This window comes from Rhodococcus sp. KRD175, from assembly GCF_017168275.1.
In the GTDB taxonomy this organism is placed as follows: domain Bacteria; phylum Actinomycetota; class Actinomycetes; order Mycobacteriales; family Mycobacteriaceae; genus Rhodococcoides; species Rhodococcoides fascians.
This window is the reverse complement of record NZ_JABFAQ010000003.1, coordinates 106,266-163,936: the sequence shown is the minus strand read 5'-3', so window position 1 is coordinate 163,936 and position 57,671 is coordinate 106,266. Positions and strand designations below refer to the sequence as shown.

At 62.9% G+C, this 57,671-nt stretch carries 46 protein-coding genes and 2 pseudogenes (1 of these 48 only partly in view); 30 read left to right on the top strand and 18 right to left on the bottom strand.

Annotated features, from left to right (window positions below; all coding sequences use genetic code 11):
* A protein-coding gene (locus J1M81_RS04130) for an alpha-D-ribose 1-methylphosphonate 5-triphosphate diphosphatase (RefSeq protein ID WP_020171046.1) crosses the window boundary here: on the bottom strand, positions 1–22 show its 5' portion. Its footprint begins 1,223 nt before the window's first position; the window shows 22 of its 1,245 coding nt (coding positions 1–22); its start codon is at positions 20–22; its stop codon lies beyond the left edge, outside the window.
* A 176-nt stretch (positions 23–198) separates the two neighbouring features.
* On the opposite strand from J1M81_RS04130, the gene phnC reads away from it, so the two are divergent.
* The 5 genes from phnC (at position 199) to J1M81_RS04105 (ending at position 4,595) form a co-directional block, all read left to right on the top strand.
* Positions 199–1,008, top strand: coding sequence for a phosphonate ABC transporter ATP-binding protein (phnC, locus tag J1M81_RS04125; protein WP_032375742.1), 810 nt, complete (start codon positions 199–201; stop codon positions 1,006–1,008).
* Between the two features lie 89 nt (positions 1,009–1,097).
* Complete coding sequence (phnD, locus tag J1M81_RS04120; protein ID WP_374223893.1) at positions 1,098–1,973, top strand: phosphate/phosphite/phosphonate ABC transporter substrate-binding protein; 876 nt, start codon at positions 1,098–1,100, stop codon at positions 1,971–1,973.
* The gene (gene phnE / locus J1M81_RS04115) at positions 1,970–2,806 is read left to right on the top strand and encodes a phosphonate ABC transporter, permease protein PhnE (protein ID WP_206497649.1); all 837 of its coding nucleotides are present in this window, start codon (positions 1,970–1,972) and stop codon (positions 2,804–2,806) included. Before phnD ends, phnE begins: the two co-directional genes overlap by 4 nt.
* Complete coding sequence (locus tag J1M81_RS04110) at positions 2,803–3,840, top strand: phosphonate dehydrogenase (protein WP_032375745.1); 1,038 nt, start codon at positions 2,803–2,805, stop codon at positions 3,838–3,840. Before phnE ends, J1M81_RS04110 begins: the two co-directional genes overlap by 4 nt.
* A complete protein-coding gene (locus J1M81_RS04105; RefSeq protein WP_052063212.1) occupies positions 3,837–4,595 on the top strand; it encodes a GntR family transcriptional regulator in 759 nt (252 codons plus the stop codon). Before J1M81_RS04110 ends, J1M81_RS04105 begins: the two co-directional genes overlap by 4 nt.
* Positions 4,596–5,785: 1,190 nt before the next feature.
* On the opposite strand, the gene J1M81_RS04100 is transcribed toward J1M81_RS04105, so the two are convergent.
* The 6 genes from J1M81_RS04100 to J1M81_RS04075 form a co-directional block, all read right to left on the bottom strand.
* Complete coding sequence (locus J1M81_RS04100) at positions 5,786–6,364, bottom strand: hypothetical protein (RefSeq protein WP_052063213.1); 579 nt, start codon at positions 6,362–6,364, stop codon at positions 5,786–5,788.
* Positions 6,361–7,026: a TetR/AcrR family transcriptional regulator gene (locus J1M81_RS04095; protein ID WP_032375746.1), complete on the bottom strand. Its 666-nt coding sequence runs from the start codon at positions 7,024–7,026 to the stop codon at positions 6,361–6,363. The genes J1M81_RS04100 and J1M81_RS04095 overlap by 4 nt, the downstream gene beginning before the upstream one ends.
* A complete protein-coding gene (locus J1M81_RS04090; protein ID WP_052063214.1) occupies positions 7,023–7,955 on the bottom strand; it encodes a DUF2637 domain-containing protein in 933 nt (310 codons plus the stop codon). The genes J1M81_RS04095 and J1M81_RS04090 overlap by 4 nt, the downstream gene beginning before the upstream one ends.
* 110 nt (positions 7,956–8,065) lie before the next feature.
* A complete protein-coding gene (locus tag J1M81_RS04085; RefSeq protein WP_032375747.1) occupies positions 8,066–8,455 on the bottom strand; it encodes a hypothetical protein in 390 nt (129 codons plus the stop codon).
* Positions 8,452–9,366: a ParA family protein gene (locus tag J1M81_RS04080; protein ID WP_080733466.1), complete on the bottom strand. Its 915-nt coding sequence runs from the start codon at positions 9,364–9,366 to the stop codon at positions 8,452–8,454. Before J1M81_RS04080 ends, J1M81_RS04085 begins: the two co-directional genes overlap by 4 nt.
* A gap of 641 nt (positions 9,367–10,007) precedes the next feature.
* The gene (locus tag J1M81_RS04075) at positions 10,008–11,834 is read right to left on the bottom strand and encodes a bifunctional diguanylate cyclase/phosphodiesterase (RefSeq protein ID WP_155289663.1); all 1,827 of its coding nucleotides are present in this window, start codon (positions 11,832–11,834) and stop codon (positions 10,008–10,010) included.
* Between the two features lie 211 nt (positions 11,835–12,045).
* Here J1M81_RS04075 and J1M81_RS04070 point away from each other — a divergent pair, with 211 nt between their 5' ends.
* From J1M81_RS04070 to J1M81_RS04060, 3 genes are all read left to right on the top strand, one after another.
* Positions 12,046–13,287: a cytochrome P450 gene (locus J1M81_RS04070; RefSeq protein WP_032375749.1), complete on the top strand. Its 1,242-nt coding sequence runs from the start codon at positions 12,046–12,048 to the stop codon at positions 13,285–13,287.
* A gap of 142 nt (positions 13,288–13,429) precedes the next feature.
* On the top strand, positions 13,430–14,227 hold the full coding sequence (locus J1M81_RS04065; RefSeq protein WP_206497648.1) for an MBL fold metallo-hydrolase: 798 nt from the start codon (positions 13,430–13,432) through the stop codon (positions 14,225–14,227).
* Complete coding sequence (locus J1M81_RS04060; RefSeq protein ID WP_155289664.1) at positions 14,224–15,333, top strand: GAF domain-containing protein; 1,110 nt, start codon at positions 14,224–14,226, stop codon at positions 15,331–15,333. Before J1M81_RS04065 ends, J1M81_RS04060 begins: the two co-directional genes overlap by 4 nt.
* Before the next feature lie 54 nt (positions 15,334–15,387).
* Here J1M81_RS04060 and J1M81_RS04055 read toward each other — a convergent pair whose 3' ends face one another.
* The 3 genes from J1M81_RS04055 to J1M81_RS04045 all read right to left on the bottom strand — a co-directional run bounded on the left by J1M81_RS04055 (position 15,388) and on the right by J1M81_RS04045 (position 18,410).
* The gene (locus tag J1M81_RS04055; RefSeq protein ID WP_052063215.1) at positions 15,388–17,157 is read right to left on the bottom strand and encodes a hypothetical protein; all 1,770 of its coding nucleotides are present in this window, start codon (positions 17,155–17,157) and stop codon (positions 15,388–15,390) included.
* A gap of 441 nt (positions 17,158–17,598) precedes the next feature.
* Positions 17,599–17,955 carry a hypothetical protein gene (locus tag J1M81_RS04050; protein ID WP_206497669.1) on the bottom strand — a complete coding sequence of 119 codons (357 nt, stop codon included), beginning with the start codon at positions 17,953–17,955 and terminating at the stop codon, positions 17,599–17,601.
* Positions 17,907–18,410 carry a helix-turn-helix transcriptional regulator gene (locus J1M81_RS04045; protein ID WP_241257678.1) on the bottom strand — a complete coding sequence of 168 codons (504 nt, stop codon included), beginning with the start codon at positions 18,408–18,410 and terminating at the stop codon, positions 17,907–17,909. Before J1M81_RS04045 ends, J1M81_RS04050 begins: the two co-directional genes overlap by 49 nt.
* 1,424 nt (positions 18,411–19,834) lie before the next feature.
* On the opposite strand from J1M81_RS04045, the gene J1M81_RS04040 reads away from it, so the two are divergent.
* From J1M81_RS04040 to J1M81_RS03965, 16 genes are all read left to right on the top strand, one after another.
* Positions 19,835–20,995, top strand: coding sequence for a hypothetical protein (locus tag J1M81_RS04040; RefSeq protein WP_241257677.1), 1,161 nt, complete (start codon positions 19,835–19,837; stop codon positions 20,993–20,995).
* 46 nt (positions 20,996–21,041) lie between these two features.
* A complete protein-coding gene (locus J1M81_RS04035) occupies positions 21,042–21,710 on the top strand; it encodes a hypothetical protein (protein WP_230598239.1) in 669 nt (222 codons plus the stop codon).
* Between the two features lie 3 nt (positions 21,711–21,713).
* On the top strand, positions 21,714–23,837 hold the full coding sequence (locus tag J1M81_RS04030) for a cutinase family protein (RefSeq protein WP_032391685.1): 2,124 nt from the start codon (positions 21,714–21,716) through the stop codon (positions 23,835–23,837).
* A 98-nt stretch (positions 23,838–23,935) separates the two neighbouring features.
* Positions 23,936–25,567 carry a M23 family metallopeptidase gene (locus J1M81_RS04025; protein WP_206497646.1) on the top strand — a complete coding sequence of 544 codons (1,632 nt, stop codon included), beginning with the start codon at positions 23,936–23,938 and terminating at the stop codon, positions 25,565–25,567.
* The gene (locus tag J1M81_RS04020) at positions 25,564–26,229 is read left to right on the top strand and encodes a hypothetical protein (RefSeq protein ID WP_052053386.1); all 666 of its coding nucleotides are present in this window, start codon (positions 25,564–25,566) and stop codon (positions 26,227–26,229) included. Before J1M81_RS04025 ends, J1M81_RS04020 begins: the two co-directional genes overlap by 4 nt.
* Positions 26,230–26,284: 55 nt before the next feature.
* Complete coding sequence (locus tag J1M81_RS04015) at positions 26,285–26,959, top strand: hypothetical protein (protein ID WP_206497645.1); 675 nt, start codon at positions 26,285–26,287, stop codon at positions 26,957–26,959.
* Positions 26,960–27,009: 50 nt separating this feature from the next.
* Positions 27,010–28,407: a ParA family protein gene (locus J1M81_RS04010; RefSeq protein WP_206497644.1), complete on the top strand. Its 1,398-nt coding sequence runs from the start codon at positions 27,010–27,012 to the stop codon at positions 28,405–28,407.
* A gap of 46 nt (positions 28,408–28,453) precedes the next feature.
* A complete protein-coding gene (locus J1M81_RS04005) occupies positions 28,454–28,867 on the top strand; it encodes a hypothetical protein (RefSeq protein WP_206497643.1) in 414 nt (137 codons plus the stop codon).
* A gap of 66 nt (positions 28,868–28,933) precedes the next feature.
* Positions 28,934–29,674: a hypothetical protein gene (locus J1M81_RS04000; protein WP_032391687.1), complete on the top strand. Its 741-nt coding sequence runs from the start codon at positions 28,934–28,936 to the stop codon at positions 29,672–29,674.
* A complete protein-coding gene (locus tag J1M81_RS03995; RefSeq protein ID WP_206497642.1) occupies positions 29,674–31,974 on the top strand; it encodes a hypothetical protein in 2,301 nt (766 codons plus the stop codon). Before J1M81_RS04000 ends, J1M81_RS03995 begins: the two co-directional genes overlap by 1 nt.
* A 28-nt stretch (positions 31,975–32,002) precedes the next feature.
* A complete protein-coding gene (locus J1M81_RS03990) occupies positions 32,003–33,577 on the top strand; it encodes an SCO6880 family protein (protein WP_206497641.1) in 1,575 nt (524 codons plus the stop codon).
* Positions 33,578–33,610: 33 nt separating this feature from the next.
* Positions 33,611–35,125 (top strand): ATP/GTP-binding protein, encoded by a 1,515-nt coding sequence (locus J1M81_RS03985; protein WP_206497640.1) that lies wholly within the window; start codon positions 33,611–33,613, stop codon positions 35,123–35,125.
* Positions 35,122–35,361, top strand: a complete 240-nt coding sequence (locus tag J1M81_RS03980; protein WP_032382526.1) for a hypothetical protein — start codon at positions 35,122–35,124, stop codon at positions 35,359–35,361. Before J1M81_RS03985 ends, J1M81_RS03980 begins: the two co-directional genes overlap by 4 nt.
* Positions 35,361–36,182 carry a hypothetical protein gene (locus tag J1M81_RS03975; RefSeq protein WP_032382527.1) on the top strand — a complete coding sequence of 274 codons (822 nt, stop codon included), beginning with the start codon at positions 35,361–35,363 and terminating at the stop codon, positions 36,180–36,182. The genes J1M81_RS03980 and J1M81_RS03975 overlap by 1 nt, the downstream gene beginning before the upstream one ends.
* 5 nt (positions 36,183–36,187) lie before the next feature.
* Positions 36,188–37,960 (top strand): type IV secretory system conjugative DNA transfer family protein, encoded by a 1,773-nt coding sequence (locus J1M81_RS03970; RefSeq protein ID WP_052054810.1) that lies wholly within the window; start codon positions 36,188–36,190, stop codon positions 37,958–37,960.
* Positions 37,961–37,964: 4 nt separating this feature from the next.
* A complete protein-coding gene (locus tag J1M81_RS03965; RefSeq protein ID WP_032382528.1) occupies positions 37,965–38,570 on the top strand; it encodes a hypothetical protein in 606 nt (201 codons plus the stop codon).
* A gap of 516 nt (positions 38,571–39,086) precedes the next feature.
* On the opposite strand, the gene J1M81_RS03960 is transcribed toward J1M81_RS03965, so the two are convergent.
* Positions 39,087–39,515: a DUF2690 domain-containing protein gene (locus tag J1M81_RS03960; protein WP_052054811.1), complete on the bottom strand. Its 429-nt coding sequence runs from the start codon at positions 39,513–39,515 to the stop codon at positions 39,087–39,089.
* 154 nt (positions 39,516–39,669) lie between these two features.
* On the opposite strand from J1M81_RS03960, the gene J1M81_RS03955 reads away from it, so the two are divergent.
* Positions 39,670–40,458 carry an NBR1-Ig-like domain-containing protein gene (locus J1M81_RS03955; RefSeq protein WP_052054812.1) on the top strand — a complete coding sequence of 263 codons (789 nt, stop codon included), beginning with the start codon at positions 39,670–39,672 and terminating at the stop codon, positions 40,456–40,458.
* Positions 40,459–40,618: 160 nt separating this feature from the next.
* Here the strand turns inward: J1M81_RS03955 and J1M81_RS03950 are convergent, their stop codons facing one another.
* Positions 40,619–41,041: a hypothetical protein gene (locus J1M81_RS03950; protein WP_145916681.1), complete on the bottom strand. Its 423-nt coding sequence runs from the start codon at positions 41,039–41,041 to the stop codon at positions 40,619–40,621.
* 302 nt (positions 41,042–41,343) lie between these two features.
* On the opposite strand from J1M81_RS03950, the gene J1M81_RS03945 reads away from it, so the two are divergent.
* Positions 41,344–44,724: an NACHT domain-containing NTPase gene (locus J1M81_RS03945; protein WP_230591417.1), complete on the top strand. Its 3,381-nt coding sequence runs from the start codon at positions 41,344–41,346 to the stop codon at positions 44,722–44,724.
* Positions 44,725–44,877: 153 nt separating this feature from the next.
* Positions 44,878–45,831 carry an Abi family protein gene (locus tag J1M81_RS03940; protein WP_032382531.1) on the top strand — a complete coding sequence of 318 codons (954 nt, stop codon included), beginning with the start codon at positions 44,878–44,880 and terminating at the stop codon, positions 45,829–45,831.
* Positions 45,832–46,129: 298 nt separating this feature from the next.
* On the opposite strand, the gene J1M81_RS03935 is transcribed toward J1M81_RS03940, so the two are convergent.
* From J1M81_RS03935 to J1M81_RS03920, 5 genes and pseudogenes are all read right to left on the bottom strand, one after another.
* Entirely contained in the window at positions 46,130–47,338 is a 1,209-nt protein-coding gene (locus J1M81_RS03935; protein ID WP_032370840.1) for an NAD(P)/FAD-dependent oxidoreductase, read from the bottom strand.
* Positions 47,335–48,183: pseudogene (locus J1M81_RS03930) on the bottom strand (cytochrome P450); the annotation flags it as partial. The gene J1M81_RS03935 and the pseudogene J1M81_RS03930, both read right to left, overlap by 4 nt.
* Before the next feature lie 24 nt (positions 48,184–48,207).
* A pseudogene (locus J1M81_RS26990) lies at positions 48,208–48,850 on the bottom strand (cytochrome P450); the annotation flags it as partial.
* Positions 48,851–48,874: 24 nt separating this feature from the next.
* Positions 48,875–49,195 carry a 2Fe-2S iron-sulfur cluster-binding protein gene (locus J1M81_RS03925; RefSeq protein WP_027498266.1) on the bottom strand — a complete coding sequence of 107 codons (321 nt, stop codon included), beginning with the start codon at positions 49,193–49,195 and terminating at the stop codon, positions 48,875–48,877.
* 225 nt (positions 49,196–49,420) lie between these two features.
* Entirely contained in the window at positions 49,421–51,172 is a 1,752-nt protein-coding gene (locus tag J1M81_RS03920) for an FAD-dependent oxidoreductase (protein ID WP_032375590.1), read from the bottom strand.
* A gap of 430 nt (positions 51,173–51,602) precedes the next feature.
* Between J1M81_RS03920 and J1M81_RS03915 the strand changes: the two genes are divergently transcribed.
* The 3 genes from J1M81_RS03915 to J1M81_RS03905 all read left to right on the top strand — a co-directional run bounded on the left by J1M81_RS03915 (position 51,603) and on the right by J1M81_RS03905 (position 55,877).
* Positions 51,603–52,856, top strand: coding sequence for a CdaR family transcriptional regulator (locus J1M81_RS03915; RefSeq protein WP_032375589.1), 1,254 nt, complete (start codon positions 51,603–51,605; stop codon positions 52,854–52,856).
* A 1,113-nt stretch (positions 52,857–53,969) separates the two neighbouring features.
* Positions 53,970–54,632, top strand: a complete 663-nt coding sequence (locus tag J1M81_RS03910) for a TetR family transcriptional regulator (RefSeq protein WP_045840684.1) — start codon at positions 53,970–53,972, stop codon at positions 54,630–54,632.
* Positions 54,633–54,851: 219 nt separating this feature from the next.
* A complete protein-coding gene (locus J1M81_RS03905; RefSeq protein ID WP_027498270.1) occupies positions 54,852–55,877 on the top strand; it encodes an AraC family transcriptional regulator in 1,026 nt (341 codons plus the stop codon).
* A 135-nt stretch (positions 55,878–56,012) separates the two neighbouring features.
* On the opposite strand, the gene J1M81_RS26985 is transcribed toward J1M81_RS03905, so the two are convergent.
* Positions 56,013–57,536 carry a hypothetical protein gene (locus J1M81_RS26985; protein ID WP_374223891.1) on the bottom strand — a complete coding sequence of 508 codons (1,524 nt, stop codon included), beginning with the start codon at positions 57,534–57,536 and terminating at the stop codon, positions 56,013–56,015.
* Between the last annotated feature and the right edge of the window lie 135 nt (positions 57,537–57,671).

Sequence of the window (57,671 nt, the reverse complement as noted above, 5' to 3'; positions counted from 1 at the left end):
AGCACGAGTTTCCGAAGGTCATGACGACACATTCTGACAGGGCCCTATGGCCGTCGCATGAACGCGGAAGTCATCGGTCGTTCACCGGCATCGGATGGTCGGACGGGGTTCACTCACCGTTCTCTCAACCCTGATCGTCCGTTCATAAGTCCTCTATAGGTTTCGGGGTGTTCGACCAAGTCCTACAGAGGGGTTTTCATGATCGATCTCGTCGAGGTGAGCAAGACCTACAAGGGGGGCGTGCAGGCGCTGCGCCGAACCGACCTGACGATCGAGGCCGGGCAGGTGACCGTGCTGCTCGGTCCTTCGGGAGCCGGCAAGTCGACGCTGCTGCGGTGCATAAATTTGCTCGTGCAGCCCACCACCGGGACTGTGCGTGCCGCCGGTCTCCCGGCACTGGACTCGCGCCGTGCATTACGACGGCATCGCCGGCGCACTGGCATGGTTTTCCAGCACCACCAGTTGGTCCCGCGGTACACCGCGCTGCGCAACGTGCTGCTCGGCCGAGTCGGCTACCACAGTTTCTGGCACGGTCTCCTGCCCGCTGGTCGCGCCGACGAGCGCATCGCCCTCGAGGCGCTCGACCAGGTTGGTCTGCTCGACAACGCGCTCACCCGGGTCGACAATCTCAGCGGCGGCATGCAGCAGCGCGTCGGCATCGCCCGCGCACTCGCCCAACAGCCGCAGCTGATCCTCGCCGACGAGCCGGTTGCCAGCCTCGACCCGGCCACCGCAGGCCGGGTGATGGCGCTGTTGCGCCGTGTCTGTCACAACAACGGCATCACACTCGTCGCCAGCCTCCACCAGGTCGACCTGGCCCTTGAGCACGCCGACCGCATCGTCGGCCTCGCACACGGCGAGATCGTGCATGACAGCCCCGCGTCCGATGTCACCGATGACGCCATCCGACTCATCTACGAAGGCGTCACTGAGGAACCCAACGGGGAATCCGACGGCGACGCCGTCACCAGTACTGTCACCGGCCACCTCGCTGCTGGTGTCCGCTGACCGGAAGCTGTTCGCATCACCCGAATCACATTCACCAGATCCTGGAGTTCTTCACAATGACCAGACCAGCCCGTTCCACAGTTGCCGCCCTGGCGGCGCTGAGCTCTTTCGCGCTTGTTCTCACCGGCTGCGGCTCCGGCTCCACCTCCGAGCCTGCCGCCGGCGAGGTGCCTGAGACCCTCCGCGTGGCCCTGCTGCCCGACGAGAACGCGTCTCAAGTGATCCAGGACAACGAACCGCTCAAGGAATACCTAGAGGACGAGTTGGGCGTCGAGGTCGAACTCATCGTCACCACCGACTACTCCTCGATGATCGAGGCGATGACCCGCGGCCGGTTGGAACTGGCCTACTTCGGGCCATTGTCCTACGTGCTCGCCCAGGAGCAGGCCGACATCGAGCCCTTCGCCGCGCTGCAGGAGGAAGAAGGCGCTGCCCCCACCTACCAAGGGGTGTTTCTCGCCAATGCCGACTCCGGCATCACCACACTCGACGACGTCGCTGGCAAGACCGTCGCGTGGGGAGACCCGGCCAGCACCTCCAGCCACCTGATACCCAAGGCCATGCTCGCCGAGGAAGCAGACCTGCGCGTCGACGACGGCGATTACGAAGAACAGCACGTCGGCGCCCACGACGCGGTGGCGCTGGCAGTGCAGAACGGCAACGCCGACGCGGGCGGCATGAGCCTGCCCATCTACGAGCGCATGGTCCGAGACGGGACCATTGACCCTGAGGTGGTCGTGACCGTCCAGGAGTCCGAGCCCTACTACAACTACCCGTGGACTATGCAGACGAACCTGCCCGAGGACTTCAAGGCAAAAGTGCGGGCGGCGTTTTTAGAACTCGACGACGATGCCGTGCTCGAGGCGTTCGAGGCCGCCGGTTTCGGACCTGTGACCGATAAAGACTACGACGCGGTGCGCGACCTCGCGCCCCTGCTGGACATCGACCTGGCGGACTACCAGTGACCGCCGACACTTTGCCGGACCCCGTCGAGGAACGGCGGGAAGAACAGTACCGGGGCATCTCGCGTCGGGTGCGGATCAGCTGGGGGCGCAACAGCGCCGCCATGGGCGTCGTCGGCGTCCTTGTACTGGTGTGCGTCTGGGCGGTGGGACTACTCGACGGCGAACGGATGATCACCGGACTGGCCGACATCGCCGACCTCCTGGGCGACATGTGGCCCCCGGACTTCACCCACATCAACCGGTGGTGGGGCCCACTGTGGGATTCGATGTCGATGAGTATCGCGGCCACCGCACTGGCGGTCCTGCTGTCGGTCCCACTCGCGCTGCTCGGGGCCCGTAACACCTCCCCGCACCCCACCGTCTACGCGGTCGCGCGCCTGGTCCTCAACACCCTGCGATCGGTGCCCGAGCTGATCATGGCGATCGTGTTCGTCGCCGCCGTCGGCTTCGGCGCCCTTCCCGGCGCACTGGCACTGGGTATCCACTCCGCCGGCATGGTCGGAAAGTTCTTCGCCGACTCGATCGAACGCGCCGATCAAGCATCCGTCGAGGTCGCCCGCGCCGCCGGAGCCACCCGGGCACAAGTGATCCTGCACGGCATCCTGCCGCAGGTGCTGCCCCAAATGGCCGACGTCACCGTCTACCGGTGGGAGCTCAACTTCCGCGCCTCGGTAGTCGTCGGCGTCGTCGGCGCCGGCGGCATCGGATTCGAGCTGATCGCCGCCCTCCGCACCCTCCAGTACCAGGAAGTCTCCGCAATCCTGCTCGTCATCCTCGCCACCGTCACCGTGGTCGACGCCCTCGGCGGAGCATTACGAAGAAGGTTCCAATGACAAACGCGTCCGCGCGCCCGGTGGTCGTTCTCACCCACCGGGTGCATCCCCAGATCCTCGAAATGCTCGGCCGCGAGTGCGACGTGGTGCCGAACCAGCAAGACGACAGCCTCCCGGCATCCGAATTGCGACGCCGAGTGGCACACGCCGACGGGCTGATGGCGTTCATGCCCGACCAGATCACCGCGCAGTTCCTCGACGGTTGCCCGCGACTGCAGGTGGTCGCCGGCGCACTCAAGGGCTACGACAACATCGACGTTAGCGCCTGCACCGAGCGCGGCATCTGGCTCACCCGAGTCGAGGACTTACTCACCGAACCCACCGCGGAATTGGCAGTCGGGCTGCTGATCGGCCTCGCTCGACACGTGGCGACCGGTGACCGCACCGTGCGAGCCGGTTTCCGCGGCTGGCGGCCGGTGCTCTACGGACGCACACTCGGCGGCTCCACGATTGGCATCGTGGGCGCCGGCGTACTCGGCCGGGCCGTGGCGCAAATGCTCGCCGGATTCAATCCCCGACTTCTTTACCACGACCCCGATCCGGTGCCGTCCGCAACCGCGGCGTCGATCGGTATGGAACGGGTGGAACTCGCCGAGCTTCTGCAGCACAGCGACTCCGTGGTGGTCTGCGCCCCCCTGACGGCGGACACACTGCACCTGCTCGACCACGAAGCGATGACATCGATGCGACCCGGAGCGCTGCTGGTCAACGTCGGACGAGGCTCAGTGGTGAACGAAGGCGCAGTGGCCGAACTCCTGCGCAGCGGACACCTCGGCGGATATGCCGCAGACGTGTTCGAATTCGAGGACCTCTCCCGACCCGACCGCCCCAGCGGCCTGCACACGGACCTGATGGAACTGACAAGCCATACCCTCTTCACCCCGCACCTCGGATCTGCGGTCGCGTCGGCACGCTTGGCGATCGAGGAGCACGCGGCGAGATCCATCCTGCAATCACTCGCGGGAAAAGTGCCCGACGGAGCAGTCAACGATCCGCCACGAAACCTGTCGACCTCCTTCGTTCCCGCAGTATGATCACGCCCATCAGCGACGCCGCACCCGTCAAAACCAGTCCTCGGGTACCGGTGTACCTTTCCGCCGCCGACGCACTCGCCGAGCAGATCGCCGACCAGCCCGTCGGCACCCGGCTCCCGTCAGAAGACGAACTAGCCCGCACCTTGGGCGTCAGCCGGCTCACCGCCCGAGCCGTACTGACCGAGCTGGAGAGGCGCTATCTCGTGCGCCGTCGGCAGGGCAGCGGCACCTTCGTGTCCCGACGCATCGACTACACCATCAGTCGACACATCCCACCGTCCTGGAGCGCAAGCGTCCGCAAAGCCGGATTCGCCCCAGACGTTCGCACCACCGGGTGGCGACTCGAGACCCCACCCGCCGAGGTCCGTGACCGCATGAAAGTGGGAGCACGCAGACAACTGCTCGCACTCTCCCGTAACCGATACATCGACCACGAGCTCGTCGGCTACGCAGACACCTACCTCGACCCCCAACTCGTCCCCGACCTACCCCAGATCCTCGACCCTGCCGGCTCGTTGCACGACACCCTGGCCACCCACTACAAGCTGGAACCCGAGCGCGGATGGTTCGGCGTCGCCATCGACCCGGCGCCACCCCACGTCGCCGAGCACCTCGAACTGAGCGGCCGCCCACCGGTCATCTCTATCCGGTCCCGCACCGATGCCGCCGCACGCAACCACCACCCCGTGGAACTCACGATCTCCTGGCTTCGAGCCGATGTATTCCGAGTCGAGGTCGACTTCGACACCACCTAATCAGGACGACAAACCCATCGCCCGCCCCGAATAACCGCAGTCACCAGGGGACTGCGGCCCCGGAAGGGCCGTCTTGTTTCTTGGAAGGTCGAGGGCGGAGATGCATGGTTGCTTCACGTCCACCGTTCGACGAATGCACGCACAGCGGTGTTGGCGATGTCGGGGTGTGATGCGGTCAGAAAGTGCTGCCCGCCGTCAACGATCTGGAGTTCGGCTGATGGAGATTGCGTGAACTGTGAAATTCCATGCTCGGCGTTGGCGACGGAGTACACCTGGTCGGCGGTGCCTTGCAGCCACAACACTGGGCATTTCACTTCGTTGAGGCGTGCCTCGAGGCCATCCCGGTCGCGGAGATTGATCGTGCTCGTCCGGAGTCGGCGCCGGCCCTCGTCTCCGGTGTAGTTGGCGCGGTAGGTTTTCAGCCAGAAGTTCCGTTCTTCGTCGGAGACATTCTCGCCGAAGCCGGCGCGCCAAGGACGGCGATAACGAAATCGTCGTCTACCACCCAGTCGTCACTGACTGGCGCCGATAGTGCATCGATGGATGGGCTGCAGAATTCTGACCCGTTCCAGCACCCTCTATCCATGCTGGCCTGGCTCTCGAAGTCCATGGAGGTGCCAAAAATTACGATCCCTTGGATCGTATCCGGAGCGAGCAGAGCAGGGTCATGGCGCATGCTTGCAATCGTGGCATTGGTGCGAGATGATGGGAGCGAGCAGAGACCGGCCCTTCCTAGCGGAACAGTCGGCTTACCCCTTGGACATATGCTGCGGCACCCAGGGGGTCGCTCTTATTTGCGGGCAGTTCGATCGTCACTGTTTGCCCGTCGAGGCGAGTGACGAGGTCTTCGTCGTGGGTGATGTACCGACGATAAGTGTGACTGACCAGATCGGGTAGCCAGAGTAGGTTCTCGATCGATGGGGATACGTGCATCACTGGGAAGTGCCTGCCGATCACGCCGCTCTGGCGCGCCTGCCTAATGGTGTGCAGGTCACGGTCGGTGTCTTGATGCCTGTTCTGTCGCTCTAGGACGATCATCTTGGCCTGCGCGGGGACGGTGCGTTGGTGGCCCTCGTCCGTTGAGAATGGCGCAGCCAAGAGAGTTTGGCGTCATGTAACGGTCGATGTAGGAGTACGTCGAGTCCCTTAGTTTACGGGCGTTTCCAGCGCTCGGCGCAGCTCTGTTGTCGTCAGACCCGCGAGGGTGTGCCGCCGACGGCGGGAATCTCGACGGCAGTGAGCTTGGCGAGCATGGCCGATTCGTCGTCGATGAATGCGCGGAGCCAGGCCCGGTGTTGGTGGGTGACGGCTCGGGCGTGAGAAAGCTTGGTCTGCCAGGCCGGTTGTGGGTGCCGTCCTGCCGGGGTTTTCGGCCTGGTGAACATGGCTTTCCCTGGCGGGAAGTCTTTGGTGGTGAGCCAGAGCCCTGAGGGGTCTCGGGTGTACCGGGGCCGGGTGGTGGAGTAGACGATGGTGTATCCGAGACCGTCGATGGCCCAGGCGAGGTCGTAGCCGGTCTCGATGACTGCGGCGTCGGGAATGTGAGCGAAGAACTCTTCCCACCGTTGCTCGGCCGGCCTTTCGTCGACGTCAAGCAGCGACTCGTAGGCGCTGAGGTCAGCGAGAACGCCGTCGATGTCAATGATGACGACTCGATCGTCACCGGGCTTGGCCCACGGCCGGCGGGGCTTCGCGGTACGGGCTCTCTTGGCCGGCCGCTGTGCGGGCCGGTTCGCGGGCCGGTTCGCGGGCCGGTCGACGGTGGTCATCGCTCGCTCACCTGATCATTGGTACCAGCTGCAGCCGGTGTGGTCTGCTCCCCCGTTTCGACGTGAGCGTGAAGGTATTGGTCGGTGGCCGCTGCTCTGATGACTGTCTCGACGGTGTCCGCGAAGAGGTCGCGGAGGTCCGGAGGGTCGCTGAATGCCGGGGTTATGTCGGCAAGGATCCGGTGTCCGGCGAGCGTGGCGACGAGGAAGTTGGTAAACCGCACTGCGGTGAACCCTGAACGGAGGAACCCTGCTTGCTCGGCCTCGACGGCGTGGTTTCGGATTGCCGCTTCCCATACGTGGGACGGTCGCTCCAGATCGGGCGACGGCGGATCGAGCACCAGCTTCATTTCTGCGCGCCCTGAGACGCCGATGACGACGGCCGCAATGTCGTCGACGATTCCCGCGATGGAGTCGAAGGGGTGGATGTGTGCGCCACGCCGGCGCTCCACGATCCGGTTGTATGCCGCTCGTACGTTGTCGAGGACGGCTTCGGCGAGGGCTTCTTTGGATGAGAAGTGAAAGTAGAGAGCGCCTTTGGTGGATGTGGAGTTGGCGATGATGCTGTTGATCGACGCGCCGGCGTAGCCGCGTTCGGCGAACTCGTGTGCGGCGGCGGCGATGACTGCGGCACGGGTCTTGATGGCTCGTTGCTGCGTCATCGTGCCGCCTCCGCGTAGGCGACCGGAGCAGCACCTTCGGAATTGGCATGAGACGGCGGCAGGTCGTGCGGGTCTCCCCCGACCACCCCGCTTTCCTGTGCCGGGATCTCCTGCGGGGTTGCTTTGAAGGCTGCGAACTTCTGTTGAAATTCGACCCACTTGTCGTATCGATCCGCGACGGTGCTCGGAACAACGCGCATTACGTCGGCGGTTTTGTTGAACTTGCCCATTGCCTTTGGGTGATTGAGGTAGACGTTTGCTGTGTCCCAGACGACCTGGGGAAGGTCCCCGCGTTCGGCTATGAACGCCTCGAGCTGCTCGGCGTCAGTGGGTGGTAGGACAGGGCCGATTTGTGCCTCGTTGCCGCCAGTGGCGGTAGTGGATAGCTGCTCGGCGGCGGGCGCTTCGGTGACTGACGGTGTCGTTGGACTACGGCGGTGCCGCGGTGCACTGATACCGATGGACATCATTTCGCACATGGTCATCACCATCAGGGGCGCGAGCGCTCCGAGTGCGGCGGCGACTCCGGCGTTGAGGTCGGTGACGGTGAGGACTGCGTGGTAGGCGTTGCCTGCCATGCTGGCCAGTCCGGCGAGCGTGTAGACGGCGATGATGAAGCGTCGGCCGATCACTGTGGCCCTGTCGGTGTGTTGGGACAGTGCGACGCGGAAGATGCCGGCTACGAGGATCGGTCCGTCGAGGACTACGGGGATCACCCAGGCGGAGTCGCCCAGCCGTGCCATGGTGGCGAGGTCGTAGAGGGTGGAGAAGCTGAGCTTGAAGCTTGATGCGGTCACGGCGATGGCCACGATGAGTCCGATACCGAGTGCCCACTTGATGATGGCGGGGTGTATTTCGGCTGGCTGGCTGATGCCGTGAGAGTCGGTGCCTGATGGTTCGGTGGATTGGTCAGCGTTACGGTTGTTCATAGGTCACAGCTCCTTGAGTTGTCTGTGGCCGACGGCCCCGGTGGTGTGTCCGCACTACCGGGGCCCCCGTGTCGGGTTTGTATTTGATGAGAAGAAGGCCGCTGGGGGGGTTACGAGGAAAGAGGTCGACCGGGTGACAGCGGGGTGTCGGATCCGCTGTACCGCGCCCCGTTGTTGTGTGATCTTTCACGTGCTTCGGCCTCGCGGAGCAGGGCTTTCTCGATGAACTGTGACCACGATCGATCGTCTTCGAGGTGCGCTGTCGCTTTGTGGACACCGCGTGCGCGGCTGAATATCTCGTTGTCGATATAGACGGTGATCCGCCTCTTACCTGCGTTGTCTTCTTTGGTTGCTGCCGCCGTCGCGGGCGGAGTCGACGTGGATGGTGGCGGCGGTACCGGTGTCCGATTCTTTGCTTGAAGTCTCGAAAGGTCGCCCGTGACCTGCGGTCGACGCGGAGCGAGTCCCGACACGACGCGGTCCTGCTTGGGCTCAGTCATGCGTTCGCCTTCTCCTCTGCAGCTGTAATGCGGGCGATCATCTCTTGAGTAATAGCGAGGAGATCGTCAGCGACAGACCCTGATGACTTCGGTGCAAGTGACTGCGCCTGCGCCTCGCCGCGTATGACCTCGTACCACTTCGGCCCTTTCCGGACTGCATCATCTAGTTCGTGCACCAAAAGTCCACGCTCCCTGGTGGCCTGAGCGGTGGCTTCGGAATGACGCACAACCCCGGTGAAGAGGACACTGTCGTCCTGGAATGCTTCCGCGACAAGCTTGCGGGCCCGCTCCTGAACTGCAGTCGCAGACTTACCAACACCCACCAGAACGACGCCGAGAAGGTCGAGACTGGGGTTGATCTCAAGGACTGCGTCGAGCCGGTGAGCGACGGCTGCGAGCCCTTTCCGACTCGAAGCATCACTCTTGATCGGCACAACCGCCCAACGAGCTGCGGCAAGAGCGGCGTTCTGCAACGTCTCGTCACCTGGCGGGCAGTCGATGATGATGAGGTCGTAGTCGCCGGCCAGCGGCCTCAGGAGGGCTGCAAGTGCGAGCTTTGCTCCGTGCGGATCTTTGGCAGCCTTGGATGCGAGGGCTGCTGTGGCCTGTTCCAAATGGACGCCACCTGTCAGGACGTCGAGGTTCTCACGAACACCTCTGACTGGCTCGACCACTCCCCCAAACGTCAGAGCGGCTGCAAGAGCACGACCATGGTCGTCGCGGTCAGTCTCGGTGTAGCCGAGATCTTCTGCGAGATTTCCCTGAGGATCGAAGTCGACGATGAGGACGCGATAGCCGGAGGCCGCTGCCAGGCCTCCCACATTGGCCGACAGCGTCGTCTTCATGACACCTCCCTTGCCGTTGATGAAGGCGATAACTCGCTCGCGGTCATAAGCTGCATCTGCGCTCACGATTTGGTGGGCCCCTCTCGGCTAAGACATGACGGCTTCGACATGGACGATGACATCCCCAGATTTTGACAGTAATGCTGCCAAAAGCGGCAATGTCAGCATTACTGCTATAAGCATGAATACAGTCAAAACTGCTAATGCCAACTTTGACGTTATCACTGTTAATACCACCTACGCCAGCATTAACAACTATGCCAGTAATACTGTCACATACATTAGCATCATTAGCAGTATTACTGCTACTGATGGGAACGCCCGGCACACTTCGGCCCGATCGATTGGATAGATCGCCCGGTCAGGAGGTATTAGCAGTAATACTGGCAATCACTTGCCGTCGATGGCTGCGAAGAAGTTCCACGGGTTCCGGCGAGAGCGCCCGCGCTCCGGACACGACACGACGCAAAGCCGAGTCGTCTAACTCACTCGATGGACGGAAGGGCGGACATGCCACCGCGAGCCGACAGCGCATCCCTACTCAGCTTCACATATAGCAGACATTATTGATGTCAATACTGGCATTACTGTTATTTTTCACTCGAAAAGGGCTTGCTCGTCCCGGCCAAGCAGCCGCGGCCGCCCTACGATGGATTCACGTCTTCGCCCACAACGGGGAATTCGCGGTCGGCTGGATGGCCAGTCCGCTATCGAACACCCTCGAATGGGACTGAGAACATAGCTTTCACGCTCTCGGCAGTCACGGGCCTTGAGTAGTAATAGCCCTGCACGCTCGTACAGCCCAATGAAATCAGCGCCTTGCTCGCTGCTGCTGACTCGACTCCCTCCGCAACAACCTTCAGGGCGAACGAATCCGCCAAAGAAACAACGGCCCGGACGATCGCCTGGTCATGCGAGTCATGCTCTAGGTTTCGGACGAACTCGCGATCAATCTTGACCACGTCGACCGGAAGTATCTTCAGATTGATCAGTGAGCTGAAGCCTGTACCGAAGTCGTCGATCGCAACCTTCACTCCGAGGTCCCTTACTTGCGAGAGCACCTTGGCTGTCTGCTCGGTGTCTTGCACGACACTGTGTTCTGTTACTTCCAAACACAACCTGCCGGGGTCCATGCCGCTCTGGGAGAGCGCAACATCAACGGTGTCAAGGAACCGCGGGGCGAGTAGATGGTTGGGGGAGACGTTCACACTCAACACGACGTCGAGGTTCGGCAACTCACGCAGCCAGCCCGCGTACGCCGACGTAGCCGCGCCCAGAACCCACTCGCCAAGCTCGATCGCCAGATCAGAACCTTCTGCCACGGCTAGGAACGCTGAGGGGGGCAGGAGACCCCTCTGAGGGTGTTGCCAACGTACGAGCGCCTCGACGGCAGTGACACGGCCTGACACAAGGTCGACTTCTGGCTGGTAGTGCAGCACCAGATCGTCGTCGTGGATGGCGGCGTGCAAATGCAGCTCGACGTCGTTTCTCAGCGAGCTCGCCGCGCGAATGGTGTGATCGAAGAAGGCCACTCCATTCCCACCTCTACGCTTGGCTACCAGGGCAGCTTGATCAGCGTGAACGATTGACTCGTGGACCTCGTCGACGCCAGGAAAGGCCGTGGTCACTCCAACGGAGACTGTGCGAGTAATCGAGTCGCCGCCGATCGCCACCGTAGTTTCTGCCACCGCTTCAAGAACTCTCGCGGCAACAGCACTGGGGGACAGCAGCTTCGCGGCGTCGGTCGAGTCGGTTTGCCTGGGTTGAAGCAGCGCGATGAACTCGTGGTCTGCCCACCTACCCAGGAACGCACCCTCGCCGAGCACCTTCCGGAGGGTTCTCACCAGCGACTCCAGATAGAAGTCCCGGGCGGCATGTCCATGAAAGTCGTTGAGAGCTTCGAGGCGGTCGAAGTTGAAGAAGAGCACCGTAACCGGGTCCTCTGCTCTCACGTCGGTCAGCCGGTGGTCGAGCTCATTGGTGATCCCGAGCTTGTTCGGTAGCCCCGTCAAAGAGTCGTGCAACGCCGCAAGTCGAAGCGACTCCTGCGCCTCGATTCGCCCTTGGACCTGCGTGAGCATCGTTGCGACGACCATCAGGGCGTTGGTTTCTTTGGCCGACCAAGGCCTGTCTCCGAGGTGCACAAGCCCGAGAACCCCTTCGGTTCGAGATCCCAGCAGCGGAACGACCACCGTTGACGTCGCGGCATGTCCTGATGCGGCCTCGATTCGTTGCCGATAGTCCTCGATGTCCTTGCCCGGCCTGAACACGACGGGGGCTGCGAGGTGTTCCGATTGGGCAAATACCGAGTCTGCATTGTCGAAGTAGACCGTTCCCAATGGGTCGGGAACAGGGGCGTCAGGGCGAATCGGCCACTCGGTGACCATGATGCTGGCTCTGATCTCGTGATCGTTGCGCCGAAGGAAGCCAGCATCGCACCGAAAATGCTCGACCAGCGTTCTGAGGACTCGCCCGAACGCCGTTTGAGCAGTGTCGGCGTCCGCCGGCATGAGGATCGTCGATATGACCGTCACCAGGTCGTCCAGGCTTTCCGTAGGACGCACAGATTCTCCTCGTGGGCAGCGATGACAAAGCTGAGCGGCGGTCTGCTTCGGGGGTTTAACCAACCGAGCAGCCTCGGCGAACTGTACCGTCACGGCTGCTCGGTTGGTTTCGTATCGCCGTCAGGTGTGACCGACACTTACGATCGACGCAAAATGTCAGCTCAAGGACTCGGGGGTCCATGTGTTACCAAATACGGTTGAAGTGCCCTTATCGCCTGCGACGCAGGAATTTTGGGACACCTCATTCGATAGACGGCTCGACCGGTTCCGGCAGCTGAGGGAAAGCGCACCACAGTTTCACGACGAGCCCGGGGGATCCGGATTCTGGTCGATCGTTCGTTACGATCAGGTAGTCGATGTAAGCCGACGTCCCGAAATATTCTCTTCGGCTGCAGGTTTCACGATTGCCGACTTCCCCGCTGAAGCACTTGCGTTCGCCGGCTCGATGATCGCCATGGATGACCCCAAACATCGCCGGTTCCGCGGCATTGTCCAGGGTGCCTTCACGCATCGATCGGTGCGTCAGATCGCTGGAACCATCGATCGACACGCTCAGGTATTGATCGATGCCATTCCGGTCTCCGGAGAGTTCGACTTCGTGAACGTTGTGGCGGGCCAGCTGCCTCTCGTTGTGATCTGCGAACTCCTCGGCATCCCTCCGTCCGACCACCACCTGATCAAGCAACTGACGGATCAGGTGGTGGGGAACAGCAATGAGCTGTTTACCAATTCGCCGGGAATGTCACCGAGTGTGGTCGAGATTTACTCTTATGCAGCGCAATTGGGCGCTTCACGAAAGACGAACCCGTCCGATGACGTGATCTCCCGCCTTCTGCGGTCCTCGGCGACCGGGGCTACGGAGGGCGCAGAGCTCACGGTCGAGGAATTCGCGAGCTTTCTCATCCTGTTGATCACCGCTGGGTACGACACGACGCGCCAAACCTTGGCCTGGGCGGCACACCTGCTGACCACTCATCCGGATCAGCTGAAGTTGCTCGTCGACGACTTCGACAGTCATATCGACGGTGCTATCGACGAAGTAGTTCGGTGGGCCTCACCCGTCCCGTACATGCGGCGCACGGCGACCGCCACAGCATCGGTGGGAGGCCGCACGATCGCGGCAGGGGACAAGGTCGTGATGTGGTACCTATCAGCCAATCACGACGAGGCGGTCTTTCCCGATCCCCTCCGGTTCGATGTGACCCGTTCGAACGCGAGCCGACAGCTCGGCTTCGGTGCTCGCGATCCGCACCATTGCCTGGGAATACATCTCGCGCGACTCCAAGTCCGCATCCTGCTGAAGCATCTGATTGCTCGGTACCCCCACCTTGCATCGACGCCCCCGGACCTTGTCCTCTCGGCCTTCATTAGCGGCATCCATCGCCTACCGTGCAGTGTCGACCCCGAGATGCCGTGGACGTAGATCTCTGGCACCGATAGCATCGACCTCGACGCAGCTCGCTCTCACAGTGGGTTTCCCCAAGCTTCGATCATTCGGCTTCGGACGTGCGCTCCCTGCGGGCTGTTGCCTCCAGGATCGCCATTCATCCGAAGTGAGGTACGTCATGGTCGGTGTGCAGACTGTCCACCATCTCAATTGCGGGTCTTTCCGGTTCGGCCTGGTAACCCACGTGGTGGTGTGCGAGACCGATGATGGCCTTGTCATGGTCGACGCCGGAATCGGCAGTGCGGACATTGCGACGCCCGCTGCGCTGGGAAAAGCTGCGTTGGTCTTGGGGCCGGCACTACAGCAGAACGAAACCGCGCTGGTACAACTGCAGCGATTAGGCTACAGCGCCAGCGACGTTCGCCATATTGTGTGCACGCATCTGGACTACGACCACATCAGCGGTGCGCGCGACTTTCCGGACGCTTTAGTGCATGTCACGGCCACAGAGCACGCTATTGCCAGTGCCCGGCCAGCGATCACGGCGAAACTCCGATACCGCGATCATCACCTACCACTCGACATGCGCGTGAAAACCTATGCGGGTGAGGGAGAACCGTTCCTGGGCTTTTCCACCAGCTATCCGGTTGCCGGGTTGAACGACTTCACGTTGGTCCCGATGCCCGGGCACACTGTCGGGCACGCGGGTGTTGCCATCAGAGCCGCCCGACGAGGATGGCTCTTTCATGCTGGCGACGCCTTTTACGATCGATCATCGATCGAGATGGGACCTGGTGGAGCGAGCCTCAGATCACGCGGTCTGCGAGCCCTGGAGGCGATGCTGGCCGCGGATACAAAACGCATCGCCATCAACCACGCGCGGCTCAAGGAGCTGGCGCATAGCCAACACATAGGTGTAGAAGTGTTCTGCTCGCATGACCGAGCTGCGCTTGAGGACCTACAGACCAGAAGATGATCGGCGAACGGGGATTTGGCATGGCGAACGAGAACTCAGAACAGTCGGACCCAAGCTGGAGCGAGTGGCTTGTGATCGAGACGCTGGGGTTCGCCGACGGAATCGAGCCCACGGTCGTCGCCAAGGGAAGTGGCCACCGTAGCTTCACCAGCATCGAGCGACGAACTGACACCCGGAAGACATTCACCACGATCCAAAAAGTGATCCCCGAGGTGGTCTTGACGGGAGATACGGTGCTCGAGCCCGTATTCGGCCGTGGAGCTTACGAACGAGTGGTGGTGCTCGGTGTCCCGATCATCGGCCCCTCCGGTGTGTTCGGAGTCCAAATTTGGGCTGGCAATTCTGACGGAACGCCGCCGACTGCCGAATCTGTCGGCACGTTCGAGTTCGACGTCGAACGTCAAGTGACGAAACACGGACCTGGCCACGATGAGCAAATTTTGGGCTTGGACGATGGAGCCGATACCAGGACACTCCAGGAGATCTGGAAGCACTTCGACCGGTTCGACGCCGAAGAGGCATATCGCGAGTATCTGGATGCTCTTTCCTGCGACGAGTTCGCGTCCGGAGAGTCTTTCGACGCGCCGATCTACCTCACCGATGCGAACGGTATTCAACGCCGAATCGACATGTCCGTCAGAGCGCGGATCGCCCCAGACGGCCGGCGCATCGTCGGTCTACTGCACGACACCACAGAGGGCGCTGAGAAGGTGCCAGGCATGTCGGATCGACAAATCGCCAGAGCGGCCGCCCAGCTCACAGCGCAAGACGCCGACGCAGGCCTCGGACATCTGGATCTCAACACTGGCATCGTCTTCGAATGGTTGAAGACACCACCGCCGCCGTTCGACCATTGGGAGCGCCACAACCCGGAGTTTCACCCGAAAACCGCCGAGGCACTTGATCTGGTTCGCTCCGCGATCTTGGACGGATCCGAGAAGAAATCCTCCATTCCTTTGCATCTTCGCTTTCCAGGCGACGATGACTGGTTACTGGCCGACATGACCATCACCGCGATCGGCGAAGCACGTCCCTCCGGCGGCAAAAACGTTCGGGCAGCGCTCATTCAGATCGGTGAGTGCGTCGCGCCACCGGCAATGTGGTGACCTAGCAACCAAGCGATCGGATTTTCGCGGAGACCTTCGCCGGCCGTTTCCACGTCATCGGGCGACGATCACCGCACCGAGTTGATCTCCCAGCAATTCGATCGCGTCGAGCACCGGGTCTCTCACCGGTGGGCCTTCGGCAAATCTAACTGCCCACAGCCGTTCGGAATCGCGTTCATCAATCAGAGATATGGCGGTGGCAGCCGGCGGTTGCATTGTCAGCTCGAACGCTCCGCCATTCGGTGGTGGGGGAGCGAAGCGGCTTTCCAACCACACCTGCCACAACAGCCGTTCTGCTCGGTGCCGGACAACACGGTCGGCTGCGATGGTTCCGAGCCCATGAGCGACCGCTAGGTCGTCCAATGTGCGGCGTCCTAGCGTCAGGCCTGCCTTGTTCCGTTCGACGAGCCCAGCGGTCGTCAGATCCGCGAGGATTGCGTATCCATTTGAGGGCCTGAGCTTGGCGGCAGCGAATGCGTCGTCGACGTTGGTGGCGAGGCCCGCCTTGATCAGCTCGTACAACGCTCGGCCACGTAGACCGAGCACGCTCCATGCCGGGTGTACCGGTTCGACCCGCGCTCGCTCGATATGCGCCCGTCCTGGGCCCTGGATCGCTGCTGGAGTAGTCAGGGCGTAGCGGTCGGCCTCCCGGCCCGCCCCGCGCGATACCAGCAGCAAAGGAGAGCCAGGGGTCTCTCTTAGCAGTCTGAGTGCACTCCACACGGTCGATTCCGACATCAGCCCCGCTGCGTGAGACAGGCTTCGCCCCCCGACTGCGACCACAGGGACGCCCTCGACCAATTCGCCGGCCAAAGCTGACGTGTAGGCAAGCGCCTGCACCACCGCGAGTAGGACTGGGCGTTGGCGGGTACCGAGAAACTCTCCGTCGACCCACGCCTGCGCGTGCGCTAGCCACTGGCGGCGAATGTGGTCTTTCAGGAAAGAACCATCCCCCCCTGTGTATATCTTCTTGTGCGTGAGTTCGTGGAATGGCCGGACGATCGTTGCGGCCCAGGTCAGGGCCTTGTCCACGTCGCGTTGCAGCGCGGCGGCTGAATGGGTGCCGTACTTGTCGAGGTAGGCGCGCCGCAGGCCTGCCCACCTCGTAGTTGCGATCGCCTTCTCGATGTCCGCAGCGCTAGCACCGCGCAGAACTGCGTGGCTGATGACGGACTGGCGTGCTTCCGACGGGGATTTCCAAAGGGCTTTGTGGGCTTTGGTGAACTTGCCCGTGGCTGCGTACGACTCGACGGCCTCTGGGACGGCTGTGGCGCGGTGGAAGCGCGGGTCCAGGCGGCGATCTCGGCCGACGCCGACAAGGCGTTCGTCCTGGGTAAGAGAGGAGGCGACAGCGGCCGCGGGAGTTCGGTGCCGGGGGGTGGTTGCACCGCCCAGCAAAGCGATCAGGCGAGCAATGACACCACGGTCCGACCGAACGGTGAAGGCGTCAATCGCGTCGTCGAGGGTGCCGTCGAGGAGTCGGTAGCCGCCCTCGCGGCAAGGGGAGCCGGGGGGAGTGATGCATCCCCAGTCCGCGTTGAGCATCGGGGTGGCGTCCAAGGTGACCAGGCGGACAGCGAGCAGCTGCATCACCATTTTGATGTCGTCGACGCGCAAAGGAATGTCGGTGGCCATGGGCACCAGGACGTGGCGGCCGCCGCTCGTCGAGCGGTCGGTGACGGTGCGTGCACCACATTCGTGGAGCCATCCCAAGGCACGTTCGACATCGGCGTCGACCTGCTCTGGCGTGTGGTGTTTGGCATCGAAGTCCAGTGCAAGCAGGCTCGTGCGGCCGCGCGCATAGATCGGAAGCGCAGCCGGCACGGATGGTAGGTGCTTCGTCAGACTCCGCGAAGTATCGAACTTGCCGCTAGCGGCACTCCACACGCGCATGGACCGACGCGCGGCTACCAGCGGAGACAGACGTCTCCACACGTTGTCAGGTGTCAACTTAGATGGGCCGACACGAGCGTTAAATCTTGTACCTACGTCAGGGCGCGATGTACCCTGAGACCTGTCCAGCAAGACAGTCCCTTCGGGGATAAGCAGAAGAGCAGAGGTTCCGAGCTACCAACTCGATTCCTCGACAACTTAGAAATCCCCTGGCCCTGCCGCCGGGGGTTTTTCTATTTCCAGGCTGTCTGCTTCACTGCGGATTCAGTTCGATTGCATCGAGTCACATTGACTAGCAACATGACTCATCAAATCCACGTCAGTAGCAGTCACCACCATCCTTTCGAGATTTCCGTTCGCCCTGTACCTGCGTCATGCGGTCTTGTCCAAGCCATGGAGATCCAAATTGTAGGGCTCCTTCACCGGCGTTAGGCGCTCAAGCCCGAGGCCGAGAGCCGCTTCCACGATCTCCCACTTGTTGACACCGCGTTTAGCGGCTTCTGCGGTAACGCGGTCCACGACGGCAGGATCGATCTCTACGAACAGAGAGGACTTCTTCCGGTCGCGGTGGCGCTTCGCGGGACTAGGCATAGGGATATGAATAACACCGATTGCACCAGGTTCGGTCGAGACACGCCGCAGGGGCTCGAGATAGGGGTGAGAAATCCTGGAGAGAATATCTAGAGGGTTTTCAATCGCGCTTCGCGCGTGTCGATAGCTCGTTGCCACGCAGACCTGATCTCATCGACCGGCACTTGATAGAGGTCCGCCAATGCATCGACCCTGGAATCGTTGAGCGGCTTTCGTCCGCGCTCGATATCCACCAGCAGCGTCGCCGAGATTCCCAGCCCACTTGCGGCTTCTCCCTGGGTGAGTCCGACCCTCACTCTGAGATCGCTGATAGTGACCTCACCCGATGGTATTGGGACGAGATCGGGCACAGTCGTCTGCAAAGCGGCTGCGACGCGGAGTAGCGGACCGGGCGTTGGCTGAGCGCGGCCCGTCTCCCATGTCGAGATCGCTTGACGCGACACCCCCGAAAGGCCAGCCAGGTCGTCTACGGAGAGCTTCTTCCGTTCCCGAAATTGCCGGAGTCGTGCGCCACTGAAGAGCCTCACACCACTCCTGGACACGTCTTTGACTCCTGATGCTTCCGACTCCTGTTCGTTCGATCCTATGGACATCGAGAGTCCTCCCAAGCATTTCAACGACACCTGTACGAGTTAACTGGTGTGTGTTAACGTAGCATCGCGTTGTAGGGTCGAACCCGGCGAAATCAGTAGAGGTCATGATGCAAACAGTTGCCACGAGCTTTGATGCATGGTTAGCTGACGCCTGCACCTCCTCCGTGGAGGCATTCTCGCCGTCTGAGTTGTTCGACAGCGATCGATGCATGAGCGCATTTCGTGCTGCTCGCCAACGGAAGCCATTTACGGGGGTTGTGATTCCGGTGCACTACCAGTTGAAGGTCAGCCGATCGACCGCCACAGGGCGGAACGATGCGGCTTCTTCGGCGCGCCTGGTCAATTCTCGCGACGGCTTTCCTGGGTTTCGATCTACTCGAAACCGGCACTCGAACCGGCCTGCAGCAGCAGTGTCGGCGAACAGCACCGATCGCATGAGCGACAGCCACCCGAAAGTGAGAATTCCACCCTGACAGTGCCATCGATGAAGTAGCAGACCCCAGATGCGCCCTGATTGGCGTCTAGAAACGCATCCGGAGTCCCCTCCACTTAGAAGCACCCTGACCTCTTTCGAGGGCACGGGTGTATCCGTTGTGGCTCTCCCAGCCTATGCGGATGAATACGAACCGCAATCGGATCGGAGACAGTCATGCAATCTCCCGCATCGCATGAAGCGTTACAAACCAAAACTGTATGGCACGCGCAGACTCCTTGTCCTGCAATCAACGACAGAGCTCCTGGCCTCGTTGTGTGCTCGCTATCTACGGGTGACCACGACACCCATCAGCTGCGGTGTGAGGACACGGGCGAACTTCTTGGTGAGTGGACCGATGCGGACATGACGTTCCGTGAGCCCGCCAACGAACCCCGACGCGCGATCGAGTTCAGCGACAGCCAGTTGCACTACCACGACGTGGCCTGACCCCAATCTCGACTGGGGTCACCCCCCGACTCCAGTCGTGAGCTGCGGGAGCTCCCCGACGCCCTGCAGCTCGACCGGTGGACCGGCGCGAGGGTCGCGCAGTAAGCGCATTTCATCATGTTCGGTACTGCGCGGCCCCGCCGGGACATCACCCCTCGAACTCACACCCGTTCTCACAGAGAGGATTTCGATACCCGATGTGGATTTTCCAGCAGCCTTGGTTCTGGTCGGTGGTCTTCGGCTGGCTCTGAGCCTCTAGCACGTGATGGGTGCGTGCGACTGGCCCACAACCAATGGATCGCACGCACCCATCCACCTTCTCTACTCACTTCATTTAGAACCAATTGTCGCCAGAACGGTTGCGCCGCAATCGCATTCACCAGAACGACCCGAACGCCGGGTCGCACCAGGAAGGGATCGACACACAATGCCAGCAACATCGGGCTCCGGACAGCACCGCTCATCCAAGACACGAGGGCGGGTGATCAAATCGTTGCCCGCTATGGCTGCGGTGACGATCGCAGGCCTGACCATGCAGGCCGCTCCCGCTCAGGCCGCTCCGTCGCAGCCGGGGGTCATCGCCCCGCAGGAATCGCAGCCGGGCGTCACGGGCGCACCGAAGACGGCACCGGTCGCCCCGCCGCCGGCCGCGCCGGAAGAACGTCAGTACCTACCCGGTTACCAGCCCTCACCCCAGGTCCAGCAAACCCCGTCACGCAGTTACGACGACTACCTGGCGGGCAATCAGCAGTCCACGTACTACCAGAACACCTATTACGAAGCCCCTGCTCCGCAGGCTGCCCCGAGCGAAGCGCCCCCGGCTCTGCAGGCGACTCCGCCGCCCCCACCGCCGGTCCCGACGGTGCAGCGCACCGTCATTGCTCCGATCGACGCACCTGATGGTTACTTCCTCGTCGGCGGTGAACTCGTGCCGTACGACCCGAACATCGTGGACCGCAATTTCGTCGAGCAGTTCAACAACACCACCCAGGCAATACAAGCCGATGGCGGAAACTGGCTGGTGGGCAACGGATTCGCCGATGCTCCCCGCGCCGACCGTATCGCAGCGGGTACCGCGACCGGTGTCATCACCGGTGGCGCTGTCGGCCTCGCGGCATCGATGGTCCCGGCCGCAGTCATCACCGGCACCGCCGCTGCCATCGGCGGCGGACTCGGTGTCGCCGCTACCACCGGCACCGGTGCGATCGTCTGGGGCGGACCGGTCGGCTGGGTGTTCATCCCCGGTGCAGCAGCTCTCGCAGGTGCCGGGGTCGGCGCGGCGCTGTCGGCACCGATCGTGCTGGGCCTGACCGGTGCCGGAGCAGTCCTCGGCGGCGTCCTCGGTGCAACCGTCCTCGGCGGCGAGCAGCAGATCATCGAAGAGCCTGCACCGCTCCCGGCACCCGAGAGCGTGCCGGCACCGCCTGCCGCGCCGCTGACCATCGATGCCCCCAGTGTCCAGAAGGCCGTCGATCAGGCAGTGACCGATGCGCAGGTGTGGACCGAGCCCGCGTACGAGGCCGTACAGGGATTCACCTCGACCGCACTCGAACAGCCCGCAGTGGCCGAGACAGTCGCCGCGGTCAACAACGCCGCTGCTCCGATCGTCGACCAGGCCAACGCAGCCCTGGCAGGCCTGCAGGCGGCACTCGTCCCCGCTTGATCCTCACTTCCCCGGATTCATCTGTGCCAGAAAGGATTCATCGATCATGGTGCGAAGCCAGCAAGGCTCTTCGATAGTCAGCGCAACCGGCCCGAGCCGATCGCCGAGACGACCACAACCGGCCAGCGCCGCGTCCGGATCCCGTGACCGCAGTCGCCGCCGAGCAGCCCTGCTGTTCGGCGGCGCAGCGGTCACGGTCGCTGCGGTCGTTACCGGCGTCATCGTGGCCACCGGTGACGACTCGGCACCCGCGAAGGGCCCACTGCCGGCCGATGCACTGACAACGACCGCGCCGTCGACGTCCACCGACACCTCACCTCCTTCCGAGAGCTCACCGTCACCTGCTCCTGCCGAATCAGCGCAGGGTGATTGTTCGATGCCCGCAGGTGGGCAGGACAGCGGCGAGAACGCCATCAGGGCATTCGAGCACCGCCTGTACGTCGAACGGTCCGGCGCTGCCGCGTTCGAGCTCATCTCCCCCGCCGCCCCGCCGTTCACCACTGTCGAGAACCTCGATATCGGTATCGCCGAGACCCCGGTCGGGTCGAAATACTGCCTCGACCTCGACCCGGTTCTGCCCGGGCTCTTCACCCTCACCGTCAGTCTCGTCCAACCCGACGGGACACCCGGCCCGAAGTACCGCACCCAGCGCGTCACCACCTCCGTGGTCGACGGGCGTCATCTCATCGAATCGATCACCGAAGTAGGGGAATAGATCATGCGCAGTGCCGACTCCGTCCGACTCGCCGCCCTGACCGCCGCCGTGGCCACCGCACTATCCCTCGCGGCCCCGGTCGCCTCGGCGGCACCCGCTGCCGGGTCACCGTGCGCGCGATTCGTGGCGGTCCTGGCACCGGGAACCACCGAAACCCGAGCCGACGCAGACCCCACCAAACCCGCCGGGATGCTGGGCCAAGTCGGGCAGGAGTTGCAGCGCCGGTACGGATCTCAGATCCAGGTCGTCTACCCCTCGTACCCCGCCCAGGCGTTCCTCCAGTCCGGCATGACGTACGCGACGTCGAAGACCGAAGGCGATCGGGCGACGGTCGACGCGATCTCCCGCTGCCCCGGATCGAAGTTCGTCCTCGGTGGCTACTCACAGGGAGCGCAGATCGCCAACGATGTGGCTGTCGAGATCGGAGCCGGGTCAGGTCCGACGCCGCCGGCGTCGGTGCTCGCGGTTGCGCTGCTGGCCAACCCCAAGCGCGGTACCGCCGGAGCGAAGATAGTCGGCCCCACACTGGCAGGTCAAGGCATCGGCGGACCCGACGCCCGCGGCTTCGGTGCCCTGTCGGGGAAGGTCTTCGACATCTGCCACCCCGACGACAAGTACTGCAACACCGAGACGTCCTCGAACTCGTTCCTGGCCTCGCTCGGCCGAATCCTCGCCAACCCACCGGGCACGGTCGAGACCGCCGCAGGAGCCACCGGCCCCACACCCGGCACCGACGTGACCACAACCAGCGCAACTGGACAGTCCACCGCAGCATCGACGCTTCCCACCTCGAGCACGACCGGAAGCACCACCCCTGCCCCACCGACGTCTGGCACCGGCACCGATGCAACATCGACGTTCCTGAACGCAGTCACCTCCGACTACGGGTTCGCTGATCTTTCCGCAGCCCCGGGTGCCGCGAGCTCGCTGGCGGCGTCGGTGGACAAGCTGCAGAACGCCGGCGCGCCGACCTCGACCTCGTCGGCCCTCGACATCGCCGAGATCGGTCAGCAGGCCAAGCTCCTGGCCGGTACGTTCGCCCCGGTCGCCCAGACACAGTCGTGGATGGCGGCGAACCCCGCGGCCCGCGACGGCCTGCGTACGGCCGCCGAAGGATCTCCGGAAGCTGCGACCAGCAGCGTCGTCGACGCGCTCGAGCAGGTCGACATCCCGAAGATCGTCGGCGCTGCCGACCAGGTGGTGAACCTGGCCAGCTCTGTTCTGTCCGGCGCGTCGGCCCTGGCCGGCTCGACCTCGATTGCACCGTCCGGATCGACGCCCACCGATGCCGCGAGCACGTTCGCGGCCCTGTCCGGTCCCGCGCAGACCTTGAGCACCGGCGTGGCACCGCTGGCGAGCACTCCCGCCGATCAGCTCGCGACAGCGACATCGGTTCTGTCCGCGATCAAGCCGGTCACGATCATCAACCAGGTCCTCGGCGTGGTCACAGGGGTGACATCGGTCGACTACAACGGCGTCGCCGCGAACCTCCAGGCCCTCCCCGGTTTCCTGCTCTCCGGCAACATCAAAGAGGCACACCGGGTTTCGGGTGAGCTCAACAATCAGCTCTCCCCGCTGGTGAAGATGGCCGCCGGGGTGGACCTGTCGTCGATCGCGCGACTGATCAGCCTGATTCCGGACCCCTCCGGCACCGCAGCCGCCACATCGATGGTGGCCGGTCTGCTCGCCAACGTCGACGTCATCCGGCTCGCCCGCGACGTCGGCCAGCTCCAAGAGGTGGCATGGCAGGTCGTCGAGACCGGAAACCTGCTCGCCCTGGGTCAACTACTACCCATCGGAATCGACCTCGCCAACGTCGCACTCGGTGTCCTGATGCCGAGCCAGAAGATGTCCGCCGACCAGCTCGACGCACCCACCGACGCGATGACCGCACTGATGAGCAGCCAAGCCCAAAGCAGCGACCTCGTCGGGCTCGGCAATTCGGCTCTGGCCACCGTGACCTCCCCGGACGCGGCCGCCTTGGGCCAGTTGGTCGATGCGGGTGTCACTGCGGCGAGCTTCCTGGGTTCGCGGGTGCACGAGTCCTACGGACAGTGGCTCGTCGACGGCCAGAGCACCGCCCTGCAGGAAATGGTCGAGATCTACACCAAAGCGATCGGCGGCTGACCGGGAAGGGGCCGGGCCGCAGCACCGACACCTGTTCTGCCAGAACACAACACCGCAAGTACTTCGCACTTTCACCACCAGATGAAGGACATTCGGCAATGGGCACGCAGTCCAGCTCCACCAAGACCGGCATGAAGGCCGGGGCCGCAGTTGCCGCGGCCCTGGTCATGCTGGTCGGCGCAGTGGTGATGGGCAGCGACAACCCGAAACCGACTGCGGCCGACTGCATCCCGACCCGCTCGCAGACCCCGGCCGCCACCGGGTCGGTGACGGTGCCGGTCCCTGCCGGGCAGTACCAGCTCACGTCCGGCTTCGGTCCCCGGTGGGGAACCATGCATGAAGGCGTCGACTTCGCCGGGCCCGTCGGCACCCCGATACTCGCGGCCACGGACGGCGTGGTCGTCGCCGCTGGACCGGCCAGCGGATTCGGCAACTGGATCATCGTCGACACCGAGATCGACGGCAGCAAGCTCTCCACCGTCTACGGCCACATGGAGGGTGACGGCGTGTTGGTCAAAACAGGCGACACCGTCACCGCCGGCCAACACATCGGCAACATCGGCAACGCCGGCGAATCCACCGGCGCACACCTGCATTTCGAGGTCGTCCCCGGCGGTCGCCTCTCCGGCGGTAAGGCGATCGACCCGGTCCCGTGGCTCGATCAGCACGGCGCGGCCGCCACCGGCAGCGACGCCACACCGCCCCCCGCGCCGGTACAGCTCGCGGCCGCAACGACGCCGCTGACAGCGGGCGGCGAGATGGCCCCACTACCTGCCGACAAGGGCTCGGAGGAGCACTGGCAGGTCGACACCGTGCGCATCGCCCGTGCCGTCGCGGCGACCTTCCCGGAGGTCGACACCATCGGTGGGTGGCGTCCAGTCGACAGCTACGACGATCACCCGTCCGGCCGCGCCGCCGACATCATGATTCCGGCCTTCGACTCACCCGAGGGCATCGCGTTGGGCGACCGTATCGCCGATTACGTCATGGCGAACAAAGACCTCTTCCAGGTCGAATACATCATCTGGCGTCAGCAGTACCGTCCCGCATCCGGCGAAGGCAACCTGATGGAGGACCGGGGATCTCCCACCCAGAACCATTTCGATCACGTCCACGTCACCACCATCGGACACGGATACCCCGTGCCCGGCCAGCTCTACGGCCCAGCCCCCGGTGGCGCGGGAGCATCCGCGGCCCCGTCCGGTCCCTGCGCCGGAGTTCCGGCCCCCGGATCGGGCGGAGGGCTACTCAAACCCGGTTCGACACCACCAGAGTTCGAGCCGTGGATCGTCAAGGCCGCCGCGACGTGCCCACAGGTCAGCGCCCCGATCATCGCCGCACAGATCGAGAACGAGTCCAAGTTCGACGTCGAGGCCCACAACGCCGGTTCCGGGGCGGACGGACCGACTCAGTTCATCCCCGGCACATGGGCCGCGAAGGCGGTCGACGGAGACGGAGACGGCACCAAGGACACCCGCAGCATCCCCGATGCGGTGATGACCCAAGCCGCCTACGACTGCGAGCTCGCGGCGATCGCAGCAGACGGACTCGCATCCGGAGCGCTCACCGGCGACCTGACCGAGCTCTACCTCTCGATGTACAACTGCGGGCCCGGCGCAACGCTCGGCCAGGGCCAGGTCTGTCAGAACGCAGAAACCCTCGCCTACGTCCGCAACATTCCCCAGCGAGCAGCATCCGCCTTCGCCGCCGACACCGCTGTCGCCGCATGAGAACCCACCAGGAGAACCAGGACATGAACTCTCGACGCAATGCCCTCTCGGCCCGCGGACCACTACTGGTCGTCGCCGCCGCCGCTGCCCTGGTACTCACCGGATGCGGGTCGTCCGGTGAGAGCGCCGTCGCGACGTCGACGACGCCAGCAGCGCCAGCACAACAGTGGAACCCCGGCGAGAGCCCGACGACGTCGCAGGCCGCTCCGACGTCGTCTCGCCCGCCGGCGGCATCGTTGCCGCCCGAAGCAGCGGGAGTGGACTTCACCAGTCCCGACGCTGTCGCCCGCGCCGCCCTGACGGTGTGGTTCGGCTGGAACACCAACACCGACACCGGACCGAACGACGCGGCGCAGCGATCGACCCCGCTGCTCACGGATCGTTTCGCCGACTCGATCACCGCCACCTCAGCGGTATCGGGGCCGGGTGGCCAGTGGCTCGAATGGGCCGCAGAGGGCGCGGTGGTCGCCGTCGAAGTCGACCCCTCGACAGCATCGGTACCCGAGGAAACCCCTAGCGAGGCCTACCGGGTCTTCGAGATCACCCAGACCGCCCGCACACCCGACGGCGAAGTCGTCGGCACCCGCAAGGTCGGGGCGAACGTACAGCTGCGCAACGCATCCGGCGACCGGTGGGAGGTCGAGAAGATCTCCGAACGCTGACTCGCCTCGCCCCTGTTCACCACCCGCTTTTCACCGCCCGAGAAAAGGACACGCCATGACCACATCCGCCGCCACCGAATGGGAAGCCGCAGCCGCAGCCGTACGCGGGGCCGCCGAAGATCTGCGCACCAGCGACTCCGCTGCGCTGCGGGCGTGGGCGAAGACGAACGACCTTCTCTCACGAACGATGTGGCCGAAAGTCAAACGAGAACTGCTCAAGCAACTCGACCTCGACTACGACAGTTTGCGGAACCGCGAAGCCATCGAACGCAGAGACGCCATAGCCGCATCGGCCGCATCGGCACCGCTGGTCGAACTGTTCGCAGCAGGTGACGAACGCGGCAGCTTCGCCGTTGTCGGTCCCGTCGACGACGCCGCCTGGTACGGAACGTTTCACCGCAACGACGCGGTGTTCAAGAAAGGTAACCAGGACTCCGCCGACGACTCGGCCGCCGGTAAGGCCATCTTCCTGGCCGGCAAAGCACGCGAGGAGGCAGACGTCCCGGCGGTGCGACTGTTGCTGCACATCAGCAACCCGAACATCGACGGGACCGCTCTGGCCGGCGTCGCCGCCAAACACGGGGTGTCCCTCGACCTCGACATCACCGACGACAACCCCGCCGCACAGTGGTGCGAGGAGCCCGGTTTTCAAGCGTGGCAGGCGATTCGGCTCTCCGATCTGTTCGTCGATGACGACGAGACCGGCGACCAGGCACCTGACGACCAATGACAGAGCGCGATGACGACCCCGGAAACACCTCTTCCCCGAAAGGAACTCCGATGAGTACTCCTGACCCCTACAGCGAGCCTCGCGACAACTACGACGCGGAAAAGACCGTCGACCTTCGCAGGCAACGACTGCGCCGCCAAAGCCCTCCCGAACCAGGCCCAGCCCCCATCGATGACGGCGCTCCCTCCGTCGACGACGACAACCAGAACGACAACTTGTTCGCCGACCCCTACGAAGTGGGCCAGGATGCGCTGGCAGCGAACGAAGAGCCACTGACCGCTGTGCCGGCGGAGTACGTGGGTCGCGGTTTCGATGCCGGCTACACCGACACCGACTCCAGCCCCGCCGAATGGGGACTACGGGGGCGAATCAATGCCGCCCTCGGACTCAAGAGAGCGCCGGTACCGGACTCCGCGGAGGACCGGTTCCGCCAATCCGTGCGCCGCGTACAGCAGCCCCTACCCGGCTGCATGGTCGTCTCGGTGGTCAGCCTCAAAGGTGACGCGGGCAAGACCTCCACCACCACAGCCCTGTCGAACACCTTCGGTCTGCATCGCGGCCGCGGAGTGGTCGCGTGGGACGCAAACGAGTCGACCGGCACCCTCGGCCACCGCGCCGAACGCACCACCGACCCAGAGCTCGGCCCGTGGGACATCCTGGAGAACGCGCACGCTCTCGCCTCCTCCGATGCGGTCTCAGGAGCACTGGGGCACTACCTACGCCTGCAGCCCACGCACGATGAAGTTCTCGCGGCCGACGGATCCACCAGCCGAGAGCGCGGTATCGGTTGGGACGAATGCGCAGCATTGATGGCTGTCCTGCGTCGGCACCGGGACCTGATCTTCATCGACACCGGAAACAATGCGCTAGCCAGCAATTGGCAATGGGCAGTGCAACACTCGGACTTGTTGGTGATCCCGCTACCGCTTCGCCGCGACATGGCCATTCAGGCCTTGGCCATGCTCGACGGGATCGCAGCACGAGGTTACGAGCACCTCGTGCGCAGCGCGGTAGTGCTGACGGTCCTGACACCGGGTTCGGACCCCGCACTCGAGGACGCCATCGTCGCCGAGTTCGGGCAATTGGGTGTCACCACCATCATGCGGGTGCCGTACGAACCGGTGTTCGCCAGCGGCCAGCGCATCAAGTACCGCGAGCTGGCCCCGGCGACGGTCGAGGCGTACACCAACGTAGCGGCCGAGATCGCGGACGCGTTGGCCACAGCGGCCTACGAACGTACCGCTCAATACGCCGATACCTATGCACCGCAGGACCTCGCACGTCCATCGCAGGCAGCGCGGCGACCGGACCGACGCCCGCCGGTGGCCCCACCGAGAGGGTGGGAAGACGACGCACCGGACAACCAATACCCCCCTCGACTTCCACAGGAACCACACGAGCAGTGGCGACCTCGGGCGGTACAACCCCGATCCGGCCGCCCGGGCTGAGCACTCCGCCATCGTAATTCGACCCCCATACGAAAGGACCCACCTCATGACCGAATCCACCCCCTCGACACCACCACCGCGGCCAGCTCTGCGGAGAGCGGCGACGACCGCCGCTGTCACCGTGGGCACGCTCGGGTTGGCGATCGTGCTCGCAGCACCCGCCGCCGCGCAGACCGGGAACCCTCTCGAAGGAATCACGCCGTCGCTGACCTTCCTCGGCCCTGCGTTCAACAACGTCTGGGCTCGTGTCATCGCCTCGATCTGGGCGGTCCTGCTCGGCGCTACCGCAGTGAAACTGATGGTCGCGATCTACAAGATGCGTGCCGCCAAAGCAGGTGGCTACGCAGCGGAGATGACCGACGCGATGGGCGAGGCGAAAGTGTCCGGGATAGCCTTCGCTTCCTTGTCTGCGGTGACTGTGATCATCGGCGCGATCATCTTCGTCACCAGTCAGGGTTGATCACCACCGGCATAGGGCCAATACCCCTTGCTACCAATGCATTCCATACAAGAGAGAAGAATTGACATGGCACGAGATTTCTCCGCCGTCGGCACCAGCAGCGGCACCACCAGAGCCACAGGATCGACGTCCGGATCCTCCGGATCGGGACTGTTCGGTCTACCGAAGTGGGTTCTGGCGTTGATCGCTGTCTGCGTCGCGCTGGTTCTCGCCTTCGTCGTGAGCCTGATGGTCTCCGGTGGCGACGACGCAGACGGTAACGGGTCGTCGGATGCGATTCGCGCAGCGCACGGACCGACAACCACCATCGACGGCATCCCAGCCGGCTACACCCGCGATCAGGAGGGGGCGCAGACCGCGGCCGTGAACTTCATCCAGGCCAACGGTCAGACCTACGCGGGTCGGATCGACGCTCAGAAGTTGCAGGAAGTGGCGGTGTCGTCCACGCCGACCCCAGCTCTGACCGAGGTCATCGAGATCTCCAGTAACCGGGAAGAGACAGGCGGCACCGTCAACAATGTCCCGTTGATCGTCACGGTCACCGATTTCACAGAAGACAAGGCGACGGTGTCGGTATGGGGCATGGGAGTGGGCCAGACACCGGTCAGTGAGGGGAGTGACAAGGTCGGAATTCTGACTGTCTACTCCACCAGCACCGTGACTCTGTCCTGGGAAAACGACGACTGGAAGGCGCAGGACTGGAAGTTCCAGACTGGCCCGTCAGCTGACCAGGCTCAGTTCCCCGCCGATGACTCCCCGCTGTCCAAGCCGGGTGCGAACGGTTTCTACACCTTCTACGTGAACTGATGAGGGGCTGGCCTTCGATGTGGCGAAAGATTCTGTTGACGATCGCAGTGGTGGTCATCGCGGCCGCGGGGCTCGCGTGGCCCGCGGCTGCAGAACCTACCGCTGTACCGGCTCCAGGTCCCGGTGGCCCACCTGCCACGACGTCGGCCAAGAAGCTACCCGAGACGTTTCCTGCGGATCTGCGCAAGTACATCGCCGGCACCGATGAGTTCAAAGCAGCGCCGTGGTTCACCGGCCCTTGCAAGGACAAGGGCGGCGATATGGGCCAGTACGTGGGTGCAGTGATGAACGAGGAAGGCCGCTTGCTGTATTGGACGGCCAGCGAGAACGACCGGCTCACGCGGTGGGCGGCAGAAGTGTCGTTCAAGAAAAACCCCGTCCTGATCGGCGTTCTCGTCGACGCCGGTGCCGTCGGTACCGCCGCGACCGGGATCGATCTGGGAGTCGAGCAGAACCGTACGGCTGCTCTGTCGATCACCGACGAGTCAATTCTCGAAGCGTTCTACCCGCCGGTCTACCCGGCGGGTGACTCGTCGATGCAGCCGCCGGCACCGACCTGCAGCGAAGACCTTGCGCGGTGGACGACAAAGACCTCGAGCACCTGGGGCTTCGACTGGGCCTCGACTCCCGATGCGGCGTCGCTCGCCGAGATGAAAGCCCAGCCGAACGCCGACCAGGTTCCCGACCAGGCCTGGACCGACGCCTGCGCCGAGGGTGTGCCGGGCTCGTTGTGCATGCACGCGATGTACGTCAACTGCGACAAATCCACACCTGGACAAGATCAAATCACGTGCGGTCAATGGAATGTCCGCATCGGAAAGTTGTTCGGCGGCACCATGAACTGGATCGACCAAAACACCGGGTTCAGTGACCGCCTCAGCGAGACCCTCGAATCGGCGTTCAACGCAACCCCGCAGTACAAGGTCGGGAAAATGTACGTCAACGGTTTCTCTTGGGTCTGGGACAACACAGTCGGCACCATCTCCGGCATCGTCGACTTCGTCAAGGACCCCTCCGACGTCATCGACTCGTGGGCGAACAAGCTCAAGAGTTCCGCGATAGCCATCACCACATCGGTGCTGCACGGACTTGCCGGGATCGGAGAGTTCGACCCCGGACAGCCGGAATTCGTTGCTGTGTACGCGATGTCGACCGGTCTGGGCATTCTGGTGCTCGTCTTGATGACGATGCTCGCCATCCACAAATCATCGGATGGGAGCAGACCCGGAACCGAGTTGGCCAAGGATCTGTTCGGCTACGCCCCGGCCGGAATCATGATGATGCTCTTCGCTCCATCGATGGCACAGCTGATCATCTCCTTGGCCCACGAATTGTCGGTGTCGCTGATCGCGGTCCTCGGCACCACCACCGACGAGGTGATCGACAACGTCTCTTCCGTTCTAGGCCCGCTGACCGATGCCACACTCGTCGGTGGGGCGATCGCGGCGATCGCCGGGTTCCTGCTGCTGTTCCTCGGTGCGCTGGCGATGTTCTTCGGGTTCCTCATGCACGCTGCAGCACTTCCGGTGCTGGCGGTGGTGTGCGGTATCGCCTTCGGTATGTGGGTCCACCCGACGTGGCGGAAGAAAGCGCTGCGGCCGGTGATGATGTTCCTGGGCATCGTGTTGTCCAAGCCGCTGATGTTCGTCATCCTGGCCGCGATCTTCTCGGTGATCAACGTCGCCGCCGCGGGGGCGGTCGCCGACGACGGCGAGCTCGAATCGTTGGGTGATCTCGGTCTGATCGCCGTGTGCTTCGTGATGATCGGGTTGGCCCCGTTCGCGTTGCTCAAGTACTCCCCGATCCTGCCGACGTCCGCGGACTCCGCCGATTTCGGGTCGAGCGGATCTGCCACCGGTCAGGCAATCGGGTCGAGCGCCGGGATGTACCAGCAGCGAGCAGGCGGCGGAAGCAGTGTCGCCTCGAAGAACGCCGGAGCAGCAGGGGCACCGGGCAGAGATTCGGGCGGTACGTCCGGCAGCGACGGATCACACGGTTCAGGAGGGACCGGGTCCGGTCGCGGATCCTCGGCGTCGTCGACGCACGCCGGCCAAGGCGGTCAGACCGCGTCGCGGTCCGGAGGGATCAGCAGCGGCCGCGGCGGGGGCGGCGGGCACGGCGGCGCGAAGGCCGGCGGATCGGAATCGAAATTGCTCGCGGCCGCGGGAAAGACCGCGGGCGCGGCGGCAGGAGCGGCCACTGTCGTTGCACCGATCGCGCTCTCGGCGGCAGGCGCTGCGATGAACAAGGCCGGCTCGGCCGCACAGAGCGCCCCCGAGCACGCAGACAGCGACAACTGATGACCTATCGCGACGACAAGGACCGCAGATGAGTGAGCAACGCACCGCAGTACTGGGCCGCCAGCTCGCCCGCAAGGGCATCCTTCCGTTTCCCGAACCGGTGGTGATGGCATGGACGGCAACGCTGATTCTGGCGTTGTTCCTGGTCTTCGTCGTCGGCCAGAGTCTGTGGACGTTGGCGATCGACGTGGTCCTGATCGTCGCGGTCCTGTGCGCGACACTCGATTTCGGGCTCCGCGAGTCCTACGCGGCACGCAAGGTCAAGACCATTCGCAACCGTCGACGCCGCAAAGCCGGTGAACACGTGTGGGTCTCGCCCACCGACCCGCGATACGGCAACCCCGATCATGACCCAGGGTGGACGATCCCGGTTCCGCTCTACCGCGCCGAACCGGTCGATCTGACGGGAACCGGACTCGACGACATGTTCATCGTCGAACACCGCACCCCGGGCGACAACAACTACTACTCGGTGCTCATCGCCATGCAAGGCCTCGCCGAAGGCCTGCGCGGGGACGCCGCGTGGGCAGTGACCTCGTCCGCGTTCGGGCGAGTTCTCGCCGGTTTCGCCAAACGCTCGTCGTTCATCCGCGGTCTGGAGCTGCTGCACCGCAGTGTCCCGGCCGACATGGTGCCGCACGAGAACTGGGTGAGCGACCAGATCGCGGCCGGTGACCCCGACCTGGCCCTGATTCCCGCAGTCCGCTCCTACGGGCAACTCATCGACTGCATGAGCCCCTACTCGGAGGAACACCGGTCCTACGCAGTACTGATCTTCCCGAAGTCGACCACGTTCCTCACCGAAGCCGGCCGGATCGCACGCCGTAAGGACGCCGCGCTGGTCGGCGGGATCGCACAGGTCATCCGCGACGAGACCGCGCGGGCCGTCAGCGCTCTGGAGCGCGCGGGAATGGGCCGGGTGGAGGTCTACGGCGAACAGCGCGCGTGCGCGGTTCTACGGGCGTTCCAGGACCCCAGCTACCCCCTCGACGCGCACAAGGGCGTGCGGTGGGAGAACTGCTGGCCCTCCTACATCGGGCGCGATGACTCGGTGGAGATCGCCGGCCAATGGCACACCCGCGTCGGAGTCATCCCCCCGTCCTCGATCGAACCTGTCGAACTCGGCCCGCTGTGGCTGGCGACACTGCTCACCGGTGTCGAACCCGACGCCGGCGACGACGAAATCCCCGCCGCACCCACGATCCGGACCGTGATCGCACGAATGGACTTCGTCGACGCCCCCAAGGCCCGCGAGGCCGCGAAGAAGGACGTCACCCAGGACGAAGCCAAGCAGATCGCGGAGGAGCGCAAAGGCAAGACCACCGACGGCACCTCTGAGGTTGAGCTCAGTGAATCCGGACGTCGCCGCGCAGACCTCAAGCCCGGCAGTCAGCACCACGGCATGATCTACACCCTCGCAGTGTCGGTGACCGGCCGCGACGAAGACGACGCATTGCGCGCCTGCACCCGCGTCGCACAAGCAGCCGACGACAGCGGCATCGGAGAGATCGAGTGGCAGGACAACCGCCACGACGTCGCCGCGTTCGTCACCCTGCCCCTCGGCCGCGGACTCGCAGCCACCAAATGGACCCGCGTCCGCTGAGCCGGACCCAGAGACGATCGAGGCGAGAGAGAAATGACCAGCACTCAACACAAGACGGACCGGCGGCGTGGTCATGCCGCCAGCCCTCGCAAGCGGCGACTGTTCCACCTGACACTGCGCGCCAAACGCACCGCAGTGGACCTGCAAGCGCAAGCCGACACCGCTGCTGCGCTCGGCGCAGCCGAAGCGGCCGGGTTGATCACCGCCCGCCGGCACCCACCGACCCGGAAGAAGTGGCTCGACCGGTGGGGCTGGTACGAACTGCGCACCGAAGGTGCCTGGACCTCCACCCGACAAGGTGAGGCGCTGAACTTGGCGACGATGCGCCGCTCCGTGCGTCACGAGGGCCTGCTGACGGGACTGAACAAGATCAGCCAGTCCGGAGTGATCACCGACCCGTTCGCCCTCTACGGCTCGGAGATCGAGAACATCAACATCGCCATCATCGGCGACATCGGCAAGGCGAAGTCCTCGCTGATCAAAACCGCGATGTGTGTTCGCCAGCTCGCCCTCCCGAATCGACAGGTCGTAGTCATCGACAAGAAGCGCCAGGGCAGCAAGGGAGGCGAGTACAGCGGCATCGCCGACGCAATGGGCGCTCAATCCATCCGATTCCGCACCGGGACAACAGGAATGCGCATCAACCTGCTCGACCCCGCAATCGCCACCGGAGTCGAGCGCACCGACGGTGTCGCACCGGCCGGCCAGGAAGCGCTCGTCGGCGCGGTCATCGAGGACACCATGGGTCGCACGCTCATCGAGACCGAGAAAGCGGCCCTCGGGTTGGCTCTGCAGGTGGTCAACGCTCGCGCCGCGCACGAGGACCGTGAACCGATCCTGATGGAGCTCGCCGAAGAGCTGCTGGGCCCTACGGAGGGCGCGGGAGCGACGTTCGGTCAACTGTGGTCGGAGGAATCGCGCCGGTGGGGTCTCAATCCCGGTCTGGCACTACGCGAACTCTGCCTGGGCGACCTCAAAGGGCTCGTCGACGGCGCAACCTCACCGGAGGTCCGCCAAGCACTCGACCATCCGTTCGTGCACTTCGACGTGTCCGCGCTGCCGAACAAGGGACCGGCGTTGCGCGTGATCATGACAGTGATCAACACCTGGCTCGCGAACGTGCTCGCCTCCCGCTCTGCCCGGCACATGCAGACCCTGCTCCTCGTCGAGGAAGGCTGGCACGTCGCCGACGGCTCGACCGGAAAAGTGTTCCGCGAGAACATGAAACTCTCTCGCGGACTCGGCCTGTCGACCGTGTCAGCGTTCCACCACATCTCCGACCTACCGGTCGAGTCCCCGGCGCGAGCGTTGATGAAAGAAGCCGGGATCGTGTTCCTCTACGGGCAGGACCGAGTCGAGGACGCCGAAGAAACCGCCCGCATGTATCACCTTCCCCCCGGGTCGACCGAGATCATCATGTCCCTCGCCAAGGGCCACTGCCTGGTCAAGTACGGCAACGCCGATCCGATCCTGATGGAGCACGTGCGCTCGGATCTGGAGATCGAACTCACCGACACCGACGAAGTGATCAAGGGAGCAGCCGCATGATCGATCGAACTGTCATCGAACCTCTTGGCGACCGGGCGCTGGACTGCGTGTGCGGTCCGGTATCGGATTGGGAGTGGCTCGCCTCGCTGGTGCACGGGTGGCCCTTGATGTTCACGGCCGTCGCAGCGGCCGCGTTCGTCGTTCTGCTCGTCCTCCTCGTGGTCCCCGCGATCGAACGACACCGCGGTGACGTCGATACCCATGCCTCACTGACTGTTTCGGAACGGACGTCGTGATGACTCTGCACTCACCGACGTTGGTCGGACTGGACTTCACTGCCCTCAATGGGTCGGGCAGCACAGCATCGCGTCGACTGTTTCGCTCCCGTCAGGCCGCAGCAGCGTTCGCTCTGACACAAGCCGCTGCATGCGGCGACGCGCTGTTCTCGCTCGACTTCTCCTCCTTCGCGGTCTCCTCGGCCGATGCGAACACGTTCCGGTCGATCGACGAGGTGTCGGTGACGGGGTCGGTGGCCGAGTTGGCTTGTGCCCTGGCTTCGCTCGCCGACTACGAGATCGGTGTCCGCCGCGCACAGTTCCCTCTGCCCGCGGCCCTGTCGGCGGAGATCTCCACGCTGGCGGCTGCCGTGGCGTCGCCGGTCCATCCCTCGCGGGAGAACGACGCCGGGGCGGTGGAGGTGCAGGTATGCACGATGCGACCGGTTCCCCTGCCGGACGCGCGTTCACTGGTGGGCATCTACGCCGCTGAGGACGCCGAGCGGGTTGCGGGTGTACTTGCATACCGTCTCGGCGGCGACATCTCGCCGGCACCATCACAGGGCCGCATACAGATCCACCACCCCGCCGATCTCGGCGACAGCGACCGCGACGCGATCGAGCGGTACACCCGGATCACCGAGCTCCGCGCCAACATCACCGCTCTCGACGCGCTGCGGGACGCCGAGACGACTGCTCGCCTCACCGACGAGCTGGACGCGCTGAACGGGGCCACAGTGCAGCGCCGAACGACACCGTCGGCCGCCCTGATCTCCGGCACCGATCTGATCCGCAGATACCTCAACACACCACCCACACTGCTCGACACCACGAAGGACTGACCGTCATGGCCACACCCGAACCTCGCCCCACCCCGCCGGTTCTGCCATACGGCACCGGCCCCGCTGTCGGATTCGTCGCCGGCGCACTCGCCTCTGTGGTCGGCGGCGGCTACCTGTCCGGTCTCGTCGCCGGCACCGGCCCCGCACTGCCAGCCGGCATCTACGGGGTGATCCCGGTGGTGGCAGGCCTGTTCACCAACCCCTCCGCCCCGGCGTCGGCGTGGCCGGTAGGTGCGCAGCCGGGCGGCCCGGTCCTGACGTGGCTGTGCATCGGCGTCCTCGCATCCGCGTGCATCCTGCTCGGAGCGGTCGTGTCGGCGAAGAACATGGCCCGCAAAGCAGCTCGGCGGGTGCGTGCGAACGGCTTCGCCGACCGTGACGCGCTCGCAACGGTCGGGATCGACGAGAAGAGCGCGGTGAAGAAAGCCAAGGCCACCCGGCTCTCCCTCTCCGACGTCCCGGTCCGCCGGATCGAGGCAGCAGCGGAGACCACCCGCATCGGCACGCTGTACGACGACAAGAAACAAGGGGTGTTTCTGCAGTACCGAGACGGCGTGCTGGTCGAAGGCCCCACCGGATCCGGTAAGACCTGGCGCATGTTCTACAAAGCGGTCGTCGAGGCGATCGGGGCGGTGGTGGCCACCTCGACCCGCGGTGACCTTCTGCGCGCGACGTGGGCCGAGCGCGCGGCTGTGGGCAGGGTCGAGGTGTTCGATCCGGACGGACTGACGGTGTATCCGAACAAGATGCAGTGGTCGATCCTGGACGGCTGCGACGACCCCGAGGTGGCAATGCGCCGCGCCGCGGCGTTGGTGCAGGCCATGCCGATGGACGGCACCTCGAATTCGAGCTACTGGAACGGTAAAGCCGCCATGCTCATGCGCGGATATCTCTATGCCGCAGCGGTATTAGACAAGGATCTGGTCACACTGCGGGTCTGGGCTGCCTCGCGCAACGTCAAGCCGGTGCACGAGGTTCTGTCGAGGGATCTACCGGATTGGGACGCCGACCTGAGTCAGGCGCTGGAATCGAAAGCCGATTCCTCCGACGACATGATCGGTGCCTGCACACGCCTGCTCGAGCCGTTGGCGTCGCCGAAGCTGATGCGCTCGCTCAATGTCCCGCTCAGCGAATCGGCGGATCTGCGTTTTTTGATCACCGAAGGCCGCAACACCGTCTATCTCATTTCCGAGGGTGGCAGTGCGTCGGCGGCCGCGATGACGACCGTGCTGTCGGCCGAGCTCTATCACGTGGCGAAGACGCACGGCCTGACCCAGCCCGACGACAAGATCGACCCACCTCTACGGATGGTGCTCGACGAGATGAACAACGTCGCTGCGATCCCGAACATGCCCTCGCTCATCACCGACTCCGGTGGCCGCGGAATCCAGATCTGGGCCGGGGTGCATTCCCGCCTGCAGAACGAACAGCGATGGGGCCACGTCGCCGGGCAGCTGCTGTCCAACGACTCCCCGACTCGCCTGTATCTGACCGGTCTCGGCGACGCCGACGAGCTGGCGACGATCTCGAAGGGCCTGGGAATGCGTGACGAATACATGAGCGCATCCCGGATGGCCGGGCCGCGGTCGGTCCCGGTGATGGCCGGCAGCGACATCGCCCGGATGCCCGCCGATCAAGCCCTACTGCGCTACCGGGAGGCCAAACCGATCAAGCTGCACGTTCCCTCCGTCTGGGACGTTCCCGTGCTCGCCGCCCGAGTGAAGGCCAATCAGAAGGCGTTCGACGAGTACTGCGCTACCGCGCACCAGGAGAACTGACGTCATGGCACTCCCGGCGTATACCCCAGGCTCGATCGACTGGCCGTACCTCGACAAGGACAGCGCCGCCCGACTGTGGGTAGAGCTCGGTACCTGGGTGGAATGGCTACGCGACCGCTACGAGCTCGGCCGCACCATTCCCCCGTGCTGGTTCAAACACGGCCCAGTGGTCGAAGAGCTGACCGCAGCGATGTTCGCCCGCCGTGAGGCGTACCAACAGGGCAAGAACGCCTATCACGGTGGGCCAGCAGCGTGGCACTACCAAGTTCTCTGGCCGATGGTGCACAGGATGAAGTCGATCACCGACTTCGAGCAGTGCACTCCCCACGCGTGCGGGTTCACCCCGCCGACGCCGGCCGTCGCCGGCGACTTCGCCGAATTCATCGCCACCGACATCGACGAGCGCGACGACGCACCGATCGAGCCGACCCCGGACGCCGATGCCCCCGCCGCGACCCCATCGGAACTGACGATGGAGCAGGTCATCGACCTGATCGACACCGACCGTGCTGTCGCAGAAGATCCCGCCGACGATTTCACCGCCGTCATCATCGACGACGCACGGTGGGAGTACGACGAAGCCACTGAGACCTACAAACCTGCCCCTTGAGATCGATTCCGGAACAAGGGGTGTCGAGTCGCGGTCCGGCGGACGTCCGGACTGGCACTGGTCTCTCATCCCACAGCGTCAAGGCCGTACAACGTAAAGTCTCTGCGATGCCCCTGCTATCGAAGTCACTCGGCGAATCGGTGACACTCGAAGATATAACCATCAGGACATTCACATTCAACGTCGTTGGCACCCGTCCCATTCGGCGGTTCTCCTACCGAACCATCGAGCACATCACAATCCCCGCCGACGCCTTGTACACAAATTCCTGGGTATCCGTGCCGCCTGGAAAATTTCACCCAGGGAGCACCTTCACCACCGAATATGCACATGGCGCTGGCCCCGGACCTGTTCTCTTGGAAGTCCGGTACACCATCTCGGCACTGCTACCGTTCTGGTTCCTCTCCCAACAGTTCGTGCTGCGCTAGAACTAGACCCAACGTTCTTCCCTGGCTTGCACACCGAACGAGCCCCACCACACTGAGTGTGGTGGGGCTCGCCGGCGAACTGGGACGACTAGCAGAGCTGCTTGTTACCGGTGTCCATCAGACCGATGCCGTTGGCGTTGCCGATCTTCACGCGGAAGGTCACACACGCACTGCCCGGGGCGTACACCATCGGCGTCCAGTAGCTGTTCGGGCTGTTGCCGTACGAGGGCGACCACTGCCAACCCGAAGCCTGCGAGGCAATACCGGCTTCGCTCTGCCGACCGGCGGCACCCGTGACGCGGACCCAATTCGTACCGCAACTGGGGCTGTAGCGGACCTCGACTGTGCCCGATCCGAAATATGTGTTCTGCCAGATCGTCTGAGCACCGTTCGCGCACCCGGTCGAGAGCGGATCTCCGCTCGGGGCTGCCTGCGCCGTACCAGCCGCGCCGACGGTCAGGGCTCCGGCTGCAGCTCCTGCCATGGCCAGGGCTGCGATGTTCCTCTTGAGCTTCACTGGACTCTCCTCATCCCGAGAACACTGTCGGTAAAAGGTTTTTCACCGTTTCCGATCCCGTGGGACAAGACTGCACCCGCACATATTTATGACGCACCCGCTAAATTAATGCGTCGCTTCGCGCACTCGCGCGATGCCAGGGGGGAGCACCGTCATGGACGAGGGTAAGAGCAGGCGTGGGCGGGGTCGGCCACCGAAGAAGCTCGATCCACCCACCGATGCGCTCGGACGCTTCGCGAATCACGTGCGATCGGGACGTGCGATCGCGGGCTTGAAGCAGACCGAGCTCGCGGAGCGGTTGGGGTGTACACCAGGAACCCTCAGCCAGATCGAACGCGGCATCCTGCGTCCGAGCCCCGCGTTGGCCACGGCTCTCGATCAGGCTCTCGGCTGGAATGGCTTGCTGCTGTCTCTGTTTCGTGATGCCCAGGAGGAAAAGGACCGGAAGACCGCTGACCGCATCGGCCGCTCCCACGACCCGAAGACTGGAGCGCTGTCGACCGAACCGACGCCCGCGGATCTGCACCTCGAGCCCGGGGATGTGTCTGTGTGGGTCGCCGACATCACGATTCCGGACGGGACACTGATGGCTCCCGGCGAACGTTTCACGAAGATCTGGCGCGTCCGCAACGGTGGATCGGTCCACTGGAAGGGCCGCTACATCAAGCGGATGGGCCCTCTCGGTGGTTCCAGCCAGGTCGCGACCCCCAGTCTCACGCCGATCCCGGATACGGCACCCGGTGAACTCTGCGACATCGCAGTGGAATGCAAAGCCCATGTACTGCCCGGGAGCTCGCAAGCCAATTTCAAGATGAGTGACGCGCACGGTCGCCTGTACTACCCGAACACCACCCCTGAAGGCGTCCTGTTGGCCATCACAGTCGTGGAGGGACTGACGCCCCGCTCGGCCGCCGATGGGACACGCGATGTTCGGGGACTGTGAGACCGCCCATTGCACCGTTCGAACTAACTCGACCCGCCACAGCGTCACGGGTCGAGTTCGTTCAGGGTCACACAACTACGGCTAATTGCCACCATCCAGAAACGCGAGCATCTCACCATCCAGGGCGTTGTCCACCATTCCTCGAAGTTGGAAAGATGGACTACTTTGCTGCGATCTTTTGGAGCTGCTTCGGAAGGTACGGGAAGTACTCATTTGCATCGTCGTAGCGGTCGTGCACGTCCTCGTCGTCGAATCGTGGCCGCGCTTCCTCGTAGTAAGGCGTTTGGACCCGACGTACGAGGTCTACGAACCCGTCGAAGTCGGCGATCCGGGAAGCACCACCGCCCTTGAGGGGGCCAGCGGACAAGAATGCGAGGAGATGGGCCAGCCCCTCCGCGCCGAGGAAACTCGTCAGCTCCACGTTGAACATGTATCCAGCCGGGTCACAGTCGCCTTTGTGCACAATCAACCATCCGAACGGATGCCGATCGCGGTCATACCGCGCCACGACCAACGCCTTGGCCGGCTCGACGATTGCGTCCCCGCAACTGTCGCATTTCCAGTTGGTGAGAGGTTCGCTCATGACCACACTTTGCCACATACGCATACCCTCTATCAGTCGGTCGTGACGCTGCGAAGTCCACCAAAGCGGTCCCCCGGCTGCTTGGCGAGCCGAGCATTGCCGTCGCCTCAGCTCGACGAAGCAAGTTGTTTCCGCCACCTGGAGACCGGCAGCGCGCTGGAGGCACTCTCAGGTGGCAGCGATCAATGTTGACGTCGACCTCGGCAACGCCACCAGCAATCTGCCCGATGGGTCGGTGCTTCCGGGTTGAATAGGCACTAGTACTCGAATTCCCCGACGCCTTCCAGCATATTCGGGGTGAAGTGAAGGAGGAACCGTTGCCCGAGAGTCGACACCGCTACCTGTACGAGCGACTCGGCGACAACGACTTCCAGCAGCTTGTCAGCGCTCTGCTTGCAAGTCAGTTCCCCGACTACCTCCCCATGGCGCTCCGTCAATCCGACGGCGGCATCGACGGTCTTCGCAACATCGACCCCAATACGTTACTGATATATCAGGTTAAGTGGTCCGCCAGCGGCACGAACAAGAACCCGGTGACCTGGCTGGGCGGCGTCGTGAGGGAAGAGCTAAACAACCTACGGCGTCTCGCGGGAAAAGGCGTACGCAACTACGTTCTGGTGACCAACGTACCGAGCACCGCCAAGCCTGAGACCGGAACTTTCGCCCGGCTCGAGGAGATCCTGAAGGGGTACGCGAAGGACCTTGGCTTTGACCAGCTGACATGCATCTGGCGTGAAGCGCTCAACCCTTGGGTTGACAATGCCCCCGACTCGACCAAGTGGGCGTACGCCGACATGCTCGCCGGATGGGATCTCATCCGGTACTTGATCACTGAACAGGCTGACACAACCAAGAACAAGGCTGATCGCAAGTTGATCCGAAAGGTTGCTGCGGCCCAGTGGGACGACGACCAGCGAGTCAAGTTCAGTCAGGCCGACGTGGACCGCGAAAGGGTGATTGACCTTTTCGTCGATGTCACCGCCGACCGCATCCACTCCCCGGCCAGCATTGAATCGCGGTCACGCTCGACCATCATCCTCGGAGGGGCGGCCGCTCACCTACTGCGCGCACCTACACCCTTCACGCTGGTCCGCGGCGCTCCAGGTCAGGGCAAATCGACCCTCAGTCAATACATCTGCCAGGTGCACCGCAGCGCGTTCATGCCGGAGTCGGAGCGGCCAGAAACGCTGACTCCGTTGGAGAATCCCCGGTTCCCAATCCGGTTGGACTTGAGCGACTATGCACTTTGGCTTTCCGGCAAGGACGTATGGGACCACTCCGACACGCGCAAGCAGTCGAAGGCAAAGTCCCGCAAGGGCGAGCAGGCAACGATCGAGTGTTTCCTCGCCGATCTGATGACGCACGAGAGTGGCGGCATCACGGCCACTGCAGCAACAGTTCAGGACATCTTCGAACGGGTTCCCAGCCTCGTTGTACTCGACGGACTGGACGAGGTCGGTAGCGCCGGCGTCCGCCGCACGGTGGTCAAAGAGATCAACTTGTTCGCTGGCAGAGCGAGGACCTACACGGAGCCGCTCAAAGTAGTCGTCACCACGCGGCCCAGTGCCGGTGAGCTCCCGGAGCCGTCGTCGGACATGTTCGAGATCATCACGCTCAACCAACTCACAAGTGAGCAGAGGGCAGATTACCTGCGTAAATGGTGTGCGGTCCGGGGCATAAAAAGTAGGGACGGTCGCACGCTGCGGAAGAGCTTTCAGGAAAAGAGCCGCGAGCCGTACATCCACGAACTTGCCGGCAACCCAATGCAGTTGACAATCCTGTTGGACCTCCTCCACCAACAGGGGGCTGCCACTCCGACACAGCGAACCGACCTCTACGACAAGTACGTCGAGCTTCTCCTTGCCCGAGAGGCCAATAAGCACCCCAAGGCCGTCCGAGACCACAAGGAGGAACTTCTAGAGATCATCCCATTCCTGGGGTGGTACCTGCATGCCCACACCGAAGAGTCGCAAATCAACGGTCGCATGAGCATCGACGAGCTAAAGGCCGCGATGTTTCATTTCCAACGCACGTACGGAAACCGCGAGTCCATCGTCGATCAACTCTTCGAAGGCGCAAGCGACCGCCTGTGGGCGCTGACCAGCAAAGTGGACGGCACCTATGAGTTCGAAGTGCTCTCGCTGCGCGAATACTTCGCTGCACGTTTTTTGTATCGGAACGCGGGCGAAGACAACGCAGACTTCGACAGCACGGCAGTTCTCCGAGAGTTGCTGCGGCGCCCATACTGGCTCAACACTGCGAGGTTCTATGGAGGCAACGCAAAAGGTAGCGACGTCTACACGCTGACCGCCGGGATCGAGCAGGAACTTTCGCAGACCTCGACCCCTGCGTCGTACCTCGCCGCTTGGGCACTGCTCACCGATGGCGTCTTCCTGCGCCGCCCACGAGAGGCCCGCAAGGTAATGACTGCGCTCTGCGCGGACGCGGGGACCACCATCTTGCTGTCGGCACTCGATCGTCGCGATATCGTCCCGCTCCCGGAATCACCCCATCTCCCCGCAGAAGACGGTTCCGATCCGACCTGGTTGCGCCTGACTGCGCTGATCGAGAAGAACCCGAGTGACAGCGAAAACCCTCAGCGTGTACGCGTTCTGAGGGAACTACTCAACCAACGCAGCGAGTTCACTGCCTGGTGGTATCAGCAGCTCCTCGAAGCGATCGGAACAACCCGACAGAACGCGTGGCTGACGATCGGTGCCTGTTGCGAAGCCGGTGCCGGCGTCACTGCGTCGATCGAAGCGATGGACGTATCCGACGGTGCCGCCGAGCTCTTCCTCAGCACAGGGCTCGTCGCGGAACCCGGAAGCGCGTTCGAGGCGGCGCTGATCACCGCGGTGCTAGACGGTGAGTGCCCCCGTGTCAGCTCAACGCGCTCGATGCCAGCCCAGATCGCGGCAGTCCTGACGCCTGGGGAATATTTGACCAGTTCGAAGGTCGGGTTCAAATCCGGCAACGATAGGGCGAAACGGCGCAGGTCCGAAGCAATCAACCAGCTGAGGAAAGCCCACTCCCCATGGGAGCAAATAGGTAAGACGCGCGCCTTTAAGGCCGGTCACAAAGGAAATACTTTTCCGTGGTCGAACACCGCCACTGCAGTCTTCGAGCATGTCGGTCGTTGCTGGATTGCCTCAGAAATTGCAATCATCGGTGCCGCTTCACCATTCGGGCTCGCGTACAGCAGGCGCGCCGAGGCAACGGCGTTCGGAAGTACGAGTCACCCTTCCGAACTACTCGGTCAAATCGTCGTCCACTCACGCAACGCCGACTGGTGGAGCGAGCAGCTGGAAACCATCGACGAGGGCGACGACCTCGGCCGAGCAGAGTGGACACTGGCTCTGTGGTCCGTCGCCTCGGGCCCCGTCGTATCCGACATGCTGCCAGAACTTACGGAGGTCCTCGGTCAGCTACCGACAGGCCGGCGGCGCACAGTCCTCCGCGCAGCGGAGCAGATTGCACGCTTCGGTTGGCTGCAGAACCGCCCGATCGGCGGCGACACCGAAGATGCTGACTTGGCGGCGCTCAATCGGATCCGGGTGCCGGAAACACTCGCCGACCGACAGGACCGGCTCAAGTACCGCGATCAAACGACGCTGCGTCCACTTCTCAGTGTCGCCCGGGCCAATCGGTGGCTCAAGGTCGACTCGGCAGCCGCCTACCGGTGACCGCGCCTGCACTACCCCTCCAACAAACGCGAGTCGGGCAGAGCATTGCCCAACAGCTGCAATATGCGTTACTATCGCTTCAATCGTTCGGCCCGCACCGTGAAGTCATTCCCGGGAGCGGGCCGGATTTCTTTCTATAGCTACAGTCCCTGCATGAGCCGACCACTGAAGCAATGGTTGTCGATCGATGACCAGATTGCACTCTTGAGCAGCCGCGGGATGTCGATAGCAGACCCTGCGGAAGCCCGGCAATGGCTCTCCGCAGTCGGCTACTACCGACTCAGTGGCTACTGGTACCCGTTCCGCCAGCTGGACGCCTCAGGTGCCACGCCCAGGAGATCTAGCCATTTCGTGCCGGATACGACCTTCCACGAGGTGGTAAAACTCTACGAGTTCGACCGACACCTCAAGACTCAACTTCAAGACGGCTTAGAACGCGTCGAGGTCGCGTTCCGAAGTCAAATTGGCTATCTACTCGGACGATATGGCCCGGTATCTCATGCCACTGCGACCAGTTTCCGTCCAACCTTCGCCCACTCCGATTGGTGGAACACCGCCCAAGGTCGAATACGTCGTGCAAGGAACCGCGATGACTTCGTCGATCACCATTACGTCAATTATGCTGGAACCCTTCCGATTTGGGTTCTGACCGACGTCTTGGACTTCTCCGACCTCTCGAAGCTTTACGCCGGCATGCGAGCCTCCGACCAGAAGTCCATTGCCGACTGGTTCGCCGTAACACTGCCATCGGACGCCTCCAAGAGCCGCCGCCAAAAATGGGCCAAGAATCCGCCTTTGGCCAACTGGCTCGAACACTTGACTGTGGTCCGAAACATCTGCGCACATCACGGACGACTCTGGAACCGTCAGCTCACGCCAATCGGTACGTCCGCTCGCATTCGTCACCTGCCCGTCTTCGCGGATCTCCCTCAGGATCAGGTTCAGATCGAACGTGCATACGGCACGATTTGCGTCGTCTCTCACCTGCTGGACGCGGCTTCTCCGGGCCATTCCTGGCGAACCAAGATAGATACCCTCATCGCCTCTTCGTTCGCCGAATTCACCCACCGTCGCCCGAGCGAAATGGGAATTCCCAACCGCTCCTGAGCAGGTTTGCAAGCGTGAGGCAGTAGAGCGGACGCATGGGTGCTGTCCCGCTGTACCAGCATCGACTGCGCTGATCATCGCCAAAGCCTTGACACGGAGCCTTCGTCTCGCCGCCGTGTCCAATGAGATATTGTCAAGACCTGTGGATGAGCGGTTTTCAGGCGGCCTCCTGGGTGCCTGAGGTGGCGTCGGGTTCGACGAGTTTGCCTTTCTCGAAGGTGGCGCCATCACGGACCAGTTTCACCAGATGTTCTGAGCAAACCGGTTGCTGTTGTGTGCACAACGACCGAAGGATCGGTCAGTTGCGCGCGAGTCCGCCGAGCATCAGGTCTTCGCGTTGGACGGGGAGTCGCTGGGCGATCACCCGTTTGCTGTACATGAACTCGCGCGGGCGACCTATGCAGTCGGCGGCAATGAGCTCACCGGCCTGGAGATAGAAGCAACTGAAATCACTGTCGCGGGTGGGGTCACCGCTGAGAACCACTTCGTCGTATCCAGTGTTGAGGCCGGCGATCTGCAGCTTGAAGTGATACTGATCCGACCAGAACCACGGCAACGCTTCGATTTTTCTGGACTTCCCGCAGGCGGTCGACGCAGCGACTTTGGCCTGCTCTCCTGCGCTCGAGACGGACTCCAACCGTAGTCGACGGCCGTAACGGGCCATGTCGTGGCTCGCGCAGTCCCCCGCCGCCATGATGTCGGGGTCGTTGGTCCGAGTGTGATCGTCGATCACGATGCCGTTGTCGATGACAAGACCCGCATCGGCGGCGAGGTCGGTGTTCGGCTCGACGCCGACACCGACGATGACCAGATCTGCGGGGATCGATTCTCCGCTGGCCAAGGTGATTTCACGAACCTCACGGTCACCGGACAGGCCCTGAACCATCGCGTTCGTTCTGATGTCGACTCCCTGTTCGCGATGTATCCGCTCGAAGAACGTCGATACCTCGGGAGCAGTGACCCGCTCGAGCACACGCCCAGTTGCCTCGAGGACTGTGACCTGTACGCCCAGTGCGCGCAGCGATGCCGCTGTCTCGAGTCCGATGTAGCCGCCTCCGACGATCACCACCCGCTGGCCAGGGCCGGTGGCCATACGTATCCTCTCGACGTCCGCTGCGGTGCGCAGGTAGTAGACCCCGTGGAGATCGGCCCCGGGAACGGTGAGCCGACGAGGGCGGGCTCCCGTGCACAGCGCGAGCTTGTCGTAGGCCAGCTTCTCCCCGGTGTCGAGAACGACGTTGCCTTCCGACCGAACGATGGTCTCCACCTGCGCGTTCAGGAGCTGAATACCTTGCTTGGAGTAGAAGTCCGTGCTGCGAATGGCGATATCGTCGAGTACGCATTTGCCCGCCAGGTATGCCTTCGACAGCGGGGGGCGTTGATAGGGAGCGGCAGACTCGTTACCGATGAGGACGATGTCGCCTGTCCAACCTTCTTGGCGCAAACTAGCTGCCAGTTGTGCCCCAGCATGGCTTGCGCCGACGATGATCGCCCGTTGCGATGTCATACGCTGGAAGTAGGCGTCAGGCGCACCATCATCTTGCTGATGCCCCGCACGAAATTCGACTGAACATACTCGGGGTCGCCGACGACCTCGATGTTCTCGAAGCGGGGAAGCAACTCCTCCCACAGAATCCGCAGCTGCATTTCGGCCAGCCGATTGCCCATACACCGGTGCACACCGAATCCGAACGCGATGTGATTGCGCGCATTGGCACGATCGATGATGAAATCATCAGGATTCTCGAAAACGCGTTCGTCGCGGTTACCCGAGGCATACCACATCACCAATTTGTCACCCTTGCGGATGAATTGTCCGTTCAGAACGGTGTCGGCTTTGGCGATTCGGCGCATGTACGCCAAGGGTGTTTGCCATCGGATGATTTCCGAGTTCATGTTGGGGATCAAATCGGGATTGGCCTTCAATTTCTCGAACTGGTCGGGGAATTGGTTCAACGCAAGAACGCCACCGCTCATCGAGTTTCGCGTGGTGTCGTTGCCACCGACGATCAGCAGGACGAGGTTGCCCAGAAATTCCATCGGACGATCGATCAGATCCTTGGTGTCCTCGTTGCTCTGCAACATGGTGATCAGATCGAAACCGGACTCTTCCCCTGCAGACCTCCTGGCTGCTTTGTCATGCCAGAGAGCGCTGAGGCCACGGGCCATGTCACGCATGCCTTCGAACACCTCGTCGTTGTCCGAGGGCCCACCGTTGGCTTGCTCCATCGAGGTTGCCAAATCGGACCAGTAGACGAGTTTGCGGCGTTGTTCGTAGGGGAAATCCAGAAGAGTTGCGAGCATCCGAGCTGTCAACTCGATCGAGACATTCTGCACCCAGTCGAACGGCTCGTTCAGAGGTTGCCAAATCGGACCAGTAGACGAGTTTGCGGCGTTGTTCGTAGGGGAAATCCAGAAGAGTTGCGAGCATCCGAGCTGTCAACTCGATCGAGACATTCTGCACCCAGTCGAACGGCTCGTTCAGGGGGAGGTCGTCCAATACCTCCCGTACCCGCGATCGGATCAGTCCCTCCATCTCCCGGAGGTTCTTCGGTGCGACAACCCCCTGGACGGCAGCGCGCTGCTTGTCGTGGCGTGGCGGGTCCATCGCGATGAACATCTCGATATCGAGAAACCGGGGCGGGACGCCGATGACGATGAACGGTTCGGCCGAGAACACAGCGTGGTTCTTGTCGACGGCCACGATATCGGCATGGCGCGTGACCGACCAGAACGGGCCGAACGGACTGTTGGGTTGGTAATGAACCGGTGCCTCGTTCCGCACGCGCTCGAAGTACGACTGCCACCGCCCTTGTCTGTAAAGAAAGGGGTTACTGAGGTCGATGTCGGCGAGCTCGACATCCTCGACCGGTGGAATGGGACTTTCGACGAAGATCTTCTTGCCATTCGTGCCAGTCACCCACCGTCGGGTCTTGTCGTACAGATGAGCGCCCTGGATCTGCAGCCCTATAGGGATGGTCGACTGGACCTTGTCGGTGATCGACTCAGAAACTTTCATGCTGTCGTGCCTGCCTTTCACACATCACAATTGGAATTCAGGTGTTCGAACGATCAGGCCATCCCACGCTTCCGAGGCCACCATCTGGCACGACAACCGAGACGTGGGTTCACGCTCGGGGTTCATAGCCAGCATCTCCTCCTCGTTGGCACCGGACAGACCCACCTCTCCTGACCACTGCGGGTCGACGATCACATGGCAGGTGCCACAGGCCGTTTCGCCCCCACAGTCTCCATCGATCCCCGGCACAGCATTGTCGGTTGCAATCTGCATCAACGATCGACCTTCGACCAAGCCCGCCTCGTGCTTCCCACCATCGTGGGCGACGAAAGTTACAACTGCCATGTCAACTCCTCAATTTTCTTCGCGATTGATAACAGTGTCGCCGCAAACGTGAATGGCGGCCATGTTACGTAGAGTCAAAAACTTGTGAATTCGGGTCAGACGGTTCGCCCCAGAGATCCGACCTGAGTCCACTCCAGATGTGGAGTGCGACAACTCTGCGCTCCGCACGAAGGCATCGAGCGGATGGGCTCCTGTTTCGAAATGCGCGCTCACCAAGTACTTCTTTCACCGCGAAGCCGTCTCACCGGCGACCAGATGGCCATTTCGGATCTCGACGATAGGCAATCTCAGTCCACCCGGAGCGTCCACCGGAACAACGGGCGAGTTGGGGGCGATGGGATCGAGCCGCTGATACGGAAGCCCCTGTGCCGGACGAAGATCCAGCTCGCCCTTGTTCGGCCACAGTGCGGCGGACCGCTCGGCCTGCGCACTGATGGTCAGCGACGGATTGACCCCGAGGTTTGCCGACACGGCCGCCCCGTCCACCACGCTCAGCGTCGGGTAGCCGTGGACGCGGTGGTACGGATCGATGACGCCGTGCGCCGAATCCGAGGCGATGGCGCAGCCGCCGAGGAAGTGGGCGGTGAGCGGAATGTTGAACAGCTCTCCCCAGGTACCGGCCGCGAGGCCGCCGATCTTCTTGGCGATCCGCCGGGTGGCGTCGTTGCCTTCGGGGATCCACGTCGGATTCGGCTCCCCGTGGCCCTGCCTGCTGGAGATCGTGCGGCCGAACGGCCCACGCTTGGTGAACGTGGTGATCGAGTTGTCCAGGTTCTGCATCACCAGCGCGATGATGGTGCGCTCGCTCCAGTGCCGGACATTGACGACGCGGACGAACTGAATCGGATGCGCGATCATCGCGAACACGAATTTGAGCCAACGCGGAATCTTTCCTCCGCCGTCGGTCATCAGGGCCTGCAGCATGCCCATCGCGTTCGAACCCTTGCCGTAGCGGCACGGCTCGATGTGGGTGTTGGGACTGGGGTGGAACGAGGACGTGATGGCAACGCCACGCGTGAGATTCATCGACGGGTCCACCTCGTATTTGGTCGCTCCGACGATCGACTCGGAGTTGGTACGCGTCAGTTCGCCGAGTGTGTCCGACAGCTTGGGCAGAGCGCCCGTGTCTTTCATCTTGTGCAGCAGATTCTGGGTGCCCCAGGTACCGGCTGCCAGAACGACATTTGCCGCGCTGTACGTCTTCTTGCCCTTGCGGAGCCGAGCGCCGGTGCGCTCGGTGTCGACATCCCAGGTGCCGTCGGATCGGGGGCGCAGGCCGGACACCGTCGTCATCGGCACGATCTCGGCTCCTGCGCGCTCGGCGAGACCGAGGTAGTTCTTGAGCAGGGTGTTCTTGGCTCCGTGGCGGCAACCGGTCATGCACTCACCACATTCGATGCAACCGGTGCGCTCGGGGCCTGCGCCGCCGAAGTACGGGTCCGGGACGGTCTTGCCGGGCTCGTCACCGAAAAACACGCCCACCGGTGTCTGAATGAAAGTGTCGGCGACGCCCATGTCCTCGGCGACCGACTTCATCACCTCGTCGGCAGGGGTCATGTGCGGATTGCGCACCACGCCCAGCATGCGGGTGGCCTGGTCGTAGAACGGCGAGAGCTCACTGCTCCAGTCGGTGATGTGCGCCCACTGCTTGTCCTCGAAGAACGGTGTCTGCGGCTTGTAGAGGGTGTTCGCGTAGTTCAGCGATCCACCGCCCACTCCGGCACCGGCGAGGATGAGGCAATCGCGCAGCAGGTGTACGCGCTGGATGCCGTACAGACCGAGTTTCGGTGCCCACAGGAAACGCTTGAGATCCCAACTGTTCTTCGCGAAGTCCTTGTCCTCGAAGCGTTGCCCGGCTTCCAGGATCCCAACGCGGTACCCCTTCTCCACCAGCCTCAGCGCGGTGACACTTCCGCCGAAGCCCGAACCGACGATCAGAACGTCGTAATCGATTGAACTGCTCGGTGGCGTCGCCATGGCGTCTCCTTCTGGTTCTTCAAACCGGATAACTGCTCCTCGCCCCAGGGGCCTGGACCCCAGCGCAAGAGTGCGCCCCCTCGACGGTGAGACCAAAGCCGACCGCCTGCCTACACAGGCACACTACTATACAGACGATGGCTTTTTGTCCAATTAATTGACAGATGCAGCCTGCGTGTACAGATACTAGTGATGCAGCTCATCAACCACAAGCCGCTGACGCTTCCGTCACCGGCGAGCCGAACCGAAAGGAGCCGGTGCGTCAGAAGCCAGCAAGGAGGGCTCTGACGAGAAGCCGAGGTGCACAGGCGGCGGGGCAAGCCCCGAGATCGACAAGCTAGATCCGCAGCGATCGTCACCGAAATGGCGTGCCGCTCCAGAATTGAACTACCAGGGTAGGTATGACACTAAAATGGTATCGACTCATTTGATGGAAACACTTGTGGACGAGATGGAGGACAGGAAGGCAGAGTTGACCGAGAATATCTCTTCATTCATAAGTGCATCAATCCATGAAATGAACGGCAATGCAGACGCAACCGGACTTCTACACACCAGCGTGAAAGCCAACATCAATGCGGCTATCGACTTCCTGGCCGACAGGACTGAGCACGACAACTTGCGAGCTCCGCATGCCGCCCTGTGCCATGCTCGCGTTCTCGCACACACGCATGTCCCGCTGACGGCGCTCGCCCGCGCTTATCACCTGGGCCAATCGAGATTTCTTGAGCATGTCCTGTTCTCGCTCTCGCGAGCTACGCACACGTTGGCCGCGAATCAACTTGCGCATCTGGTCAGCAGGTCTGCCGTCTTCATAGACCGCGTGTGTCAGGACGCATGTTCAGAATACGAAGCGGAGAAATCGAAGATACGTGAAGAAAATAGTTCTGTAAACACGGAACTCGAACGCGCAATGTCGCCATCATGCACAGATCCTTTGGACGCATACAAAATCGATTCATATTACAATCTCACAGGAAACCATATTGCCATTGAGTTTTGGACGAATGACCGGGAACCATTCCCGAGCAAGTCCTGGCACCAGCTCGTAGATACCGTTAACGTCAGACTCGGTACGATCGGTCGACCGCAAGTCAACAGTAAAGGCGATGCCCGATCCCTGGTTTGGTTTCCGATAATTCACGCCGGAAGGATTTGCCTTGAAAGCGTTACAGACGTTCTTCAGAAGTACGGCCGAATTCGAGCAGCAATTGGAACCGTGCAGAGTGGTGAAAATGGTTTTCGGAAGACAGCCAGGCAGGCAGAGCGCGCGGCCCGCGTGGTTTCGGACGGCAAGGTCGATATCAGTCCGGTGGTAACTTTCGAGGAAGTTGCAGCCATCACTCTTCTGCTCGAAGATCCGGAAAGCCTAAGGGATCTAGCGGAAGACTCACTCGGAGGCTTGCTTCTGGACAGTGCGCGGAACCGCTGGCTCCGCGAGACCTTGCGAGTCTACCTGGCAAACAACTGTAGCGTTACCGCGACCGCTCACGACATGACGATCCATCGCAACACGGTCAAATACCGCATCCGACAAGCAGCGAAAGAGTGCGGTTGCAAGCTGGACGATGCCAGCATCCTCATGAACCTCAGGATTGCGCTGGATGCCGCGTGGTGGACACCCAGCACAGTACTCAAATTACCCATACCGCTCGGCTCAGTAGACGCACGGTTGACGGTTTGAGCAGGGTGGCTGCGACCCGGCTCAAACCTTCCAGGTTTCCAGCGCCACGTTCGTCAGACTCCATTGCCATGCTGATTCACGATTGTTGCTATCAGAATATCGAATGCCGCATTCGGTGAAAGCGACTTGATTCGGTCATTGATATCCATTTCTTTGCCCTCGATTCCTTCACTTGTCGCAATGTTCGCCGCATTTGATTCGACAGATCCTTCGGACGTCTCCAAGATTCGACCGGCCCACACTCCGACTGGCGAAGGATCAGTAGCAAGATACTGCTCGCAGTCGGTCAGTATATGACATTTCATGCAAGAGTCCGCTGCAGTTTTATGACGCGCAGCTCGCTGAGCAACCGTCTCGTAGGGTGGATCGGATTCGTAGTCCCACAGTTCGGGCTCCCCCTGGCAGGGTGTGACCAGCACCCGACCACGAACTGCGAGACGGTCCAATGCTCGATTCAAGGTTGATTCCTTTAAGTACGGGAGCGAACTCGATACGACCTAGTTGTACGATAGCCATTCCTCATGTGTCAAAGAGGGAAGGATGAGTTGTGCATAAAGAACAAGGACTCCTTGCGACTTTGGCCAACTTGGACATATCACAGAACGGTGCCGATCCAGTACGATCGACACCACGACGACGGCTTCTTCAGGCCTCCATGAATGCAGTGGGAATCGAGGTATCGTGCTGGATTTTGTATTCTTCACATTGACACCGCTCCTACTGTTCATGTTGGCACCCGCGTGGATTTCGTTGACTTACCATGGGTGCGCGAGTCTGATCGAACGCCGAAATATTCGCGACGTGAAAACCAGCCAGATGTAGGTCGAGCTACGCAGACGAGGGGTGTGCGTAGCCGACCTCTGCAATGGAGAGCTTTTCTGACGCCACACGCCGGCAGTTGTGCCGAGTTGCATGCTCTGCGTTCGCTGTACGCCGCTCGGGAAACCTACCGAAAGAACAGATGAGTTCTTCGTAGGTGTTCGGCTCACCGCTGCGCCTGGTTCGTTCGCCCGCCGATAACGCCACTGGTCGCATCTCTGGCAGCATCGACGCGCTGGCGACAGCGACATCATCCCCCACCACCAATGTCCGAACGCGCCTAGACTTCTATTCATGAGTTCCGTCCACACTGCGCGCCCTGATGGTGGCTACCGGACAGCGGCAAGCACTCTCCTTCGTGCGACCGCGTTAGACGCATTGAGCGCTCTCCTGCTGCGGCAGAGCTGGAAGTCCGTGACCATGTCCGAGGTCGCGAAGGAAGCCGGTTTGTCTCGACAGACCATCTATAACGAGTTCGGGTCCCGGCGCGGTGTGGCGGAGAGCTACGCGATACGACTGACCGATCAGCTGGTCAGTGTGGTGGACGATGGACTCTACACTTGCGTTGGTGATATCAGATTGGCGCTCGGCCGAGGTTTGGCTGCGTTTTTCGCCGTCTCCGAACGTGACCCATTGGTCAGATCGCTACGAGAAGAAGACGCATCCGCAGACCTCCTGCGGCTCATTACTGTTCACAGCACCCAGCTTGTCGAGCGAGCCGCAGATCACCTCTCTGCCACATTTCAGCGATGCTGGGTGCAAGCCCCGAAACGCCAAGCCGATATCCTGAGCACGTCCATCGTTCAGATGGCCTTGGCGTATGTCTCACGGCCCCCGACTGACGCAGCCCAGACCGCCACCGATATCGCAGACCTACTCGCTCCGTACATCGAGGGGTTCCAAGATTTTCAAGCCAATCCAGAGTTGAGCAAGACGACTCGATTCGGTCGACCGTAGCGACAGCGGTGTAGCGCCGCTAGCGTCGGTGTAGCGCCGCTAGCGTCGGTGTCACGCAATATTCCCATTCTCAAGACAAACGAACTTCCGGACAAGAATCCGTCCAGCTTGCCACCACCTCGTTTTCCGGCGTGATTGACGAAAGTGTCGTCGCAAACGCGGGTGACGGCTATGTTCGGTGGAGTCATAAACTTGTGAATTCGGGTCAAAGGAATCACCGTGAAGCTGAGCGATGAGGGCGTGCCACCGCTTGCGTTCGTGCAGCTGCTCGAACGCCGCGCACTCGACCCTGACGCCGCCGCGCGCCTTCGCGCGATCATGCACCGCGAAGGAACCAGTGAAGCGACGCTCATTCAGCATGACGTCCAGGCGCCGATACGGTGGTTTCGGGAGGTCTATCCCGAACTCGATATCGCCCAGGCCACTCGACTCGGATTTGCGTTTGCCGAGCAGGCCCAGTTGACATCGTTCGGGCCCCTGAGTTCACCTTTGATCAGCGCTGGTTCGGTCGCCGAGATCGTCGATCTCCTGACATACCTGCCATTGATCTCCACGGCGTTGAAATCGCAGTTCCACACTGGCGACTACGGTCTGATCGTCGGGCTCACTGCGCACACAGGCGATTCCGCACTGGACTGCTTGGTCATCACCTACGGCGGGTCGGCGTTGTTACGACTGCTGGACATGCTCGCCGGTGACATATCGCCGGTGACACTCCATCTGAGCTGGCCGGAGCCGACCGAGGTGAGCCACGACAAAGGTCCGGCGAATCGCCGGTTCTTCGACGCTCCGATTTCCTTCGTCCACGTACCCGAGGACACACTAAACAAGGCTTGTCGGTTCTCGGACCCTCTCGCATATCGTCTCGCTATCGCTGATCTGCAGCGGACACTCGCCCATCGGAGTGGGTCCATGTCATCCGCCGAGAAGGTGAGGCAACTGTTGGAAAAGGACCTCGGACAGCGAACCAACCATGATGTTGCACAAGCATTGTCGATGTCCAGCAGCACGTTGAAACGGCGGCTTGCCGAAGAAGGAACCACCTACAGAAAGGTGCGCCAATCGCTGCTGTACGAACGCGCGATGCTACGGCTCCTCGATCGCTCGGTTTCGGTCAGCGAGATCGCTTCTGAACTCGGATACAGCGACCTCGCCAACTTCTCTCATGCCTTCAAACGCTGGACCGGGCGCTCTCCGAGAGATTTCCGAAACCCACGACTCTCGGACGACCCGGATTCGACGTAGACCACACAGACGGGGTCAGATCGATGCATCGTTCGTTCGCGGCCTGGTCGATCTTCGTCTCGGAGATTTCGGAGACGTCACCGCCTCCCTGCCGTGAGAAGAAGAGTGTGTGCAGACCCGAGTACGAACCACTTGTCACTCGACGGTGTCGGCCGGTACGCGTGCGGTCTCCGATTCGAGAAAGTCGACGAGTGCTTCCAACAGGCTGTCCGCGCGGGTTTCGACATCGGCGAGGACGGAGTCCACGCCGTCGAGAAGACCGTGGGCGTGTCTACGCGCAAGCGTTCCGCGTTCGTAGTAGCCGGGGTCGAGCAGGACCCGCGGTACTGGATCCGGTGCCGCGATCTGCTCCGGATGTTGTGACCGCGCAGTGGGCTGCAGGTGGGTGGGTGCCCGTCCGTCCAGGTGCATTCGCACGATGCCCGCGACCGCACGGGCGGTCAGCGGGGTCGCAGCCAACGGGGTGTGGCCCCACCGGTCGATAGGAATCGACAGCGGCTGTTTCCCGGCCGGGTCGAAATACCGGTCGTATCCGCCGAGCCCGGTGCCGTCCACGGCATCGAGAGCGTCGGCGAGCATTCGGGTGCTCGGATACCGGGTCCGATGGCCGAGTACCTCACACCAGCGCTGGTACACCGTGCGCGGAGAAATGCCCGTCCCCGCCAGCGCGAGGGAAGTGACAGTGCGGACGCCGCGGCCTGCCTCGACGCGAAGGGCGTCCAGACAGGCATCGGCGGTGACATCGCATGCCCGCAGGGCCGCGATCTGCGTGTACGGCAGACCTGTCGTAGCGAGCGTGAGGATCAGTACGTCTCTGCGTGCGAACAACGCTGACGGCCAACCGTATTCGGGAAGCCGCGCGATGATTCCGCCGATCACGGCTGCCACCTCTTGCAGGCGCGACGTACGCGCCACGTCCAGCGCAGCCCGAACGATCTCAGCACACCCCGGAGGAGGTAATAGATGCCGATGATGAGCGATGTCGATCACCGCGATCCGACGGCGTTGGGTCGTCGGCGCGGCGGGGTGCTCGAGGCGGTCGCGGTGGACATCGCGGCATTCGAGCGCTACGAGTTCGCTGCGGCGGAATGCGCCGGTGTAGCCCATCAGCAGTAGCGCGGTGTCGCGGCGTTCGAGGACCTCCGACGCCCAGCCCGCTGCAGTGCGTCGGGCGTGGTCGACGATCGTGGTGATGTCAGCGGTGAGGAGCGGGGCACGGGGTCTGCGGGGCCGCTCCCCCGCCGACGCGTAGTCCCGCCGGATACCGGCGAGGGTGGCGCGGACCATCTCGTGCCCGCACGGGTTGTCGTGTCCAGTAGCGCGGTGGCGGTCGGCGATCGCCGCGATCCATTTGCTCAGCGTCGCCGGTGCGTACGCTCGCGTCCCGTCGACGGTGAGCGTGTCGGCCGCGGCGACGAGATAGGCCGCCACCGTTGCGGGATGCGCCGGCAACGCGTAGTGCCCGTGGAGAGTGCACCAGGTTTCGAAGCGTCGCCACGCCGAGGTGTAGGCCCGGCGGGTACCGGTCGAGCGGGACGCGGCCATGGAACGCTCGATCCGAGCGGCAACCTCGGGCGGTAGATCGGGAAACACCGCAGCGCCACCCGACACGACAGCCGGGATCGTGGTCGGGCCGTCTACGAGCTGGCGATCTGTCATGGCTGGACTGTAGCGGGCCCTCCCGACAGACTTCTCAGGCCGAAAGCACGCTGAGCAGGCGTTTCCGCGGAGACGGTGCGGGAAGGAAAATTCTCGTCGGTCACCGCACAAATAACGTTGGTGACTATGACCCCG

Bases quoted from the DNA above. Each gene is read 5' to 3' on its own strand.
- phnC (WP_032375742.1), top strand. From the start codon at position 199: ATGATCGATCTCGTCGAGGTGAGCAAGACCTACAAGGGGGGCGTGCAG.
- J1M81_RS04110 (WP_032375745.1), top strand. From the start codon at position 2,803: ATGACAAACGCGTCCGCGCGCCCGGTGGTCGTTCTCACCCACCGGGTG.
- J1M81_RS04105 (WP_052063212.1), top strand. From the start codon at position 3,837: ATGATCACGCCCATCAGCGACGCCGCACCCGTCAAAACCAGTCCTCGG.
- J1M81_RS04100 (WP_052063213.1), bottom strand. From the start codon at position 6,364: ATGACCACCGTCGACCGGCCCGCGAACCGGCCCGCGAACCGGCCCGCA.
- J1M81_RS04095 (WP_032375746.1), bottom strand. From the start codon at position 7,026: ATGACGCAGCAACGAGCCATCAAGACCCGTGCCGCAGTCATCGCCGCC.
- J1M81_RS04090 (WP_052063214.1), bottom strand. From the start codon at position 7,955: ATGAACAACCGTAACGCTGACCAATCCACCGAACCATCAGGCACCGAC.
- J1M81_RS04085 (WP_032375747.1), bottom strand. From the start codon at position 8,455: ATGACTGAGCCCAAGCAGGACCGCGTCGTGTCGGGACTCGCTCCGCGT.
- J1M81_RS04065 (WP_206497648.1), top strand. From the start codon at position 13,430: ATGGTCGGTGTGCAGACTGTCCACCATCTCAATTGCGGGTCTTTCCGG.
- J1M81_RS04060 (WP_155289664.1), top strand. From the start codon at position 14,224: ATGATCGGCGAACGGGGATTTGGCATGGCGAACGAGAACTCAGAACAG.
- J1M81_RS04045 (WP_241257678.1), bottom strand. From the start codon at position 18,410: ATGTCCATAGGATCGAACGAACAGGAGTCGGAAGCATCAGGAGTCAAA.
- J1M81_RS04040 (WP_241257677.1), top strand. From the start codon at position 19,835: ATGGCTGCGGTGACGATCGCAGGCCTGACCATGCAGGCCGCTCCCGCT.
- J1M81_RS04035 (WP_230598239.1), top strand. From the start codon at position 21,042: ATGGTGCGAAGCCAGCAAGGCTCTTCGATAGTCAGCGCAACCGGCCCG.
- J1M81_RS04030 (WP_032391685.1), top strand. From the start codon at position 21,714: ATGCGCAGTGCCGACTCCGTCCGACTCGCCGCCCTGACCGCCGCCGTG.
- J1M81_RS04025 (WP_206497646.1), top strand. From the start codon at position 23,936: ATGGGCACGCAGTCCAGCTCCACCAAGACCGGCATGAAGGCCGGGGCC.
- J1M81_RS04020 (WP_052053386.1), top strand. From the start codon at position 25,564: ATGAGAACCCACCAGGAGAACCAGGACATGAACTCTCGACGCAATGCC.
- J1M81_RS04015 (WP_206497645.1), top strand. From the start codon at position 26,285: ATGACCACATCCGCCGCCACCGAATGGGAAGCCGCAGCCGCAGCCGTA.
- J1M81_RS04010 (WP_206497644.1), top strand. From the start codon at position 27,010: ATGAGTACTCCTGACCCCTACAGCGAGCCTCGCGACAACTACGACGCG.
- J1M81_RS04005 (WP_206497643.1), top strand. From the start codon at position 28,454: ATGACCGAATCCACCCCCTCGACACCACCACCGCGGCCAGCTCTGCGG.
- J1M81_RS04000 (WP_032391687.1), top strand. From the start codon at position 28,934: ATGGCACGAGATTTCTCCGCCGTCGGCACCAGCAGCGGCACCACCAGA.
- J1M81_RS03995 (WP_206497642.1), top strand. From the start codon at position 29,674: ATGAGGGGCTGGCCTTCGATGTGGCGAAAGATTCTGTTGACGATCGCA.
- J1M81_RS03990 (WP_206497641.1), top strand. From the start codon at position 32,003: ATGAGTGAGCAACGCACCGCAGTACTGGGCCGCCAGCTCGCCCGCAAG.
- J1M81_RS03985 (WP_206497640.1), top strand. From the start codon at position 33,611: ATGACCAGCACTCAACACAAGACGGACCGGCGGCGTGGTCATGCCGCC.
- J1M81_RS03980 (WP_032382526.1), top strand. From the start codon at position 35,122: ATGATCGATCGAACTGTCATCGAACCTCTTGGCGACCGGGCGCTGGAC.
- J1M81_RS03975 (WP_032382527.1), top strand. From the start codon at position 35,361: ATGACTCTGCACTCACCGACGTTGGTCGGACTGGACTTCACTGCCCTC.
- J1M81_RS03970 (WP_052054810.1), top strand. From the start codon at position 36,188: ATGGCCACACCCGAACCTCGCCCCACCCCGCCGGTTCTGCCATACGGC.
- J1M81_RS03965 (WP_032382528.1), top strand. From the start codon at position 37,965: ATGGCACTCCCGGCGTATACCCCAGGCTCGATCGACTGGCCGTACCTC.
- J1M81_RS03955 (WP_052054812.1), top strand. From the start codon at position 39,670: ATGGACGAGGGTAAGAGCAGGCGTGGGCGGGGTCGGCCACCGAAGAAG.
- J1M81_RS03950 (WP_145916681.1), bottom strand. From the start codon at position 41,041: ATGAGCGAACCTCTCACCAACTGGAAATGCGACAGTTGCGGGGACGCA.
- J1M81_RS03940 (WP_032382531.1), top strand. From the start codon at position 44,878: ATGAGCCGACCACTGAAGCAATGGTTGTCGATCGATGACCAGATTGCA.
- J1M81_RS03935 (WP_032370840.1), bottom strand. From the start codon at position 47,338: ATGACATCGCAACGGGCGATCATCGTCGGCGCAAGCCATGCTGGGGCA.
- J1M81_RS03925 (WP_027498266.1), bottom strand. From the start codon at position 49,195: ATGGCAGTTGTAACTTTCGTCGCCCACGATGGTGGGAAGCACGAGGCG.
- J1M81_RS03920 (WP_032375590.1), bottom strand. From the start codon at position 51,172: ATGGCGACGCCACCGAGCAGTTCAATCGATTACGACGTTCTGATCGTC.
- J1M81_RS03915 (WP_032375589.1), top strand. From the start codon at position 51,603: ATGGAAACACTTGTGGACGAGATGGAGGACAGGAAGGCAGAGTTGACC.
- J1M81_RS03910 (WP_045840684.1), top strand. From the start codon at position 53,970: ATGAGTTCCGTCCACACTGCGCGCCCTGATGGTGGCTACCGGACAGCG.
- J1M81_RS26985 (WP_374223891.1), bottom strand. From the start codon at position 57,536: ATGACAGATCGCCAGCTCGTAGACGGCCCGACCACGATCCCGGCTGTC.